Genomic DNA, 47,345 nt, shown 5'->3' with positions numbered 1-47,345 from the left:
TGCTTTTTATAAGTGCTTTTATAAACGCTTTCTTAAACGCTAATTGGAAGCAGTAAATTAAATTGCTTGAGTTACTTCAGTTAACCACGCTAAGTCATCACCTTGCATCATAGGTGAAATTTTAGCGAAGACTAATTCATGGTATTGATTAAACCAGTTTACTTCCGCTTCGCTCAGTAATGATTTATCAACCAGTCTCTTATCCATTGGAATAAGGGTTAATGCATCAAACTCCATCATTTCTCTTTCAGGATTTGCAAGTTTCGATGGCACGATAGCCACTAGATTTTCAATACGGATACCAAACTCATCTGCGCGGTAATAACCTGGCTCATTTGACAGCACCATACCTGGAACCAATGCCACATTATTCACATTTTTACCAATACGTTGCGGGCCTTCGTGAACACTTAGGAAGTGACCAACACCATGACCTGTACCGTGGTCGTAATCACAGCCATGCTGCCATAAGTACTGACGTGCGAAGCCATCGAGTTGTTGACCTGATGTGCCTTTCGGGAATTTGGCTTGATCGAGGGCGATATGTCCTTTTAATACTAAAGTGAACATTTTTTGCTGTTCAGCGGTGACATCGCCAATAGCGATAGTACGAGTAACATCGGTTGTGCCATCGATATATTGCGCGCCTGAATCAACTAAATAAATGCTGTTCATGGTCATCTGACTTGGTGTGCCGTCAAGGTGGTTGTAGTGGCACATTGCGCCGTTACCGCCAGTAGCAGAAATAGTATCAAAACTCGGTTCACGGTATAGCGGATCAGTTAAGCGGAATGATTCAAGCTTGTCTGCAAGCTCAGCTTCATCATGCATGATATTAGCTGCGACTTCTCGGTCAAGCCAAGCAAGGAAGCGACTGACTGCAACGCCGTCTCTCAGGTGACTTTCACGCATGCCATTAAGCTCGGCAGCATTTTTTTGTGCTTTTGGGAGTGCCACAGGATCAGAACCTGCGATGAGTACTGCACCAGCATTTTTAGCGCTGAGTTGGCTCCAAGCGTTTGCCGTATTAGGGTCAGCCAGTAACTTCACACCATTCAATTGTGATAATGCATCAGCCAGTAAAGATTCATCTTTAAACTCAACGCCACTACCTACATGCTCGCTAAAACCTGCTGGCAGTTTATTGCTATCTGCAAATAAGGTCATATCGCCATTGGTAGAAAGTAATGCACAACCTAAAGTCACAGGCAGTCTTGGAACATCGCTGCCACGAATATTCAATAACCAGCAAAATGAATCTAATGCTGAAATTAGCGCCATGTCAGCGCCTTGTTTTGCGACCCGTTCACCAATTTGCTGACGTTTTTCAATGCTGTTTCGGCCAGCGCCTTCGTGGCTGAACAAGCTAATGAGCTCGCTTGACAGTGCAGGGCGATCTTGCCAATGAACATCAATCGGGTTTTCATCAACGCTCACTAGACTTAAATTCTCTTTAACCAGTTTTTGCTCAGCTTGTTGGTACCAAGCTAACGTGTGTAAACGGCTATCAATGCCTACGCGCGCTCCTGCGCCTAGTTGTTCAATCAACCATTCAACTTGAGGTGTGTCGTACAAGCTTTCATAACTAAATAACTCAGCACTTACTTGCTGCTTCACTTGAACGGTGTAACGACCATCAATGAAAATAGCGGCGCTGTCTTTTAATACAATGGCCATACCAGCAGAGCCTGTAAAATCAGTCGCCCATAATAGGCGCTCGTTGCGCTCAGGGACATATTCCCCAAGGTATTCATCAGCTCTAGGAATAATGAATGCATCTAGATTGTGTTTGGTAAGTTCCTGACGAATAGCGTCAAGCCGCTGATTGATTTTCTCTGACATGATAGCTCCATTGGAGGTTGCTGATTGACTCAGTCTTATTGAGGAATGGCGATTATCGCAATTGCGTTAGGTTATTTGCAAGTAAAGAAGTTACCAGCGTAATAGTTGCATCATTGATAAGCGGTTAAACATAATTTGTAACTTTATATTGTATACATTTTAGATTAGCAGTTTACACTATGGCAAATATCTCATCATCAGTTAACTTTTTATGGAGTCATTTATGACTATTGGTGTCGGCACCCAAACACAAGAACAAGCATTCGCTAGCTTATCTGATATGACTACTGATGTAGCCCATATAGAATTAGCTGAATTCGAACAACGTATTGCTAAAGCGCAAAGCTTAATGCAGCAACAAGGCATTGAAGCTATTTATATCAATGCCGGCACAAACCTATACTACTTTACTGGTACCAAATGGTACGCCAGTGAGCGAGTGGTGGGTGCGATTATTCCTGCTGTAGGTAATGTTGAATATATTGCGCCTGCCTTTGAGCTAGATACCCTTGAAGGCTATATGGCGATTAAAGGCAACGTGAATACTTGGCAAGAGGATGAAAGCCCTTATGCCTTATTTGCACAAACGCTCGACAATATGGGGATTCATAGCGGTAAAGTGGGTATTGATGAATCAACAGCATTCTTCATTTTCGATGGAATGCGCCTTGCCAACGATAAGCTGAACTATATCAATGCAAAAAGTATTACAGCTGGCTGCAGAATGATTAAGTCAGCAGCTGAACTTGGCTTACTGCAACGCGTAAAAGATATGACACTTGCTGTGCATGTGGCCACTGCAAGTATTTTACATGAAGGGATAACCACAGCTGAGGTTGAAGCTTTTATCCATGAAGCGCATAAACGTGTTGGCGCTGCAGCGGGTTCTTATTTCTGCATCGTGTTATTTGGTGAAGATACAGCGTATCCACATGGGGTTAAATCACCTAAAACTCTTGAGCAAAATGATACGGTATTGATTGATACGGGTTGTCAGCTTGGTGGTTATAACTCTGACATTACCCGTACTTATGTGTTCGGTGAAGCCAATGAGCGACAACGTAGTTTGTGGGATCTTGAACAGCAAGCCCAGCTTGCGGCATTCGCAGCAGCCCAAATTGGTGAAACTTGTGCCAATGTTGATAGAGCTGCCAGAGCGGTGATTGTCGATGCTGGTTTTGGTCCAGGGTATGATGTGCCAGGATTGCCACACCGGACAGGTCATGGGGTTGGTTTAGATATTCATGAATGGCCATATTTAGTGTTAAATGATCAAACGCCACTAGAAGCGGGTATGTGTTTTAGTAATGAACCAATGCTGTGTGTACTAGGAGAGTTTGGTGTACGTCATGAAGACCATTTTTATATGACGGATGCTGGCCCTGTTTGGTTTACTACACCGGCTAAGTCTATTGACGACCCGTTTAATTTAGCTAAGTAAGTTTAAGCGCTAAAACCAGACTGAGAGCCAGAGTGAGAACCAGAGTAAGAACTAGAGCAAGAACTCGTTGTTAAATAAGTACAACCAACGCTAATGCAGAATAAAAAATGCCCTATTGGTGATTAAACCAATAGGGCATTTTTATGATTCAGATGAGTTAACTGTCTTATTCTTAGCTTCGTCTTAGTTAATCGCTAATAACTCAACTTCAAAAATCAGTACCGAACCACCTTCAATTTTACCTGCAGCGCGGTTGCCGTAAGCTAATGTGCTCGGAACAAAGAACTTAAATTTATCACCAACATTCATCAACTGAACACCTTCTGTCCAGCCTGGAATTACACGGTTAAGTGGAAAATCAATACTTTCACCACGGTCAACCGAGCTATCGAAAATCGTCCCATCAATTAATGTGCCGTGATAATGCACTGTAACCGTATCAGTCGCTTTTGGGTGTTCTGTGCCATCGCCTTTGTGCATAACTAAATACTGTAGGCCAGAAAGTGTTGTTACTACGCCTTCTTTTGCCTGGTTCTCAAGTAAGAAAGCATTGCCTTTAGTTATATTTTCTTGAGCAGCTTTTTTATTATTTGATTGAGTGAAAAAGTAAAAGATGAGTCCTGCGATGACGCATACAGCCAAAACGACTTTCATAGTATTAATCCCGATGTATTTTTTAGTAAGTTTTTTAGCTGAAACGGTATCGTTTCAACCTCGAGTAACTTTCACGTTAATAAGCCTGTTATTTAATAGGTAAGTAACAAGGAAGTTATGCGCAAGTCAGTCGATAAAAATTCTGATTGAGAACCTGATATGCATGGTACTGATAGAAATAAGCGGGGTAAAGCGAAAGCGTCATTTGTTGTACCTAGGCTTTATCGGCTCGCTGGTTTAGCAGCAAGATGTGACATTATTGAGCAAAAAAAGTGATATAAGCCATTAAAGAAGCAAAAGAAAAGTTAACTAATATCATTAAGCGATAAATCCACTTAAACGGCGTTTTCTGGGTTTTATGTCTGAACACCTCTTGCGCAATAATACCGGCGGGCCAGCCACCTATAAGTGCAAAACCATGCAGTGTTTGCTCTTGAATGCGCCACTTCTGTTTACTTGCCGCGCGTTTATCTCGCCATGTGATAAAGCCACTGATCAGATTGACTGCCAACAAGTAATAGCCAAGGTTCATCGATATCATAAAGCCGATGACTAACATGGTTGCTAAACTTATCAGGCCGAAAATTTTCATCATAGACTCGCTTTTTTATTTTAAAAATTCAGCATAAATTTCTAATTCAATCTCATCGCCAACAATCGGTATATAACTACTCATGCCAAAATCAGAGCGTTTTATTTGGCCTACAGCACTAAAACCGACAGTGTACTTTCCTGTCATCCAGTTATCTGCGCCGCCATGAAAAGTCGCCGTGAAGGTCACGGGTTTCGTCACACCGCGTAAGGTTAAATCACCACTGAAATTAAAGCTGGTGTCATTAATGGGGGTAACTGTATGACTTACAAATGCAGCTTGAGGGAATTGGGCACTGTGAAACCAAGTATCTTCTTGCAAGGTGTCGCTTAAGTCAGGGTTATTGATGTCAATCGAGCTTATATCAACTACGGCGCTGAGCGTCGCAGCTGCCATATCGTTAGGATCAAAATTAAGTTCAGCGTCAAACTGATTAAAGCGGCCAACATAAGTTGATAAGCCCAAATGCTGAATTTTAAAAATTAGCGCGGCATGGTTTTCATCCAGTTGATATTCACCTGGTTGCAGCTCAAGCAGATCTGACTCAACATTGGGCGCTACCCAGCTAACACAGCTACTTAATAATAACAGCGCTATACCCGCAAATAATGCTTTGAGATATTGACTCATAGGCCTTCCTGGTTTGCCGTTCACGTGTTGGACTTTGCCATAACAAGTTTGCGCCACAGGGCTTCTAACGGGCCTTGATTAAAAAATCGTAGATAGACTGGCGCTAACACTAACTGTAACAGGGTTATGATGATTGCGATAAGGAAATAGTCTACTCGATTCAAGCTCATGTATAAGTCACTTGCATAATGGCTTATAGCGTAACGAAAAATGCTGACACCAATAAGAGATTGAAAAATATAGCAGCTAAATGCAAGTTTACCGACAGCTTGAAATGGCGCTAAAACCCGTTGACTGTTTTGGCAAATTTTGACTATAAGATGCACATAAACTAACGCCATTGCTATTGCGCTCACCATCATCATGCTTGTCGATAATTCAACTAAAACGGGGTTGGATGAAAAGCTTAAAATTGAGTCAATGGTTGAAAATAATATCGTCACAATAATACATTGAAGCAGTGCTTTTCTATCCAAGCCATGTTCGAATACGCCTTGCTTATACAGGACCATGCCCCACATCATTAACCCGCCTGCATACCACATGATAGTGAGCGGGATGAGCATTAGCATAAAGCCCACTTGCATTAATTGTAGCAAAACGACATTAATATAAGCTGCAGACCAATCTAAAAGCTGCTGCTGATGCAGTTCTGAGCCTCTAAAATAATGTTCTTCTTCAATGGCAAGAGAGAATAAAGCCACAAGTACTAGTGCAGCAAAAATAAATTGATTGGCACGCTTTTTAATGGTTTCAATATCTGCGTTAACGTAATTAAGTGCTAGAAAAGCACTAATGCCATAAGTCAGTAGAATATCACCACCCCAAATGAAAATGCCGTGAATCAGCCCGAAAACAATGAGCCATTTAAGGCGTTTTTTAATGAACGGATAAGCGGGTAAGTTATTGGCTTCGAAGCGTTGATACTGAATCAGTAATCCTGCGCCAAATAAAATAGACAACAGGCTTAAAAAACGTCCTTCTAGAAAGAAGTTACTGAACACTTCTAAAATTCTATCTGATGCTATTTGTGGTAAATGCGCTGCGTAACCATAAAAACTGTCATTCATAAAAAAGATATTCATGAATAAAATGCCCAATATGGCTATGCCTCTAAGTGCATCCATATTGCTATTACGGTTGCCGTGGCTTTCGTTAATGGTATTTGGGCGTTTGTTTGAGCTGGCGTTGGCACTTGATGAGTTCGAACGACTTATTACAGTATTTGCTGCGGTACTTGCTGAATTGGGTGAGGTACCAATATGAGCTGCAGAATCCTTTTTGCTATTCATATCTTTATTTTTGTTGTGTTTTCTAATGATAAAAGTGCTGAAAGCGTAACAGCCTGTGATCGAAAAAGATACAGGGTTAAGCTTTCAACCTTATGATATCAATTACTTTTGCGGCTTTTCAGAAATCCATAATTTAATCGTGCCTTTAACCACAACATTTCCATCAGTATCGTAGGCGTTAACGGGGACGAGTAAATCTCCGACTTGCCATTGTTCTGGGGTGACTTCAGCAACGCACACAATGTCACTACCCGCTTTGGCGGTATAATCGACAGACATGCCTTTTGGGATCCAACGAAGGTGTTTAGGCACTGATGCTTCTGCCATCACTCCCATTGCCATTTCTAAACCGTTACAAATGGCGATGACATGAACGGTTTTAATATGATTATGAACCGCATTACGTTTTTTAATTAATACTGAGCATCGGTTAACAGTAAGATCGGTAACCAGTGGTTTTACCGTGGCAAAATATGGCGCCATTCTTGATACCATAATAGAGAAAATCTTATGTCCAAAAGGGTACTTAGTTACCTTGTTATATAAAGCTAATACATGGTTGGGTTTTGAGCTGCTCATATCAATCCTTGTCTTATTAGAATTATTTTTACATCTGGTCTGATGAGTTAGTTTGAAGTGAGTTTAACATCCTTGTAACCACTTGCACATAACCTATGTAAATTGAAAAAGATTAATTAGTCTCTTGCGCCGTTGCAGGTATAATTCGGTTTGGTATTTTCACTTTGTTATTGGCTAAATGGCAAAGTGCTAAATCTCAGTCTTTATCTCAGTCTTAATTTGGGGCTTTATCACGACCTTTATCGCAAATAGGGTTAGATAAATTTAGATTTCAGGTGTTTTACTAAGGATTAGCTTTGCAGCAACTATTAAATTATTTCAAAGGAATGGCGATGGGCGCCGCAGATGTGGTTCCTGGTGTCTCGGGTGGCACGATTGCATTTATTACAGGGATTTTAGAGCCATTATTAGACGGGATTAAAAAGATTAACCCTTCATTATTAGGCGTGATAAAACAGCAAGGCATTAAAGCTGCATTCATGCACATTAATGGCCCTTTTTTAGTGGCTGTTTTTGGCGGTATTCTCACCAGTATATTCAGTCTCGCTAAGCTGATTTCATGGTTATTGACCAACCATCCTGTACCAGTTTGGTCATTTTTCTTTGGTTTAATTCTGTTCTCAGTGGTGCACATGCTAAGGCAGGTGAGTAGCATCAACCTGTTGCGCTGCGTGTTGTTTGTATTCGGTGTAGCCTTTGCTTGGTTTATTACTGTATTAAATCCCATTGAATTAGATGCCGGATATTTGAACTTTTTCTTTGCCGGATGTATTGCGATTTGCGCGATGATTTTACCGGGTATTTCAGGTAGCTTCATTTTGTTGTTATTAGGGCTATATCCTGCAGTATTGGCCGCAGCAAAGGGGTTTGATGTTCTATTATTGGCATGTTTTGCAATGGGATGCGTCGTTGGGCTATTAAGCTTTAGTCATGTGTTATCTGCCATGTTACGTAAATTCCATGATGAGACATTATTATTTCTAACAGGGTTAATGCTCGGCACCTTAGGAAAAATTTGGCCCTGGAAAGAAGTATTAACCTGGCGCGAAAACTCTAAAGGCGAACAAGTACCGCTTACCGAGCAAAACTTATCACCGATGCAGTTTGAGCAACTAACAGGTGAGTCATCACAGCTTGCCGCAGCCGTTATTTGTCTGCTGGTGGGTATTGGACTCGTTTGGGGCTTAGAGATATTTGGACAACGCCACGCAGAAAAGGCCGATAGCTAATCTATTCATAGGCTTTCTAGCGTCGTTTATACTTTTACTCATGTGATGCTTGTTTTTTAAACATCACATGAGTTATAGGTTGGAACAGTAAACCTCCGATTTCATCTCTATCAAGATAAAAATTTACTTTTTATTATAATTTAATGAGTTAAAGGCTAATATCAATACAGGCAAGTGATCTAAACGCCATTACACAACGTAATGGTCTTTAAGCCACAAGGAGTCGTATCGTGAATAGAGAAATCTTTAATCCTGAAAAAATACAAATTGGTATCAGCAGCTGCCTATTAGGTCAAAAAGTGCGGTTTGATGGCGGCCATAAAAACTCAAATTACTGCAATATCGACCTCGCTCCATTTTTCGACTACATCAGTGTTTGCCCAGAGATGGCAATAGGTATGGGCGCGCCTCGTAAAACTATCCGTCAAGAGCTCGACGGCGATAAAATTTATTTAAAAAGTGCTGATGGCAGTATTGATGTAACAGATAAACTTGAAGAGTACAGTCAAAAACGTGTTGGTGAACTCGACTTTATTGGTGGTTACATTCTTTGCGCTAAATCGCCAACCTGTGGCATGGAAAGAGTCATTGAGTATAAGTACGGCACCAATAACGGTACCAAAAGCGGCGTGGGTGTATTTGCAAAAAAATTGATGGATACCTACCCAGAGTTACCTGTGGAAGAAGAGGGGCGCTTGCATGATCCAGTGATTAAAGAAAACTTTATCACTCGAGTATATGCGTATCATGAGTGGCATACCTTGCAAGCTGAAGGCTGGACCAAGCATAAACTAATGCAGTTTCACGCCCGTTATAAATACCTTCTAATGGCTCATAGCCCTCAATGGTATCGTGATTTAGGGCCGATTTTAGCGAACATTGATGATCTTGATGCTGCTGCGCAAAGCTATTTTGTAGGTTTTATGACGGCGTTAAAGATTAAAGCAACTCGTAAAAACCACACCAGTACCTTGCAGCATATTCAGGGCTATTTTAAGAAGCATCTTTCTAAAGAGCAAAAACAAGAATTAACTGAATCAATCATGAAATACCGTGAAGGACTGTTACCTTTACTAGTACCTATTACATTGATTAATCACTATCTGCGTGAGTATCCAACACCATACATTGAAGGTCAGGTTTATTTAAACCCTCACCCTGAAGCATTAAGACTACGATACGCTTATTAAACTTAAACATTAAAATACAGGCCAATAATTTTTGGCCTGTATTTGTTCAGTTAATTCTTCACTTCATTCTTGTTTTAATCTGAGTTAAGGCCCTGACATGAAATCACTTATTTGGTTTAGACAAGATTTACGTCTTGGCGACAACCTTGCTGTTTGTGAAGCATTTGCTTTGGCGAAAACAGAATTGGCCAATTTTGATAAGTCGACTTGTCCGCAGGTTGAAGCCTTATATATTGTTAGCCCTAAACAATGGCAAAGCCATGATGTTGCCCCGATTCAAATCGATTTTATTGAGCGTCATCTAAATATCCTTGCACAAGGTCTGGCGGCGTTAGGGGTAAAACTCACGGTAGTGACCTTGCCTTGGTTTGATGATGTGATGGATTGGCTGCCCAACTTTTTAACTGATAATCAGATAGATCAAGTATTTGCGACTCAAGAGCCTGAGTTTAATGAACGAAAGCGCGATCAACAATTACTCGATATTGGTCTGCCAATCACTTTTGTTACTCAAGACTGCATTATCAATGCGGGCGAGGTGAAAAACCTTTCGGGACAGATGTATAAGGTCTTTACGCCATTTTCCAAAAAATGGCGTCAAATCGCGTCGAGTAAAATGATTGCTCCTTTACCTGTCCCTGCGCCAATAGGACCTGCATTAGCTGAGCCAGATCCTATAGTGTTTGAGACTGACCATGTTGCTAAAAAAGTCTCAAGCAATTTATGGCGAGCAGGAGAGGGAGAAGCCAAACGAATATTGGATTATTTTTGTCAGCAGCACATTCAGGATTATCAACTCGAAAGAGATTTTCCGGCATTAGATAACACCAGTAAATTATCACCCTATTTAGCAATTGGTGTTATCAGTGCAAAGCAATGCTTAGCGACAGCTTTGAGCTATTACCCTGAAGCGCTAGTGGATGATACAAGCCCTGCTAAAACATGGATAAATGAACTGGCTTGGCGAGAATTTTATCGTCATCTTTTAGTCGCTTTTCCGAGGCTTTCAAAAGGCAAAAGCTTTAATGAAAAAGGCGATGATGTTCAATGGGTAAATGATGATGTGCAGTTCGCAGCATGGTGTGAGGGGCGTACAGGTTTCCCAATCATTGATGCAGCGATGAGACAGCTTAATCAAACGGGTTGGATGCATAATCGTTTAAGAATGGTCGTGGCCAGTTTCCTCACTAAACATTTGCTTATTGATTGGCGCTGGGGTGAGCGATATTTTAAGCAAAAACTCATTGATGGTGATCTCGCTGCAAATAATGGTGGCTGGCAATGGTCCGCTGGAACGGGATGTGATGCTCAGCCTTATTTTCGTGTGTTTAATCCAATGAACCAAAGCAGTAAATTTGACCCCGATGCCAGTTTTATAAAACATTATGTCCCTGAATTAGCGCAGCAGTCACTTAAACTGATCCATCAGCCTTTGTTTATTGAACAGTCTGAGATTCGTTTTAATGAGGATGATTTGTTTGGAAATGTTGCGCCACAAGATAAGGTTACCAATCAGGCTTACCCATCACCAATTGTTGAGCATAGCGCAGCGCGAAAACGGGCTATAGAGGTGTTAAGTGCGCTAAAGAGCTAATACTGAATATCCCATGTAAGCCATTTGTTATTTGAATAAGCCACTTAATCGTGGCTTTTTTATTGAGCAATTTAGCTCACTTTCTTTGCGACAGATCACAGATTCTACTAGGTTTGTAAGGTGATACATTTTTATCATTGCTGTAAAAGAAATAACGACATACAATAAACATATATTTCAAATGCATCTTTAGTGCGTTATTAAAAAGGTTTGATTATTATGCTAAATATTGACGATCCGGCAGAAACTGAGAAAACCGCTGCAATATGGCGATTAGCATTCAGACCTTTTTTCTTGGGCGGCGCAGCATTGGCAATGTTATATATTCCCCTATGGCTAATGGGCTGGTACACACCGCAGTACAGTTTATTTAATAGCAACTTTTGGTCGAATGTCTTGCCACTTTGGTGGCATCCACATGAGTTGTTATTTGGTTTTGCCATGGCGATTGTGTGTGGTTTTTTACTGACAGCGGTACAAACATGGACTAACCAACCTAGCCTTAAAGGTCCCACTTTAGCGATTACTTTTAGCAGTTGGTTATTGGCAAGGTTATTATTATTACTGCCATTTGATATCCCATTATTCTTACCTGCCATATTCGATAGTCTGTTTTTAGGTATTGCAGCTTTCACTATGTGGCGCTGCGTTTATCGAGTGAAACAGTGGCAAAATATTGGTTTCTCGATCATGCTTACTGTTGCTTTGATAGTGAATCTTGTGAGTTATTACGCATTACAAGAGCGTAATTTCATTTTAGCTAATCAAATCTGGCAAGGAATGTTATTTTGGCTAGCATTACTGATCACTATTGTCGGTGGAAGAGTGATTCCATTCTTTACTGCAATGAGAGTAAAGCAACCCAAAGCAGAGCCCATTTTTGCATTGGAAAAAAGCTTACTAGTGTTAATGATTGCCCTTGTTGTTCAGGCCATTTTTAAGGTTTTACCGATGGCCGTTGAACAAGTGCTATTGCTCAGTGCTGGTGTATTACACTTGATTAGAATCAGTCGCTGGCTACCCCACAAAACATTGAAAGAGCCAATGCTGTGGTCATTGCATTTATCTTACTTATCTTTACCTATTGCCTTGTTGGGTTTAGGTTGGTTTATTAACAATGAATTTGCTTATCGCAGCTTATTACATTTGTTTGCCATCGGCTGTTTAGCATCATTGTGTTTATCAATGATTTCAAGAGTGTCACTGGGTCATACAAGCAGAAATATATATCAAGGTCCTAACATGATATTAGCTTTTGTATGTTTACCTATTGCTGCGTTATTGCGTGCAGTGATGCCCCTGATATTTCCTGCGCAAACCCAAACTTGGTTGTGGTTAGCAGGTGGATTTTGGTTTCTCGCTTTTGGATTGTTTGTTTGGCATTACAGTCCAATTTTATCTCGCCCACGTATTGATGGGCGTCCAGGCTAAGTAACGGCTTCATGTTATTACGCCATTTATTGATTATTTTTAAAGGAAGAATTGTGAATATGCAATTAGCATTGTTTGCTAAAAAACATCTAGCGGGTAAAGCGTTAAGCAAGAGTTTGTGTCAAGTCTTAGTGTCGCTTGTAGGGATGACAACGTGTGCTGCAGCGATCGCTAAAGCTGATGTCAATGAAGCTAAATTCCCTGATCAGTTTAAGACTTGGGCTGAAACTGAAGAGCAAACTGAACGCGAAGATATGCTCGCTAGTTATCCTGCCAATATTATTTTATGGGCAGGCTCTTCTTTTGCTAAAGAGTACCATAGCCCTCGTGGTCACCAATTTGCAGTAGCCGATGTCACGCAAACATTGCGTACTGGTGTACCGCCAAAAGAAGGTGAAATGGGCACATCAGCTAGCTGCTGGACTTGTAAAACCCCTGATGCACCTCGTTTGATTAAAGAAATGGGTTTTGAAGGTTATTCTGCTTCAAACTTTACTGATTTAGGCACTGAGATAAACAGTGTTGTTTACTGTACTGATTGTCATGTGGACGGTAGTGCAGAACTGGCTTTACCACGTCCGCATGCGCAAAACGCCATGCAGAAGACAGGTATTCCGTTTGAGAAGCAAGATGTCTCAATGCAAGGGGCGCAAGTATGTGGTCAGTGTCATGTGACGTATTACTTCCAACCTGAAAAAAGCAATGTGGTTAACATGCCGTGGATTTTCGGCAGTGATACCGACAATATTTTGAAATACTACGATACACGTCGTTTTTACGAGTGGATCCACCCGATTTCTAAAACCCCAATACTGAAAGCACGTCATCCAGAATTTGAGCATTGGAGTCGCAGTAAGCATGCTGAAGCCAATGTCACCTGTATTACTTGTCATATGCCGGTAGAAGAAAATGCCAAAGGCGAAGAGTTTACTAACCATAAAGTAGATAAAGCCCTACCGCATTTTGATAAAACCTGTATTGGTTGTCATGAAAGCAAAGAAGCTATTACGGCAAAATTAGATGCTGATAAGCATGAAATTGAAACCATGGCCCGTGAAGTAGAAGGGTTATTAGTGAAAGCACATTATGAAGCCAAAGCGGCTTGGGATGCTGGTGCTAACTGGGAACAAATGAACAGTGCAATTATGGCTATTCGTCATGGTCAATGGCATTGGGATTTCGCTATGGCATCACACGGGTTATATGCTCATAACCCTGATGAAGGTCGTATGTTACTGAGCCGTGCAACATCGCAAGCTAAAATGGCAAGAGCAGTATTAGCACAAGTGCTTGAAAGCTTGAAAGTCACTAAGGTGGAATACCCTGATATTAGCTCTAAAGAGTCAGCCCACGCTGCAGTGGGAATTAATGAAGCTAAGTTGAGTGAAGCGAAACAGAAGTTCATTAAAGAAGAAGTTGAGAAAAACTGGAACCCAATTGCGGTGAGAGGTTACGAGTAACTTTACTTATAAATATACAATAACTTACTCGCTCCTATCATTTTGCTATTGAAGCTAGTAGCGAAGTTCATAATGGCTAGCGAAGTATGCAGTAAAGTAAGCAGTGAAGTAAGCCATTCAGCGAATAGTTAAGTAAGAGCTAAAGTAAAAACTAAAGTAAAGCTAAAGTAAATAAAAAGGCGCTTAGAGAATTCTAAGCGCCTTTTTTGATCTGCTTAAACAAAACCGACGTATAAACAATTAACAAAATTAATTTTTTTATTGTTTAAATTCTGTAAGACAAATCTTTCGACTAAGATTAATATCAATAGATAACTACTCGTTTTTGTTGTTAAAAATAGCCTGAAGGATAATTGGCGCATCATGCTTAGCAACAGCATGATTAGCAGCACATGATGTTTAATGAGATGGTTCAAGGAGAGTTAAATGCACAGTAGCACTAATAACGTTAGTGAATTACTTCAGCCGACGATGGCGACTTCAGCAGCCGGACTTGCTAGCGCTAAGCAGGTGAGTAAGGTGACTGAGACAACTGAACCTGAACAGCCGCAGATTATTGATGACTTTGTTAACATGTACCAAAGACTCAATAAAGACACATTGCACCTCTTAAAGCAGGTATACAGTGACGATATTGTATTTCAAGATCCATTGCATACCGTTACGGGAATGAGCGCGCTCACAGATTATTTTGCCAATCTATATGCCAATGTCGATTCAATTAATTTCGATATTCAACAGATCTGCGCCACGAGCGAACAAGCTTCTGTGTTTTGGAAGATGACCTACAGCCACTGCAAACTTAATCGCGGAAATCCAATCCAAGTTGATGGCATGAGTCACCTTATCTTTTCAGACAGAATCACATCTCATCGAGACTATTTCGACCTTGGTCAAATGTTGTATGAGCAAATTCCTGTATTGGGCAAAGTGATAAGCATGGTTAAAGCTAAGGCATCATCATGAGCGCCTCAATGAAGCAAGCAAATAGTCAACACGCAGTGCTGATAACTGGTGCAAGCTCAGGCATTGGTTTAGCGCTTGCGATGCAGTATGTAGCTGAAGGCTACCAAGTGTTTGCTTGTGGTCGTAACGCCCAAAGGCTAAATACCATCAAAGGCGCCACGCCGCTGGTATTTGATATCAATGATAAACACCAAATTGAAAAAGCGGCAGAACAGCTTACGCATCATTTACAGCAAGATAACCTGACCCTCAAGATGGTCATTTTAAATGCGGGTAGTTGTGAATACATTAATAACCCTGTTCAGTTTGATGGCGCTTTATTCGAGCGTGTCATTCAAACCAATGTTATTTCAATGGGTTATTGTTTAGAGCATTTTTTACCTTTAATCGCAGTCAATGGCCGAGTCGGCTTGATGAGTTCAAGTGCGACCTATTTACCTTTTCCTAAAGCTGAGGCTTACGGCGCATCAAAAGCGGCTGTGAACTACCTTGCAAGTAGCTTACGTTTGGATTTAAAAGCACATGGTATTGGCGTAAGTGTCATTTGTCCTGGCTTTGTAAAAACGCCACTGACGGATAAAAACGACTTTGCGATGCCAATGCAAATATCAGCCGATAAAGCCGCCACTGCAATTATGCATGGCATGCAAACGGGTAAGAGCGAAATTCATTTTCCTAAGCGTTTTACCTATTTACTTAAGTTAATGAGTTGTCTGCCATCAGCAGTGATTAACAATATGCTGTCGCCAAAAGCAGACAAAGCATAAAAGATGACAACTTGAGAAGGCCTCATAATGGCGATTATTGGTAACCATTATTAGGCGAGTTAATAAAATAAAAAGAATAAGCCTGAAGGATTAATATGAAAAAAATTGCCGTAGTTGGATCGGGTATTTCAGGGTTAACCTGTGCACATTTACTAAGTGAGTTGCATGAGGTTACCGTTTTTGAAGCGAATGATTATATTGGTGGACACACAGCTACAATTGATGTGGAAGTGGCAGGAAAGCCTTACGCTATCGATAGTGGTTTTATTGTGTTCAATGACAGAACCTATCCACGATTTCAAAAATTGATGGCGCGATTACAGGTTAAGTCTCTGCCAACGGAGATGAGCTTTAGCGTGCAAAACACTCAAACAGGGCTTGAATACAATGGCCACACTTTGTGGAGTATGTTTGCCCAGCGACGTAATTTATTAAAGCCTGATTTTTATCGTTTCCTTGCTGAAATCGTTAAATTTAATAATCAATGTAAAGCCATTTATGAAGCAGAAGACTATCAAATAAACAGCTTAGGTGAGTTTTTAGATACACATGGCTTTTCTGACTTTTTCAGTGAGCATTATATCCTGCCGATGGGGGCTGCGATTTGGTCAGCCAGCATCAATGACATGCGTGCTTTCTCATTACGTTTCTTTATTCGCTTTTTCCAACACCACGGTTTACTCAATATCAGCGACCGTCCGCAATGGTATGTGCTTGAAGGTGGTTCTCGCAGTTATATCCCAGCATTGATAGCCCCCTTTAAAGAACGATTATTTTTGAACTCACCTGTTACATCTATTGAGCGTAAAGAAGATGGCGTGAATATCAAAATCAATAATGAAGTGCATTATTTTGATGAAGTCATATTGGCCTGTCATAGCGACCAAGCTTTAGCGATGTTAACCGATGCCACTGAAGATGAGAAAGAAGTTCTCGGAGCAATGGCTTATCAAAATAATGAGGTGGTATTGCATACGGATATTAATTTATTGCCGAAAAGAAAAGCTGCTTGGGCAAGTTGGAATTACCGTTTAGAAGGTAAAGACGCTGAAGATATTGCTAATAAGCCTGCTAGCGTGACTTACAATATGAATATTCTGCAACGCTTACCTAAAGATGCACCGACATTTTGTGTCACTTTAAATCAGACTGATTTAATTGATAGCAGTAAAATTTTGCGTAAATTTAACTATGCTCACCCTGTGTTTAACGAAGCCAGTATGAATGCACAAAAAGAGCGAACAAAAATTTGCGGTGTGCGCCATACGCATTTTGCCGGAGCTTACTGGTATAACGGTTTTCATGAAGATGGTGTACGCAGTGGTTTAGATGTTTGTAATAATTTCGGCATCAGCCTATGAGTTCAAGCATAGCTGAAGACCGTTTTAATAGTGGCGTGTATCAAGGTGAGGTAAGTCACAGGCGTTTTACTCCTAAAAACCATAGTTTTGCCTATGAAATGGCATTATTAGCCATCGATTTAGATGAGGTTGATAATTTAGCCAAAGTGAGTCGACTGTTTGGTACAACGAAGTGGTCTTTGCTTAAGTTTAACCCCAATGACTACTTAAACTCCCTTGCATCGCAATTTAGTGATACAGAGATACCTGACAGTGTCTCTTTAAAGCAAAGCAGTAATACCACACCAGATAAAGCACTAAAGCAACGAGTGTTGTGGACCATCGAACAATTGGGGGCAACTAAATCGTGTGAGTCAGTGATTTTTGCCGGTCAAGTGCGTCATTTTGGCTTTTACTTCAGTCCAGTTAATTTCTATTTTTGCTATCAAGATAAGCAGCCGATTTATATGTTGGCTGAAGTCAGTAACACACCGTGGGATCAACGCCATTGTTACCTGGTGAATCTTGAGCAAACAGAAACCACAGATAAAGTTTTTCATGTGTCGCCATTTATGGATTTGGACATGCATTATCAATGGCAGGTCGTTGCACCAAGCAAGCGACTTAATGTGACCATTCAAAATCGAGATGATGCCAATAATAAGTTATTTGATGCCAGCCTTCAGCTGAGAAGGAAGTCATTTAATGCCAGTAATATTCGCAACATGTTGATAGGGTTTCCTGTGATGACACTGAAAATCATGTGGGGCATTTATTGGCAAGCGATGAAGCTATTTGTAAAAAGAATCCCATTTATTGCTCATCCCCACACTGATTAAACTTAAATTAAACCAAAAGACAGTTTGTTACGTACTGAAAGACATCATTATAAAAATTGAAATGCTAAAAGTAAGAATCGGAGAGATATATGGACAATACAGCGATTAATGCGAACGTAGAGCAAGCAAGTATTTCAGACAGCTTTGCAAAGAAAATTTTATTACGTGCGTTAAAACACCTCTCTGGTGGCTATTTGACCATTGTTAATTCAGGCAAGGACGATACGGCTGAGCAAAGTTTAACATTCGGGGATTTTGAGTCTGACTTACACGCGACCATCCAAGTGACTCACCCAAGTTTTTATAAGCAAATTATTTGGGGCGGCTCTATCGGTGCAGGTGAAGCCTACATCCAAGGTCATTGGTCTAGTCCTGACTTAACCAAAGTCGTGCAGCTATTCGCGCGCAACTTAGCATTACTCGATAATATTGAACGCTACTTTTCATGGTTTAGTGTCGGGATGAACCGATTAACTCACGTCTTTAATCGTAACTCTACCGCAGGTTCTAAACGAAACATTCTCGCTCATTATGATCTAGGTAACTCAATGTACGAGCAATTTCTTGATAAAGAAATGCTTTATTCGAGTGCATTATATCCTCACAAAGACGCGAGTTTAGAAGAAGCTCAACTGCATAAACTGCACACAATTTGCGAACGTTTAGATTTAAAAGCTGGGCAAACGTTGCTTGAAGTCGGCACCGGTTGGGGCGCATTGGCAATCTATGCCGCCAAGCACTTTGATGTAAACGTTACTACGACCACGATTTCAGATGCGCAGTATGATTATGCTGTCGACAGAGTGAATAAAGAAGGTCTGCAAGATAAAGTCACTTTACTCAAAAGTGATTATCGATTGCTTGAAGGTGAATATGACCGCGTAGTGTCTATTGAAATGATTGAGGCTGTAGGGCATGAGTATTTACCTGGATTCTTTAAGAAATTAGAAACCTTGCTAAAGCCATCAGGAAGAATGTTAATTCAGGCGATTACCATTGCCGATCAGCGTTATGACAGTTATCGCAAAGGCGTTGACTTTATTCAGCGCTATATTTTCCCTGGGGGCTGTTTACCATCCGTTAGTGAAATGAATAAACACGTAGCGAAGCAAACTGACATGGTGGTGTGGTCTGTCGATGACATGGGCAAAGATTATGCGCAAACCCTGTATCACTGGCATGAGCGTTTTGATAAGGCGCAAGACACCATAAAGCAACTTGGTTACGGTGATGACTTTATCCGTATGTGGAAGTTTTATTTAAGCTATTGCGAAGGTGGCTTTTTAGAACGTACAACGAGTACGGTACATTTGGTTGCAGTGCGACCACAATACCGCACCACTTTAGCTGGCGGCGTATAAATAATGCCACATTCTGCCCATACAAATATTATCAATGCACTGGCATTTCAAGTGATTTGGTGGGCAGGTGTACTCGCAGCTAACCAACTTATTATTATCCCAATTATTTTGATTATTTGGCACTTTGTCGCCAGTCAGCAAAAGAGTTTTGATTTTAAAGTATTAATGGTATGTGCCTCGGTGGGGATCTTGTTGGATACCGTGCTTGTTGGTATAGGGTTGTTTGAGTTTCAGGTATTTCCATTGTGGTTGGGTTTACTATGGGGTTATTTTGCTCTGTCACTTAATTACAGTTTAGCCTTGTTTAATCATTTTCCTATTTCGATACAAGCCCTTCTAGGGGGCATTTTTGGCAGCTTAAGTTACATCGGTGGAGCCAATTTAAATGCCGTAGAGCTACCCTATGGCACAGTGACTTCTGGTTTAGCACTTATGTTGATTTGGTCATTGATGTTCCCTTTATTTCTGTGGCTGTCAAAGGTGATTGGCTTAAAACATGCTCGTACCGATTTTGAAAAATTGGTATGAAATGTTTCATCTTTTTGTTTAATCGTTCAATGAAAAATATTACCCGAGAGGAGTTAACACAATGAAAGTCTACACCTTATTACTTTGTATTGTATTGACGCCATTATCTGTGTCATCAGCTCAGTTTGAGAGTGATTCAATTGAGAAAGAACAAGTCAATGTTAACTTATTGCAGGCGTATGATAATAAGCATACAGAGCTGCAGATGGTCGGTGAAGCAGACATGGACTTACTCTGGTTCTCAATCTATAGCGCGAGGTTAATGTCGGTAGATGGTGACTATCAGAATAGTCAGCTACCGCTAAAGCTTGAGATTCAATACCATCGTGATATTGAAGCTGAAGATCTTATCGAAGCAACAGTGGATCAGTGGCAACACATTGGCATTGCCAATCAAGATATTCCAAGATTACAGCAGCAAATAGAGCAAGCGTGGCCAGACGTTAAAGAGGGCGATAAGTTAAGCTTTATGATGCATAGCGATGACTTAGGCCAATTTTATTATAATGACAAACCCTTACCGATAATCGAAGAACCTGGATTTTCAAAAGCGTTTTTAGGTATTTGGCTATCAGAGCAAACCAGCAGACCTGAATTACGTGAGCAATTGATTGGAGCAAACAAATAATGGGTCTTCTAAGCAAAATAAAATCATACTTTTTAGTGGTAATCGCAGCATCGGTGTTGATGTCTTGCTCTTCAGCATCGATTGAGGATTACGATAAAACGACCCCCGTATTAAACCTTAAAACATTCTTCGATGGCCAGTTGACCGCATCAGGCATTGTTCAAGATTATTCCGGCACAGTGACGCGAAAATTTACCGTCACCATGGAAGCCAGTTGGCAAGGTGATGAAGGGGTGATTAATGAATGGTTTATCTACGATGATGGCGAAAAACAAACCCGCATTTGGAAAATAACCGATTTAGGTAATGGTAAGTATCAAGGCACTGCTAACGATATCTTGGGCATAGCTGAAGGTGAAGCGAGGGGCAGTGCGCTTCGCTGGGCATATGATATGAACTTAGTGGTTGATGATTCAGAATATGAAGTTCATTTTGATGATTGGATGTTTTTAGTGGATGAAAATACCATTATTAATAAAAGCGACATTATTAAATTCGGTATCACAGTGGCTGAAGTCACTTTAGTCATTCAAAAGGTTAACTAATTAGCAGTGTGTGCGGGTTTCATCTCCTGTGACTATTATGAGTTAACTATTATAATCTAACTCTGATTGTTTAACGTTCATCGTGTGCAACTTCACAATGCAAAAATGGCGCTGATATTGAGATATCAGCGCCATTTTATTGTTTGATTGTTCAGCTTAATTAACCTTTGAGCTTTGAATTATCAGGTTGCTTCTTATCGTAGTATTCAAATGGAAACACATTCCTAATTCGTTGTGAAATCTTGTCATCGATATTGGCCGAAATGTGCAGTCTGACACCATTAAGTTTTTCGGCTCTGACAGTACAAGTGAGCTTTTCATGTTTAGCTATAGATTTACATTCACGTGAGAAACGCTCAGGAATTTTTCCTGAATGCTTATTGAGTTTTCCGTCTTTAAAGTGCATTTCGAAAACTTTTAAACCTCGAGCTCCAGAAAAGATAAGCTTGTAGGCAATGACGAAAAATACCAGCACAAACAATACTTTTAATCCCGTTTCGAGCATGGTTAATTCCTTATGTATGACAACTTCTTTACTATTTAAGATACTCTGCTACCCGAGGATTGCAATTTTTTTTGCAGCTTTATAACCAAGCTCACATTTGTGATTAACCAATAAAAAAGTCAATTATTTTAAATGATTAACTTATAGTAAGTTATTCTCGTTATCTGAGGGTAAATTCGCTAACATCAATATCAATGTGTGCGTCTTTATGCCAAAGCACCACCTAATTTACGCCAATCTCTTTGCCATTTTTTGCTAATTGTTATGAGGCCATCATGCTGCAACTTCGCGATTCAAAACTATTTCGTCAACAAGCCTACATTAACGGTCAATGGTGTGATGCAGTATCTGGCGAGTCTACTGTGATTACTAACCCAGCAACCAATGAATCAATTGGGACTGTACCTGAAATGGCAGCTAAAGAAACGCAGTTAGCGATTACATCAGCCCAAGTTGCTTTGTCTCAATGGCAAGCTAAAACAGCGAAAGAAAGACAGCAGGTGTTATTAGTTTGGTATCAATTGATTATTGAAAACACTAATGACTTAGCCTTAATCATGACATTAGAGCAGGGAAAACCCTTAACAGAGTCTTCAGCAGAGGTTGGCTACGCAGCGTCATTTATTCAGTGGTATGCTGAAGAGGCTAAACGAGTTTACGGAGAAACGATTCCTGGCCATCAAGGTGATAAACGCATTGTTGTGACGAAACAGCCTATTGGGGTAACAGCTGCTATAACACCATGGAATTTTCCATTAGCGATGATCACCCGTAAAGCTGCGCCAGCACTTGCGGCTGGTTGCTCCATGATTGTAAAACCTGCCCCTGACACCCCTTATAGCGCGTTAGCACTGGCAGAGTTAGCTGATAGAGCTGGCATTCCCGCAGGTATTTTTAATGTGGTCACTGGTGATGCGAAAGCAATTGGTAAAGTGCTATGCAGCAGTAAAACCGTGAGAAAACTTTCGTTTACTGGCTCTACAGGCGTTGGGGTTAAGTTAATGGCTCAATGTGCACCAACCATTAAAAAGCTGTCTTTAGAGCTCGGTGGCAATGCGCCGTTTATTGTCTTTAATGATGCAGATATTGATGCTGCAGTCGAAGGAGCACTGCAAGCAAAGTTTAGAAATGCAGGCCAAACTTGTGTATGTGCAAATAGAATTTATGTGCAATCAGGTGTGATAGATCTCTTTACTGAAAAATTTGTCGCAGCTGTAGCGCAATTAAAAGTTGGCAACGGTATCGACAAATCTTCAGATATTGGTCCGTTAATTAACCGTAATGCCATAAGTAAAGTTGAGTCGCATATTCAAGATGCCCTAGCACTCGGTGGAGAACTTTTATTGGGAGGGAGTAATCATCCCTTAGGCGGTTATTATTTTGAGCCTACCGTAATTAAAGGCGCAACACAGGTAATGAAAGTCGCCACTGAAGAAACCTTTGGCCCGTTAGCGCCTATATTTGAATTCGAATCAGTCGAGCAAGTGATCAACATGGCTAATGACACTGACTTTGGTCTCGCTGCATATTTCTATGCTCGTGATATCAGTTTAGTGTATCAAGTCTCTGAAGCCTTAGAGTTTGGTATGGTTGGGGTCAATACGGGTTTGATTTCAACTGAAGTTGCGCCTTTTGGAGGGATTAAGTCATCAGGACTTGGCCGAGAGGGTTCAAGGCATGGACTAGATGAGTATCTAGAAATGAAATACGTGTGTTTAGCGGTTTAAATTGATAAATGATGAAAAGCTATTTATGCCAAGGTTAATGTGTTGCATAATTGAGCATTAATCCAATAATACATTGAGCCTTATGCTTTTTTCCTTTTTAGATCTTGTTGCATTAGCTTGTTTTTTTTCCTGCTGGGTGGGCTACACTTTTTTTGCTCGTAAAAAAGCCAAAACGACTAACTGTATCGCGCGCTGTTTACATCAACATCGTATCCATTGGATGGCTGAAGTGATGAAGAAGGAAATCCGGGTTGGTGAAGCTTCTTTACTTGCCAATTTAGAGCGAAATATTGCGTTTTTCGCGTCAACCACCTTACTGGTGCTAGCGGGTGTATTAACTTTATTCGCTCAAGTTGAACGCCTTGAAGAAGTCATTAGTTCCATTCCATTTTCAGCTGAACCTAACCATGCTTTAGTGCAAGTGAAGTTAGCCATGTTGGCATCTATTTTTGTATTAGCCTTTTTCCAATTTACTTGGTCTATGCGTCAATATGGCTTTTTGAATGTCATGATTGGCGCTGCGCCAATTGATCTCACTGGAAAAAATAAAAACTTATTGGCGTATTCCCGTCAAATGGCCACAGTAGGCGATCAAGCTGCTCACTCATATAATTATGGCCTGAGGTCATATTACTTTTCTATGGCCGCTTTATGCTGGTTCTGGAACCCTATCTTATTGATATTGGCAAGTTTGCTGGTGGTATACACTTTATATCGTCGAGAATTCAAGTCTCGTGCCGTAAGAGCCTTTACTGCAGCACAAACACATTTGGAAATTGCTAAATCGGCGAGAGATAACGACGCTCAACAGCCTTAGATTATTGGCTTGCATATAGAGCCTGAGTGAATTCTAGACATGAAAAAGCCGCTTAAATTTCTTCATACGACTTATCAAGTTTTTGGTGGACTTTCCCAGCCTCGAACTGCATGAATTGTTGACGATTATGTTATCAATGGGCGTAAGGGGAGAGTCATTTAAATTTTTGACATGAAAAAGCCGTTTAAATTTCTTCATACGACTTATCAAGTATTTGGTGGACTTTCCCAGCCTCGAACTGCATGAATTGTTGATGATTATGTTATCAGTGGGCGTAAAGGGAGAGTCATTTAAATTTTTGACATGAAAAAGCCGCTTAAATCTCTTCATACGACTTATCAAGTATTTGGTGGACTTTCCCAGCCTCGAACTGCATGAATTGTAGACGATTATGTTATCAATGGGCGTAAGGGGAGAGTAATCTAAATTTTTGACATGAAAAAGCCGCTTAAATCTCTTCATACGACTTATCAAATATTTGGTGGACTTTCCCAGTCTCAACTGCATGAATTGTTGATGATTATGTTATCAATGGGCGTAAGGGGGGAGTCATTTAAATTTTGACATGTAAAGCGGCTCAAACTTTTTCATACGACTTATCAAGTATTTGTTGGATTTCCCCAGCCTCGAACAGCATGAATTGTTGACGATTATGTTATCAATGGGCGTAAGGGGAGAGTCATTTAAATTTTTGACATGAAAAAGCCGCTTAAATTTCTTTAAGCGGCTTATCAAAATTGGTGGCCCCTCCCATTCTGTAAGTTGCTGTTTTATTAAGGTTTTGCAGGCTTCGGGGCACGTTCGCATCAGGTTTTTCGCTACTCCAGTCCACACAGTTCCACCTGCTCATTTTTTGTTAGTAAACAGAGGTGAAACAAAGGTGAAATATGCCAGAAATTACTAAGTTATTTACCGATATTATAATCGAACGTTTACCGATTAAAAACACCCTACAAGTTTTTGTTGATAATCGCTGTACGCACTTGAAGCTTTTCGTTCGTCCAACAGGGAAAAAAAGCTTTTACTTCAGAGCAAAACGAAGAGGTAAAGATGTAAAAAGGAAATTAGGAGAGGCTGGAAGCATGAGTGTCAGTATGGCGCGGATTTTAGCTAATAATATGTTGTCTGAATTAAAAGAGCCTTTGACTGCATTTGAAGTTGAAGTGCAAACAATGCCACAGCAGTTTGTAACTGTTGATGATGTATTCCTACTCTATAAAGAGAATGAACTGAGTTATCGAAAAACGATTGCTGGAAGAGCCCATGCTCTTGAAGTTGCATATCGAAATCATGTTAAGCCATTAATTGGTTCGCATTACATTAATGAGTTAAGTAAAAAATGTGCGCGTTCTTTTTTTAAAGACTTAGAGGTAAAAGGGTATTGTGCTCATAACAAAGCGTTAAGTGGTCTCAAGGCTGCATTTAATTATGCTATTGATTATGAGGAACAATTAGGCATTCAATTTAACCCATTTGACCGTATAAAAAAGCTACCTGGTGTAATTCGCAATCGATATCTTACCTATGAAGAGGCTGGACGATTATTTGCAGCTTTAAAAGGTGTATCCAATCAAGATGTTGCCGATATCTACCGACTAGCGCTTTTCACTGGTGCGAGATTATCTAATGTGAAGCAGATGGAGTGGAGCGATTTAAACTTAAGTTCAGCCACATGGTTAATTCCATCGACCCGAACTAAAACTAGCCAGCATTACGAAATTCCTCTTCATAATATGGCAATGGAGATTATATTGAATCGTCAGAAAGCATCTTCAGAAACTCGATTTGTATTTCCTGCTGGACCAAAGTCAAAGTATGGGTACATTACTGGTGGCGACTTAGTTTGGAAACAAGCAATTAAAGAAGCAGGGCTTTATCATGATAATCCTAATATACGACCTAGACCCCATGATTTAAGACGTACCTTTGCAACTTGGCAAATTCAATCAGGAGCCGATATTAGTGTGGTTTCAAAAGCGCTGTGCCATACCTCACTAAAGCATACGTTGGTATATGCGCATACGAATGTATCTCAGGTAAGGGATTCTATTAATGGGGCCTTCCAAAAATTAGTGTAATTCTTGATAAAATTCGATTAGCTAATACCAACTGATTTTGAAAGTTTATCAAACAATCAAAATCAGTTTTACTTGTTGCCCTTTGTAAACTGCTCAGCTTAGAGGTAAATGATGATTTTGTTACTCATCAAGTTTTAATTTGACAATTGAAGTGCGAACATCTTTTGGCCCTAAGTAAAGAATATCATCTTCATAAGATATAACTCGCTTGTATAATGCTCGATTGGGCAATTTTGCAATAACTTCACCTGACTCCACATCAATGATATGCGTTTGCTCACCGACAGAATGCCAATGGGTAAGTTTACCCTTATGCTCAAATAGATATTGAACTAAGATGGGCTTGGCGACCTTTTCTCGTTTCTCATTAATGATATAACCAGATAAATTATCGACAAATAAGCAACCTTGCTTGCTAGCAAAGGCTCTTTCACCTTGTGCTGTGAACATTTTAAAAGTGTTGCTTTCTGCTTCAAATTGATAAATGCCTTTCTCTGCTTCTGCAATGAAACATTGGCCATTGGAAACAAGTTTGATGGTTTTGATATCACTAATGCTGATTAGCTTGTCATTAACGAGTTTATATACACCTGAGGTACCCGCTAAGTAGACTTCTCCTTGATGGAAAGCTATTTGTCTTAAGCTTAGCGTTGTATCAAAGTAAGTAGAGTTAAAAACAGTACCATCTTTAAGTTGCTCTACAACATAACCACTATTAGTGGTGGCCAATATTGAAAGAATCTTACTGGTATAGTTAAAGTCAATTATTGTATTTTCAAGGCTATAATTGAAATTTCCCGAATGGCTTGATATTGACTCCCGAGCTGAATTCCCTAAAGCGAAATAAAGCTCATTATCTAACATAAGTGGATCAGAAATCTTAACGGTTTGAGGAGCAAGAACATAAGATGTGGTTAACTCTTGAGAGTAGATATCATCTGTCAATGTTGTTCTTAATAGTTCATTATTATTACCTACATAAAATAAATTGTTTTCTGATACTGCAATTGAATATGGTTTATTTCGAAATCTAATTAAGGTTCTTCGATTATCTCCTTCAAAATAGATAAGAGACACTTCATCTAAATTATCTTCCCTCATAGAAAACATTCCGTCACCATGACCTTTGATAAAAGCATCAATGAAGTGTTTACCATTTTCTGAATCAAAATTAGTAGTAGTCACCTTCTGCAAAAATTTTTCTTCAATATCATAGGTGTAGGGTTTGATTGAATCTGAGGGCCTTACATTGAAAGTGATATAAAATTTATTTTTGTCAATCCAATCGAATGAAGGATATGCATTTTGCCTATTACATGGGATCTCATCTATTTGATGTTCAAATGGTTTATCAAAAATTTTAATTTTACATTTTGAGTCTTCAACAACATGCATTACAGTTCGTCCGCTGCTATGAATCTCTATACCTCGATAAGCGCCAGGGTAATTAGCAGATAAAAGCACCGTATTTTGACGGTTTACGGTTTTATAAAGTGTGGATTTTTTTGAATCTCGCGTTGTAACGTATAAAGCGTCATTAAATTTTGCATAGTCGACAATATAATCGTGTGACTCAAAAACAGTTTGCTGTGAAACTTTAGGTAGTAACTGAGTTGAGTTATTGCTTGATACGGCATAGTGATTGGCTACCATACTTAACACCAATACTATGAAAGTAATAACAATAGTCGTGCTATAAAAATTTTTAGGCGATTTCTTTACTGATTCTTGAATTGCCTCAAATGACAGCTGGTAACCTTTATTTCTTACGTTTTTTATTGAGTTTTTGTCATCCAACTTCAAGCGTAGAGCACTAATAAGCTTACGTAATGAATTTTGAGTAACAACTCGCTCTCCCCAAACGGTCTGCTCTAAAGTTTGAGCATCTACAAAACCGTTTTCCGAGGCTAAAAATAACTTTAAAGCTTCTGTTTCTTGGTAAGTAAAAAGAGTTAGTTGTCCGTCCTTCTCTGCAGAGGTGAGATCTGCAGACATTAAAAATCCATTTATTTTGTATTTCATTTTTTAAGTAATGCTGTATTTCATTTCTGTAATTTTTAATAAGGTTAAATGTTTTTTATTTTAAAGCAACAACTCTAACTCTAAGTGCATGTAAATTATACCAATTCACACTTATTCACTGTTGTATCACAAAAAATCAACATATTATGCTGGCCAAATAAAAGTAGATTACGGTTGAATATGGGGATGCTTGTTTAAAGAAGATTTAAGCAATCATGTGAAATTTATCTGAGTAGAAACTAATAACAACTAATAACTATAGGGAAATTTAGGAAAATGAAGAAGTTGATTCTTATCGCAACAGTTCTAGGCTTAATAAGTGGGTGTGTTTCAACAGCGGAGAAAAAATCAACCGAACAAGCATATTTAATTATTGATGTTAAGGGAGACTCTTCAATTAGAGATTTAGTTCTTGATACTGTAGTTAGCTCAGTTGAAAAGTCTATGGATAGCTTAACAGTCAGCCGCGGTATTCCTCCTCAAGAGTTGCCAGAAAAAGCAACTAGATTCAAATTAACATCTCCATTTGCAAATAGTTCTTTCGGAGCTCTAATGCAATCTCAAGGTGCAATGTTAAAGTTTCCAAGTTGCCAAGACCCAATACTTACAATGAAATCTGATGATAACGATCAAGACTGGGGTGAAAGTACCTCATTTTTTGTATGCGTTGTACAGTATCAAGAAGGTTATCATGTTGATGTATACACTACCTTCGAGCAGAGTAGCGGTGGATTATCAGTTGATGCTTTAAGTCAGTCTTTAGCTCGTTCTATTGTAGGCGATACAAGCCAAATCATTCCTAGAACAATGAAAGGTATCGAATCCGATCTTGCTGGTGAAAATCTAGAAACTAAAATTGTAGATCAGTATATTCCTAAAAAATGGAAAGGTGCATTTTTAGATGAAACCGCTGATGCTACTGGTAAGAGTACGTCACTCTAATTAGTCATAACCTCTAGCAGATTTAATAAATGATTATAATTATCAGCTTTGATTTAGATTTCTGTTAAAGCTGATTCCTATAACTTTTTATTGGCTAATAGGTAAGTGCTTTAGATTAAGTAAGCATAATTTTTATTAAACTTTGCCATAATTAAAATTTAACTAAAATCAAAAAGATAATTGTAAAAATATTTGAAGAAATGATTCTTTAAGCGCTTCAAAGGACAGCAGGAAACTTTTTTTCTTACGTTTTTTATTGAGTTTTGTCATCTAATTTCAAGCGTAGACCACTAACAAGCTTACATAATGAATTTTGAGTAACAACTCGCTCTCCTCACACTGCGAGCTCTAAACTTTGAGCATCAAAAAACGTCTTCTGATGCTAAAAATAACTTTAAAACTGCGGTCTCCTGATAGGTGAAATTGATTTTTCTTCACCTCTGGTCGGAAGCCTAATGTATGTAGACTGCATAAATCCATTTATTTTGTAATTCATACCTATAGGGAGTGTTACTTTTTAGATTTGAGGTTAATTATTTATTAGTGTGCTCTATTGTTGGGGTCAAGCGGAATTCGTCTAAGGTACTAATTAAATGGGGGTTTCACGCTTGTTCACTATTGCTTCACAAGAAATCAGCATATTGTGCTGGCCAAATAAAAGCAGATTACGGTTGAATATGGAGATGATTACTTAAAGAGGGTTTAAGCAATCATATAAAATTTATTTAAGTAGAAACTAATAACTAAAGGGACAGTTTTAATGAAAAAAGCAATCTGCTTGTCTTTTCTATTTACAGCAACAATTTTCATGGGCGGTTGTAAGAGTATGGATCTTCAATCTTATGTGGGTGATTTTGAACCCAGTGCTAATGACATTTACGATGGAACGATTGCCTTTTGTTCACTACCTTACAACAGAGTGACTCATTATGTTGGAAATAGCGCATCACAATCTGCTGAAGAAAGAAAAGCTTATAAGGATAAAGTTTGGAGTAACTGGGAAAAGCAGAGAAAAGAATTAATTGCACATTTCGAAAGTAAGCAATTTACCATATCGCAGCCCGCAGGCTTTTTTACATACGACGAAGCAACAGGCTTGATGAAACTAGATGAACAACGCACATTTAAATGGAAAACAACTGCAGAAAGAAGCGCAATCCCTAATAAAATAGCTTTTAATACTTACGATAACTGGTTCTCGCCAAGTTTACCGACAGGATGGGTCAGCCGTCAGGCAGGTGATACCAGACATCAATTAGATGCCCGCAGAACAAGAGCTGCTCTTAACAAATTTGGTAAATCAGTTTCTGGTTGGGGTCAGGATGTTTACGTTATCAATGATTTTGATGATGCTGGTCGTCCACATTATGAGAAACGAATAGCTAGTTACAATGGACAAGCTTTAGGATCAAATAGTGCTTATCCAAATCAATTAATGAGTGTTTTAATTGATACAAAAAGGTGGTACGAAAATCTCGAATCCCCTGTTTTATTAAAAGACGGATCTTTTTACTTAGATACTAATAAAGTTAATGTTTACGATACATTTGGTGTTTATCCTGACATCGGTAAACCGCACATTTCTATAACTTATACCTTTAAATTTACTGGGTGTAGTCAAGGTCAGTTAACAGCCGAAGTGAATGAAATCTCTATATCCCCCTCTATATATAAGGCTAACTTATAATTGAGTCGTTTCTTATTAAGGCATAGCACCTGCAAAGGTGTTGTGCTTTCATATACAATTGATTTCTGTAATGGTCAACTAATATTGGCCACGATCTTAGAGTTTAACCAGAACAACCGTTCCGATTCATTGGGCGTCAGTCCGCCGTTATATTGATGTGGACGAAGCTGGCAGTAATAGCCAATTATGTATCGTGTAATTTCGTTCTGAGCTTCTGTAAAATTACGATACCCTGTTGTTGGTATCCATTCTGTCTTAAGGCTCCTAAAAAAGCGTTCCATAGGACTGTTATCCCAGCAATTCCCACGTCGAGATAAACTTTGTTTGAGCTGGTATCGCCATAATAGTTGCCGATATCTTCTGCTTGTATAGTGAGTCCCTTGATCGCTATGGAACATAACATCTTCAGGTTTACCACGACCTTCATAGGCCATCGAAAGCGCTTTACCAGTTAAACGACTATCAGGTGATAATGACATAGCCCAACCAATGACTTTACGTGCGAATAGATCAATCACAACCGCTAAGTACATCCAGCGGTTACCAGCCCACACGTAGGTGACATCACCAACCCAGACTTCATTCGGAGCAGTGACAGCGAATTGTCGACCTAGGTGATTAGGGATTTCAATATGTTCTAGTGTGCCTTTTCGGTATTTGTGCTTAGGTATCTGACAGCTAACTATACCAAGCTCTTTCATCAACTTAGTGGCACGATAGCGGCTTAACGAGACACCTTGCTGGCTGACCATATCTGCAATCGTTCTAGCACCTGCCGAGCCGTTACTTGCGGTGTGTACTTCGCTAACTAGGCTTCGAAGTTTAACTTTATCCGCATTAATGGTTGTTGGCCGCTTTCTCCAATATTTGTAACTACTACGATGAATACTGAACACTTCACATAATGTTTTTATGCTGTAGCTCTGCCTGAGTTTCTCAATTATTGTGAATTGTTCAGTGAGTCCGACATCAACAGAGCTGTGGCCTTTTTTAATATTTCGTTGTGCTCCTGGAGGCGAGCTAGTTGCTTTTTTAACTCTCGAATTTCAATTTGTTCTGGTGATATAGGTGATGCTTTAGGTTGTTTACCTTGTCGCTCTTCCCTTAATTGTCGAACCCATTTATCCATGGTTGATTTGCCTACACTCATGGCTTGAGCGGCTTCAACAATTGAGTAATTTTGATCTAGCACTAATTGAGCTGATTCAAGTTTGAATTCTGCACTAAAGACTCTTCTTGTACGTTTTTTCATAGTGTCACCTGTTAACTTATGAGGTGATGATATCACCTCTAACTAGGTGGCCAAATTAACTATGCCACTACATTCACTCTACTGCCTAATAAGGTGTTCCATAAACACCAGCTAATCTTTAGACAGAAAGTCAGCATAAATAGTTATTATCACTTTTGATTCCCTGCTTCTCTGCACCTTTTACAAATAATAATACATCCGACGATTAACACAGTTAAGGGTAGTAAGAACTCCATGAGACCTCCTTTATAGGTATCAGCTTAATAAATTTAAGCTGATACCTTTGCTGATTTTTAATTTAAAAAAACTTAAATAGTAAGTAGCGACATTTTAACCAAGAGTCCTCAGGCAGCCCTTTGTCCTTGTACTTTCTATCATAAGCACATGCTCCGATTATAAATTTCAAATACAATAAGCTTGAAGGTAAACAGAAAAAAGGACTATTGGTTATCCAAAACATAGTCACACAAACTATGGTCGAGATGAGTAAAATAAGTACCGGCGTGTAACGAGCATAAAACGCCTCGTTTTGTTGATTAAAAATCACTATCAAACCCCGAATCAAAACCCGAATCAAAACCTGAGTCGAAACTTGAACAAGAATCAAAAGTATCGAAGCTTGATGAAATATCGGTATCACAAGTGCTTATTGAGCTACTACTTTCAGTGATACCGAATGGGTTACCTTTGATGTCTAAACCTGAGCCTGAGACCATAGGTGTGCCATCAATATTGGTAATTGGGGCGTTATTTTTAGAAGTCATAATGTGTCCTTTAATAATGAAGGTTAATTACTGTTCTAAATTTAATTTAATGAAATAAAACTGAATTGCAAACTTGTTTGGCTGAAAGCTCATCAAAAAATATTTGTCCTTTCTTTGTTCACCTCGTCAGATACCTAGACTCCTATAAGACTCAAAAAATTCGTTTTTCAGCTTTTATTTTCTTTGCATTTATTCGATAGAATTATCCTTGCCTAGCAAAAATCGGCACGATTTTCTGCAATAAAGCGGCCTGTGAAACAGGCTTTCAAAACGCGGATGTGAGTTATTACGAAGTAATGGCGAGAAGCAGCACGCGCATGTACAGCTGGTCTGTACTAACCGAATTTTAGTTTTGCTTCAGCAAAATTTAGCCTCATATTTGGTACAAATTGAAGGCTAAACCAGTGTGGTTTTCGTCAGAAAATCATAGCGATGAAAGAGGGAAATGAGGTGGAACACATCCCCTCGTCATAAGCGGTGAAAATGCGGTTAGTACAGAGCGTAGCGAAATACATGCGCGTTTGATGCTGTGAAGTGCTAGAGCGTAGCTCGTAAAGCTGCGCCGATGACGAGTCATCAGAGCAGGTGGGCGCTTCAGAGCATATGAGGGATTAACGAAGTTAAACACTCATCAGCCAAAGGCTGGCTTGGTAGCGATGTTCATCGCTATTTTTATCCCGACAGGGGAAACTCGCTTTAACGGCATGAATATCTATACCTTACAGATAAAAAATGACACTTCGTACTCAGTGAAACTAGTTATGAATACCTAAAAATCAAAGCATAAAAAATATCAATATGAACGTGTATCAACAACTACAACAAACCATCAATACTGCCGTGTTTTCCTCAGGGAAACTGGCTGATAAGTATCAACCTTATTTGTTCATGCCCATGAAATATATACCAGGGGAAAATAATAATCAGACGGGTAAAGCCAGGCGGGAGTTAACCATTAAAATGGTGGCTCGATTTGGTGTCACCTCGCCAACCCTCATAGCAGTGATATATGGTATTCCCAAGCGGCAAGCACTCGAACACCTCAATAAGCTTGTAAAAGAAAAGTTGCTCAGCTTAGTGATAACACATCGGTCTGTTGATGACCGTGTGTATGTACTGGACTACGCGGGCGCAAAATATGCAGAAGAATTGTTATCCATCGCGGTCTACTTTCGCAGCAACGACAAGCCCGCATTAAGGGTTAATCAGAACACCATCATGCATGATTTAATGATGCAATACATCCAATTACGAGGCATTCACAATAAGGTCAAAACAGGTGAGGATAATCCGTATTGGATTTCATTAGTCACGGAGCCTGAATTTAAGCGACTCTTTAAATCAAATGACGTAAGAAACGTAGATGGAATTGTCATAGAGCCAACGGGTAGCCTTGTTGCAATTGAACTAGAACATTCCTTTAAAACCAAAGCTGCACGACAGACCATTTTATTAAAATGGCTTTACGGCCTCAATAATGGCTATTACGACAAGGTCATGTTGTTCTCTCAATCCTTGCAGGTATTTAGTGATATTAAGCGACTGCATAACCAACTATTCGAAGAGATGGTGACTCGAGTAGATAAAAAGACTCGTAAAGCACTTTTAACATCACAAGACGTCACACTATTACAAAGCAAAATCATATATCGAACCGTATTATGCAGTGAATTAGAAAATGTTTTTTATCAATAGATTTTAACCGGCACAAAAACGAGAAAGACACCCCAAGGGTGTTTTTCAAGGCAAAGCCATTCAGGCATTACAGAAGAGTGAGGTATTCAACACAATGGAAGAATCACCAGAGATTAATTTTATCCATAAAAAGAACTCCGTTTCACTGCACCGAGGCATCCATGTTTCCCTCCGCAATAATAAGTAAGCCTGAAGCTGGAGAAATTAAGCTAGTTAAATAGGATGAGAGTAAAAAACTTCAACTAATCACCTGATGACAAGTAATAGATAATAGAAAAAAGTACACACAACAGGCCAATAGTGGCCCAAATTAAACCTAGATCAATGTGCTCCATGCAACCTCTTAACAATCCTTGTTAATCGTCCTGAAAGTGTAGTCTGGAATGTTGATAAAGGTAATTTTTTGGAAACAGTAACTCGTTTATGCCCCATAACAAGCTAGAGCAGGAATGAGGCTATACTAAAGATTCGTAATTTGACTTACTTTTCTTTATGCCTAGAGTTCTGACTATGTGGCCAAATTTACTAATCCACAACACATATACTTATGAAAATACACGGCCATTAAAAGAGAGTATCAGTAGATACTCTCTTCAGATTGATCTTACCTCTCTGAAGGGTGAGTCCAGTCAAAAGCCTTTAATGGGGCATCAACTGGTGTATGAGATAATGCATTGGTGAAATTTGAAATGAGTTTGCAAGCTAAGCCTGTCAACACTTCAAGTGCATGCCGCTCAGTGTATCCTACCGTTAGAAAGTTCTGCAACTTTTCATCACCTATATGACCACGATTATCTAGTAGCTCTTTAGTAAAGACATGCAACGCTTGTAGTTTGACATCAGGTAACTCATTTCCTTCCCGTAGTGCTTCAATAATGCTTTCTGGCATATTAGCTGATTTCATGATCCACGTATGACCAGGAACGCAATAGTGACAGTTGTTTTCAAAGTTTGAGGTCATCAGAACCACTTGAGCTTCGAGTGGACTGAATAGTGTACTTTGCGTGAATAACTCATAAGTCTTCAAATAAGCTTGATAAGTTGCGGGAGCATCTGCTAGCACTTTATGTAAATTTGGAATTAAACCAAGTGATTTTTTAGATTGCTCCATCATTTGCTTTGAAGCTTCTGGTGCTGTTTCAATATTGTGGTAGTTAAACATAATAATTCTCTCGGTTTATTATTTATTAATGGTGAAAGCGTTACGTAAGGCTTGAGTTAATCGTTCTTCGCTTGCTCTTAGTCGATAGTCTTCAGACTGATCTATCCATTGGATGACACCATGTTCATCAATTAAGACCGATGTTGGGATAGACATTGATTTGTATTCAAATGAAGTAGGAAATGGCAGCCCTAATACTGTTTTTGTTTTAGACGAGTCAGCCCCTAAAGCCTTGTGGTGTTCAACGCCGTATTGTTTAACTACTTTGAGTTCTGGGTCTGACAAAAGAAGAAAATCTAAACTATCTCGTTCGATGTGCATTTTTGCTTGTTCTGCCGTATCTCCCGACAACGCAACGACCTTAACGCCATATCGATCTAGGGTCGGTTTCATATCGTTAAACATTTTTAATTCAGCACTACAGTATGGACACCAAGCACCTCGGTAAAACTTGAGTAGAACGCGTTGATTTTTTATGTCATCAGCCGAATAAATCTCGTTGTCATATGTTGTTGATTCGAATTGTGGGAACTTATCTCCAATTACAACTTTAATATCACCTAGAGGAGTATCTTTTTGACTGAATACCCAAATGAATTTACCACCAAGAAATATGGAAAAGCTGGACATTAAGACAACGAAAACAAAGCTCCAATGCATATTTATAATCCCACTGATAATTGCACCTAGCCCCAAAAGGACACCTGCCGCAAGTGCTAGCATAAGGATGATAGGATTTTTGGGAGGCTTGTTCTTTTTTACTTTTAGAAAGTAATGCAAACTTCCAATCACCGTTGAGGCAAATCCAAGTAGTGATAGTGCTATAGCTGAAAACATCGTTTGTTCCTCATTGTTTTGTTTAATTGTACCAGTTAGTACATTTGCAATTAATGTACTAACTAGTACAATAGGTGTCAATAAGAATTTTATGTAGTTGTATAGATAAATGGCAAAGAAAAGACAGTTTGACGAGATAGAAGTGCTTGGAGTTATGGCCAAATATTTTTGGCAGCATGGTTATGCGTCGACTAAGGTGGATCAATTATCGACCGTTACAGGATTAACTAAAACCAGTATTTACAACGCGTTTGGCAACAAAGAAACCGTGTTTAAATGTATAGTAGATTTCTATGTTGAGCATCACATGTCTGTGGTACTCAGGAAACTCGACTCAGATAAATTAATATCAGAGAATCTTCAATATTTATTTGATAGTGAGTTCTTAAATCCAGAGAATGATCTACTCACTTACGGCTGCTTAATTACAAACAGTATTGTTGAATTAAAATCAAACGAACCAGCCCTCTATGAGTATGTTATTAAGAAGTTTGAACAAGGTCGTATTGCAACACTGGCATTTTTTACTCAATATGAGAAAACAGAACGACTTATTGATGGTATAGATGCGGAGCATTTGACCGACTATTTCCTTACGTTTCGTCAAGGACTCAAAGTTCAATCAAGAGGGCAAAGACCACATGAATCTCTCGCTCGATCTATACACGTATTCATGCTTGTATTGAGTACATTTGAAAAATAGATTATGCGTAGGCTATTCTCGAGCTTTAGTTTTGTTGTCGAGTTTTAGATGTCTAATGATTATGAATGCAGCACCGTAGCAACACGATTCTAGTTGAGCCAATTAGTTAATCGAGCAGGTAGACTGCTTTATCCTTATCGCAATACTATTGAATGGTGCCTTTAAATGAAAACAATAAAATATAATGGACGTATTGTTTTTCAAAAACAAGATATACCCAGTTTCAAACGTATGCCGCGCGTATTTGTAGACAGTGAAGCGTGTTTTGCGTTTGTCACAAATGGCGATTTTAACGTCAGGGAACAGACAGAATCTGCTTCATTGAACAAAAACTGCGGAATACTGGCAAAATGCACTAACTACTTTTATGAAAACACTAGCTATCATAATGATGAAGGTGCAGGTGAAGCGATTGGTATCCTTCTCTATCCTGAAATATTTCAGTCACTGTTTAACTTTGATATTAGCCAGTCAAAATACAGGGTCGATTATAATATTTTGCAGGTTGAAGTGGACAAATTGCTAGAGCACTATCGTGATAGCATCAGTATATTGCTGGATTCTCCAGAGTTGGCGGATGATTTGCTTATCGAGAGCAAACTACGTGAATTTGTCATTCTTATGGCGAAAAGAACCGGCGCACCTTCTGAACTCGATTTTCTTGCTTCTATGTTTAAACCTAACTTTGCCAAATTTGAAGATATTATCCAAAGTAATCTGTATGCGGATCTGAGTGTGGATGAGTTGGCAGCACTGTGTCATATGAGTGTTTCTACTTTTAAACGTAAGTTTAAAGAGGTGTATTCAGAACCCCCAATAAAATACATTAGCAAATTAAAAATCAACAAAGCTAAAGTGTTACTGAAAGATAATAGCTTACGTATCTCCGACATCGTTTTTGAAACGGGTTTCGAGTCGGTTTCCACGTTTAACCGTGCCTTTAAAGGACAAACAGGCCTATCCCCTTCTCAATTTCGTTTAACTTGACACCACCGCATTTTAACCTTTCTATTCAGGTTGGCTCGTTTGAACTAATGTGAGCAATTTTTGAACTTTTATGGAGAGCTCTGTACCTCCAAATTCCATATAGTTACCCCATCAACTAAACACAGAGAAAGGTAACGAATTATGGGTATCAGCTTTAAAGAAAAATATGGTGATTGGGCACTTATCACAGGGGCAACATCAGGCATTGGCGCAGAAATGGCAAGCCAGATTGCGGCAAAAGGATTGAACGTTGTTTTGGTCGCTCGTCGAGAAAAAGAGCTTGAAGAGCAAGCTACGTTGCTTACGGAACGCTACGGAATTAAAGCAATGACAGTTTCTGCTGACTTAAGTACGTCAGAAGGCGTCGAAAAAGTTAAGCAAATTGACAAAAGTATTGGGCTACTTGTACTAGCCGCTGGTATTGAAGTTAATGGTTCGTTTGCTAAATCATCTCTAGAGCAAGAGTTGAAGATGATACAGCTTAACGTTACCTCTGTATTGCAACTGACTCACCACTTTACACCAGCGATGATCGAAAGAAAAAGAGGCGGTATTTTAATGGTATCAAGTCTTTCTGGTCATATGGTTTCCCCATATTTTTCAAATTATGCAGGTACCAAAGCCTATGTTCTTCAGCTAGGTGCATCTCTTCATGGCGAACTTAAACCCAAAGGTATTGATGTAACGGTTCTTTCTCCTGGGTTAACAACTACACCGATGACTGCTGATAATGGTGTTGACTGGTCAAAACTACCTATGGTTGCAAAAGATCCTGCGGAAGTAGCAGAAATAGCTATCAATGGTTTGGGTAGAAAAGCAGTTGTGGTTCCAGGTAAACGTAATCGAATGACCGCTATTCTTTCTGGGATCATCTCCCACCAAAAGCAGGCAATAATGGGTGAATCAATGATTGGAAAAGCAATGCCCAAGAACAAAATGTAACCCCCAACAGTTTAAAACTTTAGTGAAAGAAAAAGGGAAAAAGCAATGATTAAAGTATACGTAATATACCCAAATAACGATGATGTGATTTTTGATTTTGATTACTACTGCAACAAACATGTTCCTATGATAGGAGAGCTTCTGGGAGACGCACTAAAAGGGGCGACAGTAGATGCAGGGCTAACAAGTGTTGTTCCTGGTGAAGCAGCGGCATATGTGGCGATTAGTACAATTTCATTTGAATCTATAGAGTCATTTCAAACGGCATTTGGCCCAAATGCAGAGAAGATAAAAGCTGATGTACCGAACTTCACTAATACCGTTCCAACAATTCAGCTTTGTGAGCAAAAAATATAGAACCGCAACTCTCTACGGTGAAAATGAGCAGGATACCGAATAATAAACAATTTGGATTCAGCTTAGTGTTATTTAATGAAATAAAATTGAAGCTAAACGCTTGATAAAAAAGAGTTAAATATGAATAAGAAAATCAAATTGGATATAGTGTCAGATGTGATTTGTCCTTGGTGTATTATCGGTTATAAGCGTTTAAATACCGCGATAAAAGAGCTTGGGATAGAAGATCGCATTGAGATTGAGTGGCAACCTTTTCAGTTAAATCCAGATATGCCGCTTGAAGGTGAAGACCTACGTGCCCACCTTAAAAGGAAGTACGGTACTACATTAGAAGATAGCATTCGTTTCAGAAAAGAGATGACAGAGCTTGGAGAAGACGTTGGGTTTAAATTCGACTACTTTGACGGGCTAAAAGCTGTAAATACCCTTGATGCTCATATTCTTCTGGAGCATGCAAAAAGTGTAGGCAAGCAAACCGAGCTTAAAAACCGGTTATTTGCTTCGTTTTATAGCGAGCAAAAAGATATATCCAGCAAGAGTACCCTCGAGCAAGAGTTGCAAAGTCTTGGTATTAATGTTGACGAAGCAATGCAATGCCTAGATGACGATAATATGCGAAGTCATGTCCAGTCGCTGGAACAGAAATGGAAACAAGCGGGTATATCAGGTGTTCCAACAGTTGTATTCAATCGCGAGAGCGCTATTTCTGGAGCCCAATCAGTGGATACGTATAAGCAAGTATTAACTGAATTAGCTAAAATGTAATTCCTGCATCCCTCTAAAACGGACTTTTGCAATATTTTGGCGGTCTAAAAAAGGCAACGGTCTATATGAAACATAGAGAGCTTGAAGTCTACCTTCATCATCATATACCAGTATCAAAGTCTCTCGGTATCGGTGTGAATACTTGTAGCAGCAAAAATATCGAGATTACTGCACCATTGAGAATGAATACAAACCACATGAATACGGTGTTTGGCGGCAGCTTGTCTGTTGTTGGTATTTTGGCAGGTTGGTCTTTAGTTTATGCCCAGCTGGAGGGTAAAAAACATCAAATTGTTATTCAAAAAAATAGCATTCGATACTTGAAACCCGCCAGCAAAGATGTAACAGCAGTATGTAAATATGACAACCTTACGGCGTGGTCTCGGTTTCATCGTGCGTTTCAACGCAAGGGAAAAGGTCGTGTTCAAATAGCCTGCAATCTATTTTGTGCGGATGAGTTGGTTGCTACTTTTGAGGGAGTATACGTCGTTTTTAATAAAGAGTTATAAGGTCAAAATGCAATGAAGGCTACAAAGTACTTGAATAAATTGAGCTTAGACATGGTTGACTTGGTTTGTTATCAAAAAGAAGTATAAGATAAAAAACTTAGCACAAGGTAAAGCTTCGTGATCTTGCCCTGTACTCTTCGGCTACCGTTCACCGCTCGTTTTGTAGATAAAGAGGGTGAAACTAATTATAGATCTTTGATAATTTCGGATACTTTTTCTAATCAATATTAGTCGACGTAGACAGAGTACTCTAAATGATTTCTGTCCAAAAGCTTGTTAGGGCATGTTAAGGGGTTAGCTTAAGCCATAAGAAAGCGAACCCAATAGGGTTCGCTAGATGGCGATTACTGTGCGTCAGCAGCAATAATCAAATCAGACCAATATTGCTCAGCAGCCTCATAGTAATAATTCGGATGAATTCCAAAAATACTAATAAATTCGTTGCTGAATAATCCACAAAAAGCGGCAATATCTTCTATGTATATCAATAACATCATGTATGCATCAATACCTGTAAGATACTGACTCTCAAGCTCAGCATGCTCTTCAAGCAGCGATTTGCTGATACTGATGCCTATCATTTTTCCTTGTACATTTCGATGTAAATAAATGTAGTTATTAAAGCTTAATTGAATCTCATCATTCTCAAGTTGATGGTCTGCCATCAGCAGTACTGTACTGTGATCATCCCATGGCGATTTAGATTGACGTTTATAGACTCGTATAAGTTGTGTCTTGTTCATAGCAATTCCTAGCGTTGATGTCCTCGTGACTAACTAAGAACTCCACTAGGGAATTATTCGTTTATGTATTGGTTAATAAAATCCATTGCTAGATTAATGTCTTCTGTTTGTACTCCTTGACGACTCAAGTGCTGCTTAACTTGAAAATTAAATATCTCCAGCTCTACATCATCTTCATAAATACTAATGTCCTGATACAGCGCTTCTGAGTTCACCACAGCAGTGAGCTGTTCTAAAAGGTGACCTAATTTATTTGTCTTTTGATTAAACTGATTATGCTGGTTCATGAATATTTCTCGTTAATAGATTAATGGTCGTTATTAACTAGAAACAGATAGAGCGGAATATACTGGTGTATCTGATTTTTATGATAATTCAATTCACTTTATGCACGATTTAACGAAAGCATTGATTAGCTAATTAGAGGTTATTGTTTTTTGTCCATGGCATTTGTTCATTCTCAATGCCGGATGCTATCTGGGCTACTGCTAGCGGCATTAACTCGTTCTGTGTGTACTCATTCCGGTTTTCGGAGGAGGAGCTCTAGAACGGTGATTTACTTAGCCAGGCGGTCATGAAAGAGTGATAGGTGGTATCTGAGGGGGGAGGGGCTTGTTGTATTATCAAGTCTTGGCATGTGATTTAAAAAATTGCTTATATGATTAACTTTGCTTGTTAATTAGCTGGCGTTACAGCTAGCAATATTATCTTCATTTTTAGCTAAAAAAAATGAAATTCCGGCATAATCTTTTTTTTTTAAATTTTTTTATATCCTTTATCCTGATTGCATTAACACAAACTATAGCGTGATTTATTAATGCACTTAAACTTTGAATCTCATCAATACAGCACATTACCTAACGGTAGTGGGGGTGTCTTTGTGGATTCTCGGTCTAAGGTTATGGAGGCAATATTTGAATTTGTTAAAATACAAGGGCTCTCAAAAAAGGCTATTACAGAATTTATTATCCAGTACAGTGAGATAAAGGTTCTAGAACCGAAAATCAATGCCAGCTCTTACTTTAGTGATAAAAGAATTAATGCGTTAGTAAAAATAGCTTTGGCGTCTGAAGTGACGTTATTGGAAGCCACTGAGCTATTTCATTTAGTTTGTCAGTATGAAAAGCAACAATCACAGTCAGCTCCTCATCTCGAACAGGTTGATACGGTCGAGCCGACGGTTTCTTTGCAAATAGACGAAATTGCATCTGAATCAGTATCCGTATTAATGGTTAATGTTGCAGACGCAGCAGGGAGTTCTGCCCATGATGACCTAAATGGAGCTGATAGCAGCGTTAACTCAACGGATGTATTATCCGCTATTGACGCTGATTTCCCCTCGACTGAAAGCGCTGCGCCAATAAATCCTGAGCTTAACGAATTCAAGGTACTGGGCGTCAGCGGCGATTCACTTTGTCCGTTGCAAGATGTAGAAGATGATCTGTTATCAGGTGGACCTGTTGAGCAACCACTGATAAGTGAGTATTCGGCGCAGCTTCAACAAAAGGTGACACAAGAATGTAAACACATCACCTTGGATCAGATATATGACAGTGAACTCATTGATTCTTTAATGGCGCAAGGCAAAAGGAAAATTAAAGTTGCTGGAATTAGTGAAAAAGGCCTAAATATAGAGCTAACCAAACTTAACCTCACTTTCATGGTTAAGTGTAAATATAATGGTAAAGGTCATCGGTGTGTCCTTCTGAGATGGAAACGTCATGAGCCTCCTAGTAAACAGCAGCTATTAAAGGCTGTAGCTGATTACCTGGCGATAAAAGAGAAACTGGCTAGACCGCCAAGTAGTGGTGAGTTTAGAGTGCACTCTAATGTCTATCAAAAGATCGGTGATGTCATTGCAATTTACTTAGATGACATTGTTGAGCGTTATGGCGAAGGTTCTGCTGAATGGAAAGTCATTACCGCTCTTATCAATAACCATCTGTCTAAGCCAAAAGAAATCCAATTACCAAAGCATAAAGAAACCGTGATATTGATTAATGAAGATATTAAAAGTTTTACTATAGCGAGATTTAACCGTTACCTAGACGCATTTAAAAGTACTAATGGCGTTCACGATAAGATTGTATCTAGAGTAAAGGCGGCTTTTAACTTTGCTCTTGATGAGAGGCTTATCGCTTACGAAGATGCACAACCATTTATAAGGGCAACTCGAATAAATATAGATCGCCATGTCGTTATACCCGATGACGACTTTAAGTCTATCCTTGGGAAGCTTAATTCAATTGAACAAAAAGATTTCGTTTTCTTTGTTAAATTACAAAATACCGGACATTTCAGAACCCAACAGCTTATGTCTATGAAATTTGAACAGGTTGATTTTCAGCATATAAAGGTTCGAGTTAAGCCCAAAAAAGGTAAATTAGTCGATATTCAATTGGATGAAGAAACACTTGAATTGATAAACACCAGGCAGAAATATCTCACTGATGTTTATGGGAGGGCGAATTACTTGTTTCCTTCAACTAAGTCCAACTCTGGACATCGATCTAATTTTTATTGTGACTGGAATAAGCTTTGTGATGAATTTGGCTGGGTCACAATAGATAAAGCTGGTGAAAGAATTAATAAATACAGGTTTCATGATTTTAGAGAAACGTTACTTGCACGGATTAGTGAATTTAATGATGAAGTATTAGCTTCACAGCTTGGGCACTTATCCACTCATAATATCAAGAACTACAGAAAGGCGTTGCCTGCTCAAAGTCAAATTGCAGCTGAAGCTGGAAGCCAAAGAAAGCCGAAGCTGTAGATAGACAATAATCTCGGGGAAGAGAGCAGTCATTGCGATGTGTTAGCAATACAAGTTGACGTGATTGGCAGAGACAAAAACGTTCGATTGCATGCCTGAGGGAAAGCGGCTTTATATACTGAGAGCGTGCATCAAAATGTGGTTATTTCAGATGAATTCAACGATTTGGCAAGTATAGCGGTGTTTTTTGCTTTGGACACAACGTTGTACAGAAGATGACGATAGATAAAATACATAGATGTTGATTATAAATATGCAGGAAACTAGAATTAAATAGAGAGAGAAAGTATGAAAAGGTGGAATAGAAGTGGAACAGAATAGAGTAAGGTATCTTTTAGGCCTTTGTAAACAAAGGCTTAAAAGAAAAATTGGTGGCCCCTCCCAGACTCGAACTGGGGACCTGACGATTATGAGTCGTATGCTCTAACCAACTGAGCTAAGGGGCCGACTTAAGACAGTCGTCACTATCAAAAGCGGAGGGAAGTATACGAAGTTTATCGGTACTTGTCACCACTCAATTCGCTAGAAATTCACTTCTACGTATCGTTTGGTTATCTGTTAAGCAATTTGCAGGTAGGTTCAGGTTAATACCCCTGATTTATAACAATAAAAAAGCCCGCTAGTTGCGGGCTTTTTATCAATCTTTAGACTTATTCGTCTAAGAAAGACTTTAAGATTTCAGAGCGAGAAGGGTGACGTAATTTACGTAACGCTTTTGCTTCAATCTGACGAATACGTTCACGTGTTACGTCAAACTGCTTACCGACTTCTTCAAGTGTATGGTCAGTGTTCATATCGATACCGAAACGCATACGCAATACTTTAGCTTCACGAGCAGTTAGACCTGCTAATACTTCGTGAGTGGCATTCTTTAAACTTTCGCTTGTTGCTGAGTCTAAAGGAAGCTCTAAGGTATTATCTTCAATGAAGTCACCTAAGTGTGAATCTTCATCGTCACCAATTGGCGTTTCCATTGAGATAGGCTCTTTAGCGATTTTCAGCACTTTAAGAATCTTATCTTCAGGCATTAACATGCGTTCTGATAATTCTTCAGGTGTTGGTTCGCGACCCATTTCTTGTAACATTTGACGTGAAATACGATTTAGTTTGTTAATCGTTTCAATCATATGTACTGGAATACGAATTGTACGCGCTTGGTCAGCAATAGAACGTGTAATTGCCTGACGGATCCACCATGTTGCATAAGTCGAGAACTTATAACCACGACGGTATTCAAACTTATCTACAGCTTTCATCAAACCGATGTTACCTTCTTGAATCAAATCCAAGAATTGTAGACCACGGTTGGTGTACTTTTTAGCAATCGAAATTACTAGACGTAAGTTTGCTTCAACCATTTCTTTCTTCGCACGACGAGCTCTTGCTTCACCGATTGACATACGACGGTTGATGTCTTTAATTGCACGAATGATTAGACCTGTTTCTTTTTCGATTGCAGCCAATTTAGTGCTACAACGAATCACGTCTTCTTCAACCATTCTCAAACCTTCAGCGTAAGGCTTGTTACTGTCTTTTTCTGCATGGAACCAAGCTAAATCAGTTTCGTTGCCAGTGAAGAACTTAACAAAGTTTTTCTTCGGCATTTTAGCTTGATCAACACATAACTTTAGAATTAAACGCTCTTGAACACGTACGCGATCCATCATGGTGCGCATGCTTTTTACTAAGCGATCAAACTGTTTAGGAATTAAACGGAATTCTTTAAAGAGTTCGCCGATGACAAATAAAGCACCAATGGCTTCAGGGTGGTCACGACCTTTCTTTTCAATTACCGCTAAGCCTTTTTCATAAGACTCACGTAATTGAGTGAACTTTTCTTTAGCTTCTTCAGGACATGGACCTTTTGGGCCTTCCTCTTCTTCTTCGTTGTCACCGTCATCATCTTCGTCTTCAAGTTCTTCTTCTGATAACTCAGAACCTACGTGAGTAGCAGTAGGCGCTACGTCATCGTCATCTGGGTTAACGAAACCTGCAATGATGTCAGTTAAGCGAAGTTCATCCGCTTCATACTTATCAAATTGTTCAAGAATCATCGCAATAGCTTGCGGGTATTCTGAAACAGAACTTTGAACCGTATTAATGCCTTCTTCAATACGTTTTGCGATGACGATTTCGCCTTCGCGGGTCAATAGCTCAACAGTCCCCATTTCACGCATGTACATGCGTACTGGGTCTGTAGTACGACCTAATTCACTCTCTACCGTAGCAAGTGCAGCTGCTGCTTCTTCTGCTGCATCTTCATCGGTGTTGTCCTCAGACATCATAATGTCATCGGCATCTGGCGCTTGTTCGTAAACGCGGATGCCCATGTCATTTATCATCTGGACAATATCTTCAATCTGATCTGAATCGACCATGTCAGCTGGCAAGTGGTCATTGACTTCAGCGTAGGTTAAGTAACCTTGCTCTTTACCTTTAGCAAGCAACAATTTAAGTTGCGACTGCGGAGTATGCTCCATAGATATCATCCAAGTTGGGGAAACTGAAATAACGACTGGACACCTGCCGAAGCATAAGTGTCAAGCAAATCGTCAATTATAGCTGTATGAACTAAAGTACGCTAGTCCATGACATTGCTTAACTGAACATTTTTAAAATAAAAAATGCAATTATGCGATGCCTTTCATTATCGAAATAAGCTTCGTTAGCTGAATTTTTTCAGCTTTCGTTAGAGTTTGTTTAAGACTCAATTCCTGATAACGCTGTTCAATATATTGATTGTTCAACCAAATCAGGGTTTGTTTAAACTCTTGAACTAAGTTCTCATCCGCCACTTGGTGGTCCCATTGGGCCAATTTAATCAAGGCACTCTTTTGCTCGTGCTCTCGATATATCTCAAGTAGTTGTGCGCTGTTAAACTGTTGTTCGCGAGTTAAATTTAACAAATCAATTAGCAAGTCAATGCCAGCAATTTGTAAGTGGGCTAAAGCAGGTTGGGCAGCTAAGCCGTAACCTAAATCAGGTCGTTGCACTAACAAAGCAATGGCTAATCGCAATGGTGTACCGCGCCCTTGTAAGCCCTTTTTATTCATAGGCTGTTGCTGTTTTACGGCAAAACCTAATTTTTTCTTTAGATCGTCTGCGCTGTTCATACCAATTTTATGCGCAAGATTCTCTAATAATAAATTCTGTAAAACGGTATCTTGTAC

At 39.3% G+C, this 47,345-nt stretch carries 43 protein-coding genes and 1 tRNA gene (1 of these 44 only partly in view); 27 read left to right on the top strand and 17 right to left on the bottom strand.

The window, feature by feature from the left end; all coding sequences use genetic code 11:
* Positions 1-57: 57 nt before the first annotated feature.
* Complete coding sequence (locus tag BCU84_RS19885; protein ID WP_102529766.1) at positions 58-1,842, bottom strand: aminopeptidase P family protein; 1,785 nt, start codon at positions 1,840-1,842, stop codon at positions 58-60.
* A 223-nt stretch (positions 1,843-2,065) separates the two neighbouring features.
* On the opposite strand from BCU84_RS19885, the gene BCU84_RS19880 reads away from it, so the two are divergent.
* Positions 2,066-3,283, top strand: a complete 1,218-nt coding sequence (locus tag BCU84_RS19880) for a Xaa-Pro peptidase family protein (protein WP_102529765.1) — start codon at positions 2,066-2,068, stop codon at positions 3,281-3,283.
* 183 nt (positions 3,284-3,466) lie between these two features.
* Here the strand turns inward: BCU84_RS19880 and BCU84_RS19875 are convergent, their stop codons facing one another.
* The 5 genes from BCU84_RS19875 to BCU84_RS19855 form a co-directional block, all read right to left on the bottom strand.
* The gene (locus BCU84_RS19875) at positions 3,467-3,937 is read right to left on the bottom strand and encodes an FKBP-type peptidyl-prolyl cis-trans isomerase (RefSeq protein ID WP_102529764.1); all 471 of its coding nucleotides are present in this window, start codon (positions 3,935-3,937) and stop codon (positions 3,467-3,469) included.
* 256 nt (positions 3,938-4,193) lie between these two features.
* On the bottom strand, positions 4,194-4,532 hold the full coding sequence (locus tag BCU84_RS19870) for a DUF1294 domain-containing protein (protein WP_102529763.1): 339 nt from the start codon (positions 4,530-4,532) through the stop codon (positions 4,194-4,196).
* Positions 4,533-4,544: 12 nt separating this feature from the next.
* A complete protein-coding gene (locus BCU84_RS19865) occupies positions 4,545-5,159 on the bottom strand; it encodes a YceI family protein (RefSeq protein ID WP_102529762.1) in 615 nt (204 codons plus the stop codon).
* A 20-nt stretch (positions 5,160-5,179) separates the two neighbouring features.
* Positions 5,180-6,451: a DUF418 domain-containing protein gene (locus tag BCU84_RS19860; protein ID WP_241906498.1), complete on the bottom strand. Its 1,272-nt coding sequence runs from the start codon at positions 6,449-6,451 to the stop codon at positions 5,180-5,182.
* Positions 6,452-6,553: 102 nt separating this feature from the next.
* A complete protein-coding gene (locus BCU84_RS19855) occupies positions 6,554-7,030 on the bottom strand; it encodes a hotdog fold domain-containing protein (RefSeq protein WP_102529761.1) in 477 nt (158 codons plus the stop codon).
* Positions 7,031-7,326: 296 nt separating this feature from the next.
* Here BCU84_RS19855 and BCU84_RS19850 point away from each other — a divergent pair, with 296 nt between their 5' ends.
* From BCU84_RS19850 to BCU84_RS19790, 13 genes are all read left to right on the top strand, one after another.
* Complete coding sequence (locus BCU84_RS19850) at positions 7,327-8,259, top strand: DUF368 domain-containing protein (protein ID WP_102529760.1); 933 nt, start codon at positions 7,327-7,329, stop codon at positions 8,257-8,259.
* Between the two features lie 227 nt (positions 8,260-8,486).
* Positions 8,487-9,449 (top strand): DUF523 and DUF1722 domain-containing protein, encoded by a 963-nt coding sequence (locus tag BCU84_RS19845; RefSeq protein ID WP_102529759.1) that lies wholly within the window; start codon positions 8,487-8,489, stop codon positions 9,447-9,449.
* Between the two features lie 97 nt (positions 9,450-9,546).
* Entirely contained in the window at positions 9,547-11,043 is a 1,497-nt protein-coding gene (locus tag BCU84_RS19840) for an FAD-binding domain-containing protein (protein WP_102529758.1), read from the top strand.
* A gap of 219 nt (positions 11,044-11,262) precedes the next feature.
* The gene (locus tag BCU84_RS19835) at positions 11,263-12,474 is read left to right on the top strand and encodes an NnrS family protein (protein ID WP_102529757.1); all 1,212 of its coding nucleotides are present in this window, start codon (positions 11,263-11,265) and stop codon (positions 12,472-12,474) included.
* Between the two features lie 146 nt (positions 12,475-12,620).
* Entirely contained in the window at positions 12,621-13,934 is a 1,314-nt protein-coding gene (locus BCU84_RS19830; protein ID WP_241906499.1) for an ammonia-forming cytochrome c nitrite reductase subunit c552, read from the top strand.
* Positions 13,935-14,360: 426 nt separating this feature from the next.
* On the top strand, positions 14,361-14,900 hold the full coding sequence (locus BCU84_RS19825; RefSeq protein WP_241906497.1) for a nuclear transport factor 2 family protein: 540 nt from the start codon (positions 14,361-14,363) through the stop codon (positions 14,898-14,900).
* Positions 14,897-15,667 (top strand): SDR family NAD(P)-dependent oxidoreductase, encoded by a 771-nt coding sequence (locus BCU84_RS19820; protein WP_241906496.1) that lies wholly within the window; start codon positions 14,897-14,899, stop codon positions 15,665-15,667. Before BCU84_RS19825 ends, BCU84_RS19820 begins: the two co-directional genes overlap by 4 nt.
* Positions 15,668-15,762: 95 nt before the next feature.
* Positions 15,763-17,028 (top strand): FAD-dependent oxidoreductase, encoded by a 1,266-nt coding sequence (locus tag BCU84_RS19815; protein WP_102529756.1) that lies wholly within the window; start codon positions 15,763-15,765, stop codon positions 17,026-17,028.
* On the top strand, positions 17,025-17,846 hold the full coding sequence (locus BCU84_RS19810; protein ID WP_102529755.1) for a DUF1365 domain-containing protein: 822 nt from the start codon (positions 17,025-17,027) through the stop codon (positions 17,844-17,846). Before BCU84_RS19815 ends, BCU84_RS19810 begins: the two co-directional genes overlap by 4 nt.
* 89 nt (positions 17,847-17,935) lie before the next feature.
* Positions 17,936-19,207 carry a cyclopropane-fatty-acyl-phospholipid synthase family protein gene (locus BCU84_RS19805; RefSeq protein ID WP_102529754.1) on the top strand — a complete coding sequence of 424 codons (1,272 nt, stop codon included), beginning with the start codon at positions 17,936-17,938 and terminating at the stop codon, positions 19,205-19,207.
* Positions 19,208-19,210: 3 nt separating this feature from the next.
* Positions 19,211-19,735, top strand: a complete 525-nt coding sequence (locus BCU84_RS19800) for a DUF2878 domain-containing protein (RefSeq protein ID WP_102529753.1) — start codon at positions 19,211-19,213, stop codon at positions 19,733-19,735.
* A 61-nt stretch (positions 19,736-19,796) separates the two neighbouring features.
* Positions 19,797-20,363, top strand: a complete 567-nt coding sequence (locus BCU84_RS19795) for a chalcone isomerase family protein (protein WP_102529752.1) — start codon at positions 19,797-19,799, stop codon at positions 20,361-20,363.
* Positions 20,363-20,908, top strand: coding sequence for a DUF3833 domain-containing protein (locus BCU84_RS19790; RefSeq protein WP_102529751.1), 546 nt, complete (start codon positions 20,363-20,365; stop codon positions 20,906-20,908). Before BCU84_RS19795 ends, BCU84_RS19790 begins: the two co-directional genes overlap by 1 nt.
* 160 nt (positions 20,909-21,068) lie before the next feature.
* Here BCU84_RS19790 and BCU84_RS19785 read toward each other — a convergent pair whose 3' ends face one another.
* Positions 21,069-21,413 carry a DUF3634 family protein gene (locus BCU84_RS19785; protein ID WP_102529750.1) on the bottom strand — a complete coding sequence of 115 codons (345 nt, stop codon included), beginning with the start codon at positions 21,411-21,413 and terminating at the stop codon, positions 21,069-21,071.
* A gap of 278 nt (positions 21,414-21,691) precedes the next feature.
* Here BCU84_RS19785 and BCU84_RS19780 point away from each other — a divergent pair, with 278 nt between their 5' ends.
* From BCU84_RS19780 to BCU84_RS19770, 3 genes are all read left to right on the top strand, one after another.
* Complete coding sequence (locus BCU84_RS19780; protein ID WP_102529794.1) at positions 21,692-23,140, top strand: NAD-dependent succinate-semialdehyde dehydrogenase; 1,449 nt, start codon at positions 21,692-21,694, stop codon at positions 23,138-23,140.
* Positions 23,141-23,222: 82 nt separating this feature from the next.
* Positions 23,223-23,957, top strand: coding sequence for a DUF599 domain-containing protein (locus BCU84_RS19775; protein WP_102529749.1), 735 nt, complete (start codon positions 23,223-23,225; stop codon positions 23,955-23,957).
* 887 nt (positions 23,958-24,844) lie between these two features.
* The gene (locus BCU84_RS19770) at positions 24,845-26,035 is read left to right on the top strand and encodes a tyrosine-type recombinase/integrase (RefSeq protein ID WP_102529748.1); all 1,191 of its coding nucleotides are present in this window, start codon (positions 24,845-24,847) and stop codon (positions 26,033-26,035) included.
* A gap of 120 nt (positions 26,036-26,155) precedes the next feature.
* Here the strand turns inward: BCU84_RS19770 and BCU84_RS19765 are convergent, their stop codons facing one another.
* Positions 26,156-28,030 carry a winged helix-turn-helix domain-containing protein gene (locus BCU84_RS19765; RefSeq protein WP_157936247.1) on the bottom strand — a complete coding sequence of 625 codons (1,875 nt, stop codon included), beginning with the start codon at positions 28,028-28,030 and terminating at the stop codon, positions 26,156-26,158.
* Between the two features lie 303 nt (positions 28,031-28,333).
* On the opposite strand from BCU84_RS19765, the gene BCU84_RS19760 reads away from it, so the two are divergent.
* Both BCU84_RS19760 and BCU84_RS19755 read left to right on the top strand, forming a co-directional pair.
* Entirely contained in the window at positions 28,334-28,999 is a 666-nt protein-coding gene (locus BCU84_RS19760; protein WP_102529746.1) for a hypothetical protein, read from the top strand.
* Positions 29,000-29,759: 760 nt separating this feature from the next.
* Positions 29,760-30,686, top strand: a complete 927-nt coding sequence (locus BCU84_RS19755) for a hypothetical protein (RefSeq protein WP_102529745.1) — start codon at positions 29,760-29,762, stop codon at positions 30,684-30,686.
* A 74-nt stretch (positions 30,687-30,760) separates the two neighbouring features.
* On the opposite strand, the gene BCU84_RS19750 is transcribed toward BCU84_RS19755, so the two are convergent.
* Positions 30,761-31,938 (bottom strand): IS3 family transposase gene (locus tag BCU84_RS19750; protein ID WP_102529744.1). Its coding sequence is split into 2 segments (ribosomal slippage): positions 30,761-31,671 and positions 31,671-31,938, totalling 1,179 coding nucleotides; the frame shifts between segments, so codons are not numbered across the junction.
* Between the two features lie 536 nt (positions 31,939-32,474).
* Entirely contained in the window at positions 32,475-32,702 is a 228-nt protein-coding gene (locus tag BCU84_RS19745) for a hypothetical protein (RefSeq protein ID WP_102529743.1), read from the bottom strand.
* A gap of 798 nt (positions 32,703-33,500) precedes the next feature.
* On the opposite strand from BCU84_RS19745, the gene BCU84_RS19740 reads away from it, so the two are divergent.
* The gene (locus BCU84_RS19740; RefSeq protein ID WP_241906495.1) at positions 33,501-34,397 is read left to right on the top strand and encodes a hypothetical protein; all 897 of its coding nucleotides are present in this window, start codon (positions 33,501-33,503) and stop codon (positions 34,395-34,397) included.
* A 604-nt stretch (positions 34,398-35,001) separates the two neighbouring features.
* Here BCU84_RS19740 and BCU84_RS19735 read toward each other — a convergent pair.
* A complete protein-coding gene (locus BCU84_RS19735; protein ID WP_055024802.1) occupies positions 35,002-35,559 on the bottom strand; it encodes a carboxymuconolactone decarboxylase family protein in 558 nt (185 codons plus the stop codon).
* Between the two features lie 18 nt (positions 35,560-35,577).
* Positions 35,578-36,396: a peroxiredoxin family protein gene (locus BCU84_RS19730; protein ID WP_055024801.1), complete on the bottom strand. Its 819-nt coding sequence runs from the start codon at positions 36,394-36,396 to the stop codon at positions 35,578-35,580.
* Between the two features lie 109 nt (positions 36,397-36,505).
* On the opposite strand from BCU84_RS19730, the gene BCU84_RS19725 reads away from it, so the two are divergent.
* The 6 genes from BCU84_RS19725 to BCU84_RS19700 all read left to right on the top strand — a co-directional run bounded on the left by BCU84_RS19725 (position 36,506) and on the right by BCU84_RS19700 (position 40,659).
* The gene (locus BCU84_RS19725; protein WP_055024800.1) at positions 36,506-37,099 is read left to right on the top strand and encodes a TetR/AcrR family transcriptional regulator; all 594 of its coding nucleotides are present in this window, start codon (positions 36,506-36,508) and stop codon (positions 37,097-37,099) included.
* Positions 37,100-37,264: 165 nt separating this feature from the next.
* A complete protein-coding gene (locus tag BCU84_RS19720; RefSeq protein WP_198589623.1) occupies positions 37,265-38,086 on the top strand; it encodes an AraC family transcriptional regulator in 822 nt (273 codons plus the stop codon).
* Between the two features lie 141 nt (positions 38,087-38,227).
* Positions 38,228-39,028, top strand: a complete 801-nt coding sequence (locus BCU84_RS19715) for an SDR family NAD(P)-dependent oxidoreductase (RefSeq protein ID WP_055024799.1) — start codon at positions 38,228-38,230, stop codon at positions 39,026-39,028.
* A gap of 45 nt (positions 39,029-39,073) precedes the next feature.
* Positions 39,074-39,385, top strand: coding sequence for an EthD family reductase (locus BCU84_RS19710; protein WP_055024798.1), 312 nt, complete (start codon positions 39,074-39,076; stop codon positions 39,383-39,385).
* 120 nt (positions 39,386-39,505) lie between these two features.
* Positions 39,506-40,150, top strand: a complete 645-nt coding sequence (locus BCU84_RS19705; RefSeq protein ID WP_055024797.1) for a DsbA family oxidoreductase — start codon at positions 39,506-39,508, stop codon at positions 40,148-40,150.
* 65 nt (positions 40,151-40,215) lie between these two features.
* Positions 40,216-40,659, top strand: a complete 444-nt coding sequence (locus tag BCU84_RS19700) for a YiiD C-terminal domain-containing protein (protein ID WP_082419996.1) — start codon at positions 40,216-40,218, stop codon at positions 40,657-40,659.
* Between the two features lie 344 nt (positions 40,660-41,003).
* Here the strand turns inward: BCU84_RS19700 and BCU84_RS19695 are convergent, their stop codons facing one another.
* Positions 41,004-41,402, bottom strand: a complete 399-nt coding sequence (locus tag BCU84_RS19695) for a hypothetical protein (protein WP_241906494.1) — start codon at positions 41,400-41,402, stop codon at positions 41,004-41,006.
* A gap of 53 nt (positions 41,403-41,455) precedes the next feature.
* Positions 41,456-41,689 (bottom strand): hypothetical protein, encoded by a 234-nt coding sequence (locus BCU84_RS19690; RefSeq protein WP_102529741.1) that lies wholly within the window; start codon positions 41,687-41,689, stop codon positions 41,456-41,458.
* 593 nt (positions 41,690-42,282) lie between these two features.
* Here BCU84_RS19690 and BCU84_RS19685 point away from each other — a divergent pair.
* Complete coding sequence (locus tag BCU84_RS19685; protein ID WP_157936246.1) at positions 42,283-44,175, top strand: tyrosine-type recombinase/integrase; 1,893 nt, start codon at positions 42,283-42,285, stop codon at positions 44,173-44,175.
* Positions 44,176-44,544: 369 nt separating this feature from the next.
* On the opposite strand, the gene BCU84_RS19680 is transcribed toward BCU84_RS19685, so the two are convergent.
* From BCU84_RS19680 to dnaG, 3 genes are all read right to left on the bottom strand, one after another.
* Positions 44,545-44,621: transfer RNA gene (locus tag BCU84_RS19680), tRNA-Ile, on the bottom strand.
* A 204-nt stretch (positions 44,622-44,825) separates the two neighbouring features.
* A complete protein-coding gene (gene rpoD, locus BCU84_RS19675) occupies positions 44,826-46,655 on the bottom strand; it encodes an RNA polymerase sigma factor RpoD (RefSeq protein WP_102529739.1) in 1,830 nt (609 codons plus the stop codon).
* Between the two features lie 150 nt (positions 46,656-46,805).
* Positions 46,806-47,345, bottom strand: partial view of a DNA primase gene (gene dnaG / locus BCU84_RS19670; protein ID WP_102529738.1) — the 3' end only. The gene runs 1,185 nt beyond the window's last position; 540 of the gene's 1,725 nt are visible here — the last part of the coding sequence; the start codon falls outside the window, past its right edge — the gene reads right to left on this strand; its stop codon occupies positions 46,806-46,808.

The sequence above is a fragment of the Shewanella sp. 10N.286.51.B7 genome (assembly GCF_002873615.1).
Classification (GTDB): Bacteria; Pseudomonadota; Gammaproteobacteria; order Enterobacterales; family Shewanellaceae; genus Shewanella; species Shewanella electrodiphila.
Note: the sequence above shows the minus strand (reverse complement) of the source record. Positions and strands in the feature narration are given on the sequence as shown.

Bases quoted from the DNA above. Each gene is read 5' to 3' on its own strand.
- BCU84_RS19885 (WP_102529766.1), bottom strand. From the start codon at position 1,842: ATGTCAGAGAAAATCAATCAGCGGCTTGACGCTATTCGTCAGGAACTT.
- BCU84_RS19880 (WP_102529765.1), top strand. From the start codon at position 2,066: ATGACTATTGGTGTCGGCACCCAAACACAAGAACAAGCATTCGCTAGC.
- BCU84_RS19875 (WP_102529764.1), bottom strand. From the start codon at position 3,937: ATGAAAGTCGTTTTGGCTGTATGCGTCATCGCAGGACTCATCTTTTAC.
- BCU84_RS19870 (WP_102529763.1), bottom strand. From the start codon at position 4,532: ATGATGAAAATTTTCGGCCTGATAAGTTTAGCAACCATGTTAGTCATC.
- BCU84_RS19865 (WP_102529762.1), bottom strand. From the start codon at position 5,159: ATGAGTCAATATCTCAAAGCATTATTTGCGGGTATAGCGCTGTTATTA.
- BCU84_RS19860 (WP_241906498.1), bottom strand. From the start codon at position 6,451: ATGAATAGCAAAAAGGATTCTGCAGCTCATATTGGTACCTCACCCAAT.
- BCU84_RS19855 (WP_102529761.1), bottom strand. From the start codon at position 7,030: ATGAGCAGCTCAAAACCCAACCATGTATTAGCTTTATATAACAAGGTA.
- BCU84_RS19840 (WP_102529758.1), top strand. From the start codon at position 9,547: ATGAAATCACTTATTTGGTTTAGACAAGATTTACGTCTTGGCGACAAC.
- BCU84_RS19835 (WP_102529757.1), top strand. From the start codon at position 11,263: ATGCTAAATATTGACGATCCGGCAGAAACTGAGAAAACCGCTGCAATA.
- BCU84_RS19830 (WP_241906499.1), top strand. From the start codon at position 12,621: ATGACAACGTGTGCTGCAGCGATCGCTAAAGCTGATGTCAATGAAGCT.
- BCU84_RS19825 (WP_241906497.1), top strand. From the start codon at position 14,361: ATGCACAGTAGCACTAATAACGTTAGTGAATTACTTCAGCCGACGATG.
- BCU84_RS19820 (WP_241906496.1), top strand. From the start codon at position 14,897: ATGAGCGCCTCAATGAAGCAAGCAAATAGTCAACACGCAGTGCTGATA.
- BCU84_RS19815 (WP_102529756.1), top strand. From the start codon at position 15,763: ATGAAAAAAATTGCCGTAGTTGGATCGGGTATTTCAGGGTTAACCTGT.
- BCU84_RS19810 (WP_102529755.1), top strand. From the start codon at position 17,025: ATGAGTTCAAGCATAGCTGAAGACCGTTTTAATAGTGGCGTGTATCAA.
- BCU84_RS19805 (WP_102529754.1), top strand. From the start codon at position 17,936: ATGGACAATACAGCGATTAATGCGAACGTAGAGCAAGCAAGTATTTCA.
- BCU84_RS19800 (WP_102529753.1), top strand. From the start codon at position 19,211: ATGCCACATTCTGCCCATACAAATATTATCAATGCACTGGCATTTCAA.
- BCU84_RS19795 (WP_102529752.1), top strand. From the start codon at position 19,797: ATGAAAGTCTACACCTTATTACTTTGTATTGTATTGACGCCATTATCT.
- BCU84_RS19790 (WP_102529751.1), top strand. From the start codon at position 20,363: ATGGGTCTTCTAAGCAAAATAAAATCATACTTTTTAGTGGTAATCGCA.
- BCU84_RS19785 (WP_102529750.1), bottom strand. From the start codon at position 21,413: ATGCTCGAAACGGGATTAAAAGTATTGTTTGTGCTGGTATTTTTCGTC.
- BCU84_RS19775 (WP_102529749.1), top strand. From the start codon at position 23,223: ATGCTTTTTTCCTTTTTAGATCTTGTTGCATTAGCTTGTTTTTTTTCC.
- BCU84_RS19770 (WP_102529748.1), top strand. From the start codon at position 24,845: ATGCCAGAAATTACTAAGTTATTTACCGATATTATAATCGAACGTTTA.
- BCU84_RS19765 (WP_157936247.1), bottom strand. From the start codon at position 28,030: ATGTCTGCAGATCTCACCTCTGCAGAGAAGGACGGACAACTAACTCTT.
- BCU84_RS19760 (WP_102529746.1), top strand. From the start codon at position 28,334: ATGAAGAAGTTGATTCTTATCGCAACAGTTCTAGGCTTAATAAGTGGG.
- BCU84_RS19755 (WP_102529745.1), top strand. From the start codon at position 29,760: ATGAAAAAAGCAATCTGCTTGTCTTTTCTATTTACAGCAACAATTTTC.
- BCU84_RS19745 (WP_102529743.1), bottom strand. From the start codon at position 32,702: ATGACTTCTAAAAATAACGCCCCAATTACCAATATTGATGGCACACCT.
- BCU84_RS19740 (WP_241906495.1), top strand. From the start codon at position 33,501: ATGAACGTGTATCAACAACTACAACAAACCATCAATACTGCCGTGTTT.
- BCU84_RS19735 (WP_055024802.1), bottom strand. From the start codon at position 35,559: ATGTTTAACTACCACAATATTGAAACAGCACCAGAAGCTTCAAAGCAA.
- BCU84_RS19730 (WP_055024801.1), bottom strand. From the start codon at position 36,396: ATGTTTTCAGCTATAGCACTATCACTACTTGGATTTGCCTCAACGGTG.
- BCU84_RS19725 (WP_055024800.1), top strand. From the start codon at position 36,506: ATGGCAAAGAAAAGACAGTTTGACGAGATAGAAGTGCTTGGAGTTATG.
- BCU84_RS19720 (WP_198589623.1), top strand. From the start codon at position 37,265: ATGAAAACAATAAAATATAATGGACGTATTGTTTTTCAAAAACAAGAT.
- BCU84_RS19715 (WP_055024799.1), top strand. From the start codon at position 38,228: ATGGGTATCAGCTTTAAAGAAAAATATGGTGATTGGGCACTTATCACA.
- BCU84_RS19710 (WP_055024798.1), top strand. From the start codon at position 39,074: ATGATTAAAGTATACGTAATATACCCAAATAACGATGATGTGATTTTT.
- BCU84_RS19705 (WP_055024797.1), top strand. From the start codon at position 39,506: ATGAATAAGAAAATCAAATTGGATATAGTGTCAGATGTGATTTGTCCT.
- BCU84_RS19700 (WP_082419996.1), top strand. From the start codon at position 40,216: ATGAAACATAGAGAGCTTGAAGTCTACCTTCATCATCATATACCAGTA.
- BCU84_RS19695 (WP_241906494.1), bottom strand. From the start codon at position 41,402: ATGAACAAGACACAACTTATACGAGTCTATAAACGTCAATCTAAATCG.
- BCU84_RS19690 (WP_102529741.1), bottom strand. From the start codon at position 41,689: ATGAACCAGCATAATCAGTTTAATCAAAAGACAAATAAATTAGGTCAC.
- rpoD (WP_102529739.1), bottom strand. From the start codon at position 46,655: ATGGAGCATACTCCGCAGTCGCAACTTAAATTGTTGCTTGCTAAAGGT.